This is a genomic window from Halomonas tibetensis (assembly GCF_042643535.1).
Classification (GTDB): domain Bacteria; phylum Pseudomonadota; class Gammaproteobacteria; order Pseudomonadales; family Halomonadaceae; genus Halomonas; species Halomonas tibetensis.
The window spans coordinates 54645-108598 of record NZ_JBHRSQ010000009.1 but is presented as its reverse complement, the minus strand read 5'-3'; the positions used below and the strand labels follow the sequence as shown (position 1 = coordinate 108598).

Sequence of the window (53954 nt, the reverse complement as noted above, 5' to 3'; positions counted from 1 at the left end):
GAGCCGTTATCGCTCCGGACTCGGGTCCCGTGCATATGGCCAACGCCCTGGGTACCCCGACGGTGGGGCTCTATGCGACCACCAATCCCGACCGTGCCGCCCCCTATTGCTGGCGAGAGTTTGTGGTTAACCGTTACCCGGACGCCGTAGACACTTATTTGCACAAGTCTCTGGACGAGATCGCCTGGGGACAGCGGGTGCGCCATCCCGACGCCATGTCGTTGATTCACGCCGAGGACGTCATCGAGCGCCTGGAAACACTGCTCGATTATACCGCCGCTACCCAATCGGAAAGGGAGCTTCCCGACGATGAAACTTGATCTGACTGCCCTGGAGCACTCTCGCCTGCTGGTGGTGGGCGACGTCATGCTTGACCGCTACTGGCACGGTGGCACCTCACGGATATCCCCCGAGGCACCGGTGCCGGTGGTGCGAGTCGAGCAGAGCGAGGACCGCCCTGGCGGCGCCGCCAACGTGGCGCTCAACATCGCTTCCCTGGGCGCCCGGGCAGCCTTGGCCGGGCTGGTGGGCGACGACGACAATGCCGATCGCCTGGTATCACGTCTCGAAGATGCTGGAGTGGGCACTCACTTCGCCCGCAGCCCAGGCCTCCCGACCATCACCAAGCTGCGGGTGATGAGTCGCAACCAGCAGCTGATTCGCCTCGATTTCGAGGAGGGGCTCGGCGAGGTGGACACCTCGGCCCTGCTCGTACGGGTCGAGGCGGCGCTGCCCGAGGCCGATCTGGTGATCCTCTCCGACTACGGCAAGGGCACATTGAATCGGGTCGAAGAACTGATTCGTCTGGTGCGAGCCAGTGGCAAACGGGTACTGGTAGATCCCAAGGGAAGCAACTTCTCCCGCTACCGTGGAGCCAGCGTGATCACCCCCAACCTGGCGGAATTCGAGGCGGTGGTGGGCCATTGCCGCGACGATGCCGAACTGGCGGAGCGCGGCCAGGCGCTGTGCGCCGAGCTGGAACTGGAGGCGCTGCTGATCACCCGCAGCGAGAAGGGCATGACCCTGATCCGCGAGGGACACGAGCCGCTGCATCTGCCGACCCGGGCTCGGGAGGTCTATGACGTGACCGGCGCCGGCGACACGGTGATCGGCGTGCTGGGTCTGGCGCTCGCCTCCGGCCATGGTTTCCCTGAGGCGATGACGCTCTCCAATCTGGCCGCCGGCCTGGTGGTGGCCAAGCAGGGTACTGCGACTCTCTCTATCGCCGAGCTCTACACCGCCCTGCACGGCGACAAGCTTGCCGAGTTTGGAGTAATCGAGGAGACGCCCCTGATCGAGGCGGTGCGCGCCGCCCAGGCCCGCGGTGAGCGAGTGGTGATGACCAACGGCTGCTTCGATATCCTGCATGCCGGCCATGTCGCCTATCTCGAACAGGCCCGCAAGCTCGGCGACCGGCTGATTGTAGCGGTCAATGACGACGCCTCGATCGCCCGCCTCAAGGGACCCAAGCGGCCCATCAATCCCCTGATGCGCCGCATGCAGGTGCTGGCGGGCCTTGGCGCCGTGGACTGGGTGGTGCCCTTCGCCGAAGACACCCCCCAGCGGCTGATCGAGGACGTTCTGCCCGACGTGCTGGTCAAGGGCGGCGACTATCGTCCCGAGCAGATCGCCGGCGGTGAGGCGGTGCGCGAAGCCGGCGGTGAGGTCCGCGTGCTGGGCTTCGAGGATGGCGTCTCCACCACGGCGATGATCTCCACCATCCTCGATCGTGAGGCCTGATGGGCTGGCCCCGCGGCCTCTACTCGGCGCTGCTGCTGGCCCTGACGCCGCTTATTTGGCGGCGCATCCGCCGTGAGCATGCGCTCACTGACTCCCGTCACACCCCCCGCGAGCTGCGCCTGGGGCGCATCCCCGAGACACCCTCTGGCGAGCGTATGCTGTGGCTGCATTGCGCCTCGGTGGGCGAGGTGCTGGCGGCTCGTCCGCTGATCGAGGCACTGCTGGAGCGATACCCCGACCACCGCCTTACCCTAACCACCATGACCGCCACCGGAGCGGATCGGGCGCGTGCCCTGTCGGCATCCCGTGACGACGGGCGCCTTGTTCACCACTTCATACCGCTGGACTTCCCCCTGGCCGCGGCACGCTTCGTCGAGCGCCTGGGTCCTGAGCTGGCGCTTTTCTTCGAGACCGAGCTGTGGCCCAACCTGTTGCATGCCTGTTGCAGCCGCGGCGTGCCGGTGGCGGTGATCAACGGTCGCCTCTCGTCGCGAGCCTTCCGCGGCTATCGTCGGCTGCGCCCGCTGATGCGTGAGGCGCTGGCCTGCGTGGACTGGCTGGCTGCTAAGTCGGCCGACGACGCCGAGCGCTTCGCACGGCTTGGCATGGCAGAAGAAGGTATCGACGTGGTGGGGTCGCTCAAGTTCGATATCACCACGGATGATAATGCCCTCGAGGTGAGTGAGCGCTTGCGTACCTGTCTCGGTGAGCGTCCGGTCTGGGTGGCAGGCTCCACCCATGAGGGAGAGGAGACGGTGTTGCTTGCCGCCCATGCTCGACTTCGTGAGAGCCATCTGGCGGCCGGTTTCAAACGCTGTTCCGAGGCGCTGCTCGTGCTGGTGCCGCGCCATCCACAGCGCTTCGATGCCGTGGCGGCGCTGTGCGAGCAGGCGGGCATGCCAGTGGCGCGTCGCTCTCGCGGTGAGTGGCCGGAGGCCGAGACGGCCGTCTATCTGGGCGACACCATGGGGGAGTTGCTAACACTCTACGGTGCGGCCAATCTGGCCTTCGTCGGGGGCAGCCTGGTGCCGATCGGCGGCCACAACCTGCTGGAGCCTGCGGCGCTGGGAGTACCGGTGCTGACCGGGCCCGAACTTGCCAACTTCGAAGAGGTGGCCGAGGTGCTGCGCAGGGCCGATGCTCTGGTGGAGGTGGTCGACGGTAGAGCGCTTGCCGTTGTTCTGACTGAGCTCTTCGCCGACCCTGCCGAGCGGCGCCGCCTGGGCGAGGCGGGCCGCGCCGTGGTGGCGGCTAATCGAGGTGCGCTTGAGCGAACGCTGAACGGGCTGGCGCGGCTTTTGCCTGCGAAGTGAATGCTTACTTATTCAAGGGGCGTTGTCACGCCGGTGTGAGACACTCCACGCCGCTTTCCGCTCCCAGCAGCAGCACGTCGGCGCCGCGGGCGGCGAACAGGCCGTTGGTGACCACGCCGACGATAGCGTTGAGGCGCACCTCCATGGCCACCGGATCGTCGATCATGAACTCATAGCAGTCGATGATCTGGTTACCGTTGTCGGTGACCACCCCCTCGCGATAGACCGGGTCGGCGCCCAGCTTGACCAGTTCTCGAGCCACGTAGGAGCGTGCCATGGGGATCACCTCCACCGGCAGCGGGAACTCCCCCAGCCGATCGACCCGCTTGGAAGCGTCCGCGATGCAGATGAATTTTCTGGCACAGGCGGCGACGATCTTCTCTCGGGTCAGGGCCGCGCCACCACCCTTGATCATATGCAAGTGAGCGTTCACTTCGTCTGCACCATCGATATAGAAAGGGACGGTGCCCACGCTGTTAAGTTCGAATACCTCGATACCATAGCCGCGTAGCCGCTCGGCACTGGCCTCGGAGCTGGCCACTGCCCCCTTGAAGTCGTCGCGAAGCTTGGCCAGGCGATCGATGAACAGATTGGCAGTGGAACCGGTACCGATCCCGAGCACGGTATCGCGTTCGAGCCAGGGCTTGATCTCGTCGATGGCGGCCTCGGCTACGGCGCCCTTCAATTGGTCCTGGGATAGGCCGTCCTGGGTCATGATCGCTCTCCGGTGGTTGCAGGGTGGGACAGTAGGATAGGGCATGAAACCGGCGCCATTATAGGGCAGGGGCCTTTCCCTGCCGATGCTGGCTGGACTCGACGCCACCACAATGCTACCAATGGTAGCCCTCCGCAGTGCAGCACAGAACGCTGCACGACTCGCGTTTCCCCTTGGGACATCAGGATGCTTGAATCAATCGTTAAGAAGATACTCCAGGCTCGCGTCTATGAAGCGGCTGTGGAAACCCCCATATCACCTGCGCCTTTCCTCTCCCGCCGTTTCAACAACACCATCCTGATCAAGCGTGAGGACCTCCAGCCGGTCTACTCCTTCAAGATTCGCGGGGCCTACAACAAAATGGCCCAGCTTAGCGAGGAGCAGAAGGCCAAGGGCGTGATTGCAGCGTCTGCCGGCAACCATGCTCAGGGTCTGGCCATGGCGGCGAAGCAGATGGGCGTCAAGGCGGTGATCGTGATGCCGAGGATCACGCCGGACATCAAGGTCCAGGGAGTGCGTTCACGAGGCGCTCGTGTGGTGCTCAAGGGAGACTCCTTCGCCGAGGCCGCTACCCATGCCCAGGAGTTGATCAAGGAGCATGGTTATATCTACATCCCTCCCTTCGATGACATCGACATCATCGCCGGTCAGGGCACCATCGCCATGGAGATCCTGCGCCAGCACAGCGGTCCTATCGATACCATCTTCGTGCCGGTGGGCGGCGGTGGCCTGATGGCCGGTATGCTGGCGTATATCAAGTATCTGCGCCCGGACATCAAGGTGATTGGCGTGGAATCCGAGGATAGCGCCTGCCTCAAGGCCGCCCTGGAGGCCGGGGAGCGGGTGGTGCTCGATCAGGTCGGTGTCTTTGCCGAGGGGGTCGCGGTGGCGCAGATCGGCGAGCTGCCCTTTTCGATCATCCGCGACCTCATCGATGACGTCATCACCGTCAATACCGACGAGATATGTGCCGCGGTAAAGGATATCTTCGAAGATACCCGGGCGGTCGCGGAGACTTCCGGGGCCCTGTCGCTGGCGGGCCTCAAGAAGTATGTGCAGCAGACCGGTGTCGAGGGCCAGACCCTTATCTGCATCAACTGTGGCGCCAATATCAACTTCGACCGCCTCCAGCACATCGCCGAGCGCACCGAGCTGGGCGAACAGCGCGAGGCGATTCTTGCCGTGACCATCCCCGAGAAGCCCGGCAGCTTCAAGAAGTTCTGCAAGACCATCGGCAAGCGCATGGTGACCGAGTTCAACTACCGCTATGCAGACCCGGAGAACGCCCATATCTTCGTCGGCGTTCAGGTCAAGCCGGGTGGAGAGGACCGACAGGGGGTGATCGACAAGCTGCGCGAGGCCGGCTATCCGGTAGAAGATCTCACCGACAATGAACTGGCCAAGCTGCATATCCGTCACCTGGGGGGCGGTCGCCCCAAGGAGCACTTCGATGAAGAGGTCTATCGCTTCGAGTTCCCGGAGCGCCCCGGGGCGCTGATGAACTTCCTCACCCACCTGCCCCACGACTGGAGCATCTCCCTGTTTCACTACCGCAACCACGGGGCTGCCTACGGCCGGGTGCTGGTGGGTATGCAGATCCCCAACGGCGACCGTGCCCATGTCGAGGAGCACTTCGACGAAATCGGTTATCGCTACTGGAAGGAAACTGACAACGCCGCCTATCGACTGTTCATGGCCTGAGCGATCTCCCTTATCAAGGGGTAAGCGCTGAATCGCACCACACGCCAAGCCTGCTGGGTTTTTCGGCCAGAAAGTGTTGCGCTTGGGTGGTTGTCGAGAGCATGAAATCGCCCTATAGTCTCGGTCAGTTATTTCCCCTATGGAGTCGATGATGAAGCGCAAGCCCGATCTGGTCATGGCATTGGTAATGTTGTTCGGTATCGGACTCGTGGCAACCGGTTACGCCCAGGCGCTGGCGGGCAGCTGAGGCGTTAACCCCTGGCGTTAACCCCTGGCGTTAACCCGGGGCGGTAACACGGGCGCATCGACGTCAGACATAGACTGCTAGCAAACGGGGCGATGCCATTGGGCATCGCCCCGTTTGCATTTTTAAGCGGTGGTGGGCCTTATCAGGGACGAACGACCCGAGCATCGCTGACGATGGCATCCAGGGGAACGTCCCAGGGCTCATTCGGCAGTGCTTCGACCCGCTGACACTCATGCGCCAGACCAATCAGACGTGGTCGTGGGCCGGGATGGCGCGTGAAGGCCAGGGTTCGATCGTAGAACCCCCCACCCATGCCTATTCGTTGGCCGGCTTCGTCGAAGGCCACCAGAGGCAGCAGGATAAGATCCAGGGCCCAAGCTGGCTGGCGCCGGGCGCGATGGGCGCCATGGCGGGTCTGAGGCTCGGGGATGCCGTAACGGTTGGTCACCATGGGCGTGTCGGCATGGTAGTGAACGAACCACAGCCGGTTATGTGAAAGCGGTCGAAGCACCGGGAGATACACGCGGGCACCACGACGACGGAGCCAGTCGATTAGCGGTGTGGGGTCAATCTCGCCGTCGTTGGGCAGGTAGAGCGCAACGCGTCGGGCGCGCTGTATCTCGGGAAGGCGGCACAGTCTGTGGCACAGGCGTTTGCTGGCATTCTGGCGCTGTCGCGGGGTAAGGGTACGTCGACGGCGGCGAAGCTCACGTCGCAGGGCCTGACGAGAGCCGTCGAAGACATCAAGAATAAGAGGTGCGGCGGGTGTCTTCATGAGGTGGGTCATGGCAGACGAGGTTCCCCAGAGTGCCGCTGTCATTCTGGCCCTGAACCCAGTGGTTCAAGGTGGGTGGCCGCAGCCGGACCGTCAGGCTTTCCGACGCGCGGACATGCACACGGGTCCGGCTAGCATATGGCCCCCTGGGTAATGCGCATAGGCTCGAGGGACGATAACGACTGGCAAACACCCCAGGGAACACATTCATCCTACCAGAGCCGATGTGTCCGTCCAACGCATTCTGCTGGGGGCGAGATATGCTCGCAGTGGGTGTGGTCGGGGCAGTCAGCGCTGGGGGGTATCGACCAGGGCGCGCTCCAGGCGAGTGCTGAGCGCGTCAAGGTTGCTTTCCCCTGCCCGCTGGGCGTCCAGTGCCTCAAGCAGTTCATGGGCGATGTTCAGGGCCGCCATGATGGCGATACGCTCGGTGCCCATCAGGTTGTTCTGGGAATGAATGCCGCTCATGGCGCGATCCAGATAGCGGGCGGCTCGCTCTAGCTTGTCCTGCTCCTCTGGCGGGCAGGCAATCACATAGCCGCGCCCCAACAGGGTGATTTCAGTGGTCGGACGCGTGGCGTCGGTCATCGGAAGACTCCGGGTCGGCCTGCCGGGAGAGCTGCCGCGCGCCCCGGTGGCCCGATGCGTTAACATCCATGGAAGGAAAGGTTTCGTACCTCACTATAAGAGAGCCCTTCCGGGGCGGTCAACGCGCCGCCCCGGGCGAGGCTCACTCTTGCTCGCAGCCGTTACGGATTTTCGCATGTCACTGATCAACGAACGCCAGGATTTCTCCACCATCGCCGACCTCTTTCTGCTTCATGGCAGCATGCAGTCGCCGGCCTTTCTCGACGGCCGCTTGTGCGCTGGCCTAGCCATGCACGACCTCACCGCTGAAGCATGGCTCGAGGAGGTGTGCCTGGCGCTTGGCGTCGAGCAGCCCCGCGATGAGCCCTCTGCCGAACATTTTCTGGGTTGGCGGCGTCAGACACTCGATGTCCTCTCCGGCAGCGAGCTAACCTTCGAGCCGCTGCTGCCCGACGACCTTTTTTCTTTGGCCGAACGCGCCCAGGGGCTCAAGGAGTGGACCCTGGGCTTCCTCGAAGTGGTGGAGGACGCCGGCAGTGCTCCACGAGAAAGCTGGTCGCCGGCCTTGCGCGAGGCCCTGGGGGACCTGGAAGGGATCGCCGCCATGGAGGTCGAACTCGAGGAGAGCACCGAGAATGAGGGGGATCTCTTTGCTCTCGCCGAACATGTGCGAATGGCCGCCATGTTGCTTTATACCGAGCAGCACCCTGGCCTGCCCCAAGTCGAGGATACCGAGAACGATACCCGTCACTGATGCGGCCCCATCTGTTGCCCTAGTCTTCCACTCAGCCCAGCCCCACTCAGAGGAGCGTCTATGCTGCCCGAGATCCTGCCACGCCCTGCTCCCATTACCCAGCACGAGTATCTTTCCCGGCGTTTAGCGCTGATGGCGGCGCTGCCTGCGGATAGCGCCGTGTTGCTGCCCGGTGCCTCCCTGGTAACACGCTCTCGGGACAGCGAATTTCCGTTCCGTCAGAATAGCGATTTCCACTATCTGACCGGCTTCTCGGAGCCCGATGCTCTGCTGTTATTGCTGCCCGGGCGGCTAGAAGGCGAGAGCGTGCTGTTCTGCCAGGACCGCAACCCGCTGATGGAGGCGTGGACGGGGTACCGACTGGGCGCCGAGGGGGCCGTGCGTGAGCATGGGGTGGACCAGGCCTTCGAGAATGCCGAGCGCGGCGAGCGCCTCGAGGCGCTGCTGGACGGCCGTCACACCCTCTACCTGCCTTTGGACAGTCCCGAGGCCATGGCTATCGCCGAAGAGGTGCGCAGCGCTCTGATGGTCAGGGCGCGCCGTGGTGCCTGTCCCCCGGAGGTACTGGCCGACGTGACGCCGTTGCTCCATGAGGCACGATTGATCAAGAGCGAGGCCGAGTTGGTGTTGCTGCGCCATGCGGCTGAGATTTCTGCCAGAGCCCATGTGCGCGCCATGCGATCGGCTCGCCCGGGGCTGGTCGAGTTTCACCTCCAGGCCGAACTGGAGCATGAGTTCCGCTGGCAGGGCGGCAGTGGTCCAGCCTATGCCAGCATCGTCGGTGGCGGTGTCAATGCCTGTGTGCTGCACTATATCGAGAATCGCGCCCCGCTCAGGGATGGCGATCTGGTGCTGATCGACGCCGGCGCTGAATTTGACCTTTATGCCGGCGACATCACCCGCACCTTCCCGGTGAATGGCAGCTTCAGTGCCTCCCAGCGGGCACTCTATGGTGTGGTGCTGGAGGTTCAGGAGCGGGCTCTGGCCGCCATCAGGCCGGGCGTGACGTTGGTCGAGCTCCATGACGGCGTGGTACGCGGTCTTACCGAAGGACTGATCGGCCTGGGGCTACTCGAAGGCGAGGTGCAGGCGCGCATCGACGACGAGAGTTACCGGCGCTTCTATCTCCACTCCACCTCACACTGGCTGGGGTTGGACGTTCACGACGTGGGCGCCTATCGCCAGGGGGGGGAGCCTCGCGTTCTGGCGCCGGGCATGGTGCTGACGGTGGAACCGGGTCTCTATATTCCCGCCGACGCCGATATACCCGAGGTATTTCGCGGTATCGGCATCCGCATTGAGGATGATGTCGTCGTCACCACCACTGGCGCTGAGGTGCTGACAGCGGGTGTCCCCAAACACATGGAGGAAATTGAGGCGTTGATGGCCGAGAAGTAGCCGGCCTAATGTCAGTCAGTTTTTCATTATGTAAATTACATTACGATACGTGCTGTTCGGAGATGCCGTGAACGATACCCACTCCCTTTCCCACCCCCGTCCGTCAGCGTTCTTTCCTGCAGGCGTCAAGGCCGAGCGCCATGTTGATATCGCTATCATCGGCGGCGGCCTGGTGGGGTCTAGCCTGGCCTGTGCCCTGCAACCACTGATCGAGCAGGCTGGGCTCTCGGTGGCGGTCATCGAGGCCGCGCCCATCCTCGAGATGGCCGACGCCTCCTTCCAGCCCAGCTTCGACGCCCGGGCTAGCGCCATCGCCCAGGGGTCGGCAGATCACTTTGCCGAGATGGGGCTGTGGGAAGCCATGGCCGAACATGCCAACCCGATTCGGCGCATTCATATCAGCGAGCGCGGCCGTTTCGGCGCGACACGGCTCTCAAGCGACGAGCTGGGAGTGACGGCGTTGGGGCACGTAATCCCCAACGCCTGGATGGGTCGGGTATTACACCGTCGCCTGGCAGAGATGGCTATTGACTGGCACTGCCCGGCCAGAGTGGAGGAGATTGTACCGGTGGCGGGCGGCCACGTGCTCACTCTGACCGAGGGAGATCAGCTCAAGGCGGGGCTCACGGTGTTGGCCGACGGCGGTCGTTCCGGGCTCAAGGAGCGACTCGGCATCGAGAGCGATAGCCACCCTTATGACCAGGTGGCATTGATCGCCAACGTTGAGCTGAGTCGGCCCCACGACGGCAAGGCCTGGGAGCGCTTCACCACCGAGGGGCCTATTGCCCTGCTGCCGCTACAAGGCCAGGCCATGGAGCTGGTCTGGACCCACCCGCTGGGTGCGGAGCATCGCCGCCTGGGGCTTTCCGACGGAGACTTCCTGGCTGAGCTGCAGCGGGCCTTTGGCGATCGCATGGGACGTTTTCGCCGAGTCGGACGCCGCCACACCTATCCACTCAGTCTGGTCACCGCTCGGGAGACTACTCGCCCGGGCCTGGCCGTACTTGGCAACGCCGCCCACTCGCTGCATCCCGTCGCGGGTCAGGGGTTCAATCTGGCGCTGCGCGGTGCGATGGACCTGGTGGGCGCTATGGAGGCGGGCCAGGAGCGCGGCGAGGCGCCTGGCAACGTCGCGGTGCTGGCGGACTTCGAAGTCCGCCGCCGCGCCGATCGCCATAATGTGGTGCGATTCAGCGACGGCCTGGTGCGGCTGTTCGGCATCGATAGCGTGCTGCTCTCCCATGCTCGGGCGGCGGGGCTGATCGGCCTTAATCTGGCCGGGCCGCTGCGCAGAGGCCTGGCTCGCCGAGCCATGGGTCTGGAACGCTAGGGGGCCGCCATGAGCGTTCCGGACCAGAAAGAGGTTAAGAAGATGACAATGGATGTACCAATGGATGTACCAATGGAGAGTACCGACAACGAGACTTGCCGAGAGGCCGCGGCCCCCGAGGAGATCGCTGACGTAGTGATCGTCGGCGCCGGCATGGTGGGGACGGCACTGGCCTGCCTGCTGGGCGAGGCCGGCGTAAAAGTAGTGCTGGTGGATGCCCGTGACGCCTTGCTGGACCCCGAGACGGTGGGGCTTGGACATCCTGGCATGCGGGTCAGCGCGCTGACGCCGGTTTCTCGAAAGTTGCTTGAGGGGCTGGGCGCCTGGGAGTGGATGGCGGCTCGTCGCGTCAGTCCCTACCGCTTCATGCAGGTATGGGACGCCGAAGGGACGGGTGAAGTCAGCTTCTCCGCCGAGCAGGCCGGCGTCGCCAGGCTGGGCCATATTGTCGAAAATGAGGTGACCCAGGCCGCCCTGGAACGAGGTCTGAAAGCGCTGGCATCGGTCAGGGTGGTGCTGGGTGCCCGGGTGACCGGGCTGGTGGAATCGGCCGATGGAGATCGGTGCGTCCACCTGGCGGATGGCCGCCGGCTGGTGGCGCCGCTTGTGGTGGGCGCCGATGGGGCCCGCTCGCCGCTGCGCGAGCTTGCCGGCATCGACGTCGACGCACACGAAACCGGCCATATGGCAGTGGTGACCACGGTAAAGGTAGAGCGGCCCCACGGGGATGTGGCTCGCCAGGCCTTCTTGCGGACCGGCCCCCTGGCCTTCCTCCCGCTGCGCCTGGGCGGTGAGCGTCACCACTGCTCGATCGTCTGGTCTACCTCGCCGGAAGAGGCTGAGCGTCTGCAGGAGCTGTCGACCGAGGCACTGGGAGAAGAGCTGGCTGCGGCCATCGGGCATCGACTCGGTGGGGTGACGGTGGTCGACAGGGCGGTGGCCTTCCCGCTGGTGCAGCGCCACGCGCAGCGCTATGTGCTGCCCGGCCTTGCGCTGGTAGGGGATGCCGCCCACAGCATTCACCCGTTGGCCGGCCAGGGAGTGAACCTGGGGCTGATGGATGCGGCTGTGCTGGCCGAGGAGCTGCTGTTGGCGCGCAGCCGTGGCGTAGCGCTGAGCAATGAACGCTGGCTGTCCCGTTACGCGCGTCGCCGGCGCGGTGATAATGCCGGCATGCTGGCGCTGATGAGTGGCTTTCGGCTGCTGTTCGGTGCACGCCACCCCGCGCTGACGCTGGCACGCAACATGGGGCTGGGAGCCGTGGACCGGCTCACCCCCCTCAAGAGATTAATGTTGCAGCAGGCCATGGGTCATCGGGGGCGGCTGCCGGTCTCCTGCCGCTGATGGCCGCCGGTGTCGAGTCGCGTCAGCGTCTGCTTAGTACGTTGAGCGCCTTGAGCAGGTTGAGAGCCTCACCGAGCTGATAATCCTCGCGCAGTCTCTCACTCAACTCGGTGCGCTCCCGCGGGGCCTCCTGAGAGCGCAGGTGGCCCTCCAGGTCCGCCTCGCGTACCTGCCGACCGCTCTCCGTTACCTCCACTCGACCGCGCACCACCTGCACATCGGGCTCGATGCCCTGGGCCTGAATCGAGCGACCGTTGGGAGTGTAGTAGAGCGCGGTGGTGAGCTTGAGCCCCTCTCCGTTGCCGAGCGGCATGATCTGCTGCACCGAGCCCTTGCCGAAGCTTTCGGTGCCCATCACCACCGCGCGACGCTGGTCCTGCAGGGCGCCGGCGACAATCTCCGCCGCCGAGGCGCTGCCGCCGTTGATCAGCACCACCAGCGGTACGCTGGGTGCGGCGGTTTCGAGGTTGGCGCGAAACTGCATCTCGGTGTCTGCCAGGCGCCCTTCGGTATAGACGATCAGGCCATCCTCGAGGAAGGCATCGGCCACGCCCACCGCTGCTTGCAGCACCCCGCCAGGATTATTGCGCAGGTCGAGCACCAGACCGGATAGCGGCGCGTCGCGTTCCAGACGGCGGATGTGCTCGCCGACCTGATCGCCGGTACGACTCTGGAACTGGCTGATCCGCAGGTAGCCGAAGCCGGGTTCCAGCAACTCGCTGCGCACGCTCTCGGTGCGAATGACTTCCCTGGTGAGTGTGACGGTACGCGCTGCGCTCTCGCCGCGGCGCTGTACGGTCAGCTCGATGGGGGTGCCCGGCTCGCCTCGCATCAGGTTGACCGCCTCCTGAAGCGACAGGCGCTCGGTGGGCGTGTCGTCGATACGCAGAATCTGGTCGCGGGCCTGGAGTCCGGCGCGGGAGGCCGGGGTATCGTCGATGGGGGTGATCACCATCAGCTGGCCGTCCTCCACCCCCACCTCGATGCCTATTCCGCCGAACTCGCCCTGGGTCGACTCGCGCAGGCTCTGGAACTCTTCGCGATCCAGATAGGCGGAGTGGGGATCGAGCTCGCTGAGCATGCCTCGCATGGCGTTGCGCAGCAGGGTGGCATCGCCCACTTCCTCCACATAGGCGCGTTTGATGCGTTCGAACACCTCGGCGAAGGTCTGGATTTCCTCCACCGGCAGGTCATCGTTCACTGCGCTGATGGCAGGAAGAGGGAGCGCCAGCAGGGCGACGGGAAGCAGCGAGGCCAGGAGGCGGCGCGGCGAGAGGGCGAGGCCGGCCCTGCCAGGCATGGGAAGCGCTGGGGTCATGCGATCTCCGCTGTTCCGGGACGGTAAGGGCCCAGCATAGCCCGCCGGCCCCGGGCAGGGAAATAGCGTGTCGCTCAGCGCGTAGCGATCCATGACTGGGGATCGATGGGATCGCCGCCGCGGCGCACCTCGAAGTAGAGGGCCGGGCGATGGTGGCCGCCGCTGTTCCCTACCGCCCCTAACACGTCGCCCCGGGAGACGGCCTGGCCTACCTGCACGCCAAAGTGCTGCAGGTGGGCATGCAGCGTCATCATCTGGTCTCCATGGTCGACGATAAGCAGGTTGCCGAATCCGCGCATCCAGTCGGCGAAGACGACGCGTCCGGCATGCACGACCCGGACCGGCGTGCCCTCTGCGGCCTGGATCAGGATGCCGTTGCGGTGCACGCCGTCGCCGGCCCGGAAGCGAGACGCAACGCTACCCTGGACCGGCCAGGGCAGGTCGCCACGGGTCTGCTCGATGGCGGTAGAAGGGGGAGGGCGATCGAGCCGCGCCAGCTCCTCCTGTACCTGGCGCAGCACTCGCTCGGCGTGGGCCCTGTCCTGCTCCAGTTCCGCGAGGCGAGCCTGCTCGCTGACGTAGCGGCCATCGAGTTCGGCCACCAGCTCCGCGCGCTCGCGCATCTGGTTCGCCAGATCGCTGGAACGGGCGGCGAGCTCCGAAGCGAGAGCGTTCAAACGCTCGCCGCGGGCCTCGAGATCGCGGCGAGTTTCTCCCAGGGCGGTATTCAATCGGGCCAGTTCATCCAGGCGCGCGTTGCGGGCCCGGGCCAGCTGGTTGAGGTAGTGCTGCAGGCGGTCGAGGCGGGCGGGATCGTCCTGGTTGAGCAGCAGCTTGAGCTGAGGGCTGCGGCCAAGGCGATAGAGAGCGTCGAGCTGAATGTTAATGGCGGCGACCTGGTCGGTTCGCTCCGCTTCCAGCAGGTCGCGTCGATGCTCCAGGGAGATGATCTCATCCCCAAGCGTGTTTCGCTCGGCCTGAAGGGTATCGAGGCGGCGATGGGTGTCGGCCAGGGCCGTCTCCACTCGGCGAAGCCCCTGGCTGGCTTCCGCCTGAGCTTCGCGCGTAGTGGAAAGGCGCCGTGAGGCGCCCTGGATCTCGTTGCCGATGGCGTCGAGACGCTCCCGCGCCGCCTGCTCGCTGGGCTTGGCGGCCAGCGGCGCGGCCAGACAGAGGGCCAGCAGTGCCGCAGCTATCTGTAAGGCTCCTCGGGGCAGGCAGGTGGGGCTGGCCATGGGCGGGCCGGCCCTCTTCAGGAGGCCGCGTCGAAGTCGATAAGCACCCGACCGGTCATTTCCTCGGGTACCGGCTGGTTCATCAGGCTCAGCAGGGTCGGGGCGATGTCGCACAGGCTGCCGTCACTCTTCATCCGGGCCGAGCGTGGGCCCACATAGATCAGCGGCACCTCGAAGGTGGTGTGAGCGGTCTGGGGGTTGCCGGTCTCGGGGTTGACCATCTGCTCGGCGTTGCCGTGGTCGGCAGTGACCAGGCAGGCGCCACCCACCTTTTCAATTGCCTCGACGACTCGGCCCACGCAGCCGTCTACCGCCTCGATGGCCTTTACCGCCGCGTCGAAGTCGCCGGTGTGGCCCACCATATCGCCGTTGGCGTAGTTGCAGATGATCAGGTCGTGGGCGCCGGATGCGATGGCCGCCACCAGGCGGTCAGTGACCTCGACGGCGCTCATTTCCGGTTTCTCGTCGTAGGTTTTCACGTCCCGTGGCGACGGCACCAGGATGCGGGTTTCACCAGGGTACTCAGCTTCCTGGCCGCCCGAGAAGAAGAAGGTGACGTGGGGGTATTTCTCGGTCTCGGCGATGCGCAGCTGAGTCAGGCCGCGGTTGGCTACTACTTCGCCCAGGGTGTTGGTCAGCCCTGCTGGCGGAAAGGCGGCGGGAGCGGGGATGTCGGCGGCATATTGGGTCAGCATCACCAGGCCCTCGGCGGCGAGCCGCGGGCAGACGCGTCGCTCGAAGCCGTTGAAGTCGGCCTGAACGAAGGCGCGAGTCAGCTCCCGGGCGCGGTCGGCGCGGAAGTTCATGAAGATGGCGGCATCGCCGTCCTCCAGCACCACCAGGGCACCGGCGGGTCGGATGCTGGTGGCGGCGACGAACTCGTCGGTTTCGCCCCGCTCGTAGGCGGCACGCAGGCCTTCCTCGGCGCTGGCCGCTGCGAATTCGCCGACGCCCTCGGTGAGGAGGCGATAGGCCTTCTCGACGCGGTCCCAGCGGTTGTCACGGTCCATGGCATAGTAGCGGCCGATGATGGAGGCGACGAAGCCGTGGTCGGCACCGACCAGTTCGGAGAGCCGCTGATTGGCGCGCTCCAGCGACGCCAGGGCGCTTTTGGGTGGCATGTCGCGGCCGTCCAGGAAGCCGTGGATATAGATGCGCTGCGCACCACGGCGAGCGGCCAGTTCGGCCATGGCGATGAAATGATCGTCGTGGCTGTGCACGCCGCCCGGTGATAGCAGCCCCAGCAGGTGCACCGCGCGGCCCGCCGCGATGGCAGCATCGATGGGCGCGGTCAGGGCGGCAATGGTGTCCAGATCGCCGTCCTCGACCGCTTTGGTGATGCGGGTGAAGTCCTGGTACACCACGCGTCCGGCGCCCAGGTTCATGTGGCCCACCTCGGAGTTGCCCATCTGGCCTTCCGGCAAGCCCACGTGGCGGCCATCGGTGTGAATCAGGGTGGCGGGGCAGTCTCGCTGCAGGCGGTCCATCACCGGAGTGCTGGCCGCCAGCACGGCGTTGTGGGCGGCGTCGGGGTTGTGGCCATAGCCGTCCAGGATGATCAGGGCGACAGGGCGAGGTATGCTCTGGCTTGCGGGTTGGGTCATGGGGCTATCCTCTGGCGTTGCGGTCGACACCTCCATGCCCTGGGCGGCTCGCGGCGCAGGCGCTTTGCCGTAGTCTGCCCGAGAAGGCAGACGACATAAGGGTGGGGTCGCGACAGATGGCGGTTTGCGGCATCATATCGCATGGCGCCGCCGGGCGTCATTGCCGGCCGCACCCCGCAGGACGTCGTGTATACTAAACGCCGTTCATTCGGCGGGCCCTTATGGCCCCGGCCTTTCCCCTTCGTGCACCGAGACAAGAGTTATCTGGACCCATGATCGATCAGCTGTTTGAATTCGTGCAGAATCACCCGCTGCTGGTGGGCGCCTTCCTGTTGGTGCTGACCGCCTGGATCCTCTACGAGGTTCGCAACAGCAGTGCCAACGGCGTGACCTCCCTTGAGGCGACTCAGCTGATCAACCGCGAGGATGCCGTCGTGGTGGATACACGCGATGCCGACGCCTTCAAGGCCGGCCACATTGCCGGGGCCCGCAACATCCCTCAGAGCCGCATCGACGAGCGCATGGGGGAACTCCATAAGGTCAAGGAGAAGCCGATTATCGTGGTCTGCAAGTCTGGCCAGACGGCGGGGACGACCGTGGCCAAGCTTCTCAAGGGCGGCTATCCCCGTGTGCTAAAGCTCAAGGGCGGCATGATGCAGTGGCAGGCCGACAGCCTGCCGGTCGTGCGCAAGTAATCTCACTTATCGCACCAACTTCGTTTATCGAGTCAAAGGACCTTTCCCATGGCGGAAGAGAACAACCAGAGCGCCGCTGCCGGCAACCCGGCGGCCGATCAGCAGGACAAGCCCCAGCTGCAGTTCTCCGTGCAGCGGATCTACGTGAAGGACCTTTCCTTCGAGGCGCCCAATTCGCCTGCGGTCTTTCAGCAGCCCTTCAAGCCCAAGGTCGGCCTGGATCTCAATACGTCCAGTCAACAGGTGGGCGAGGGGCTCTATGAAGTGGTAATCAAGGTAACCGCCCAGGTGACGCACAGCGAGGAGGGTACCACCTCGTTCCTGGCCGAGATCGAGCAGGCGGGACTGTTCCGCATCGCCGGGATCGAGGGCGCTCAGCTGGACCACACTCTGGGTGCCTTCTGCCCCAACGTGCTGTTCCCTTACGCCCGCGAGTGCGTCGATAACCTGGTCAATCGCGGTGGCTTCCCGCCCCTGATGCTGGCGCCGGTCAACTTCGAGGCGATCTACGCCCAGAAGAAGAAGCGCGAGGCCGAGCAGGCCCAGCAGCAGGGTGCCCAGACCACTCAGTAACGAATCGCCGGTGGTCCAGTGGTGATGATAAAGAAAGCACCGCGTATCCACGTCGCCGCCGACTTTATCGTCGGCGGCGACGTCGTTCTGCCAGTAGGCCCTGCCCGCCACGTGGTGCGGGTACTGCGGCTGGGTGAGGGCGCACCGCTGCGCTTGTTCGACGGCAGGGGGCTCGAGGCCAGTGCGGTGCTGGTTGAGGCCTCCCGCAAGCGGGTGGTGGTTCGCATCGAGTCGGTCGTCAACGGTCAGGGCGAGTCTCCTCTGATCGTCCATCTTGGCCAGGCGATCTCCAAGGGCGATCGCATGGACTACGCCATCCAGAAGGCCGTCGAACTGGGGGTGGCGGCCATCACGCCGCTTTACACCGAGCATGGCGACGTGCGCCTAAGGGGCGAGCGTGAGGTCAAGAAACTCGCCCACTGGCAGGCGGTGGCGATCAGCGCCTGCGAGCAGTGCGGGCGCGCCCAGGTGCCGCCGGTGCATCCCCCCTTGGCGCTGGCCGACTGGTTGGCCGAACGCGACGAAGCGCTACGTCTGGTGCTGCACCCGGCCACCGATTCCGAGGCCAAGGCCCTGCTGGAGTGCGAGGCTGTCCCGGCCAGCGTGGCCCTGGTGATCGGCCCGGAGGGAGGGCTCACCAAGGTCGAGGTCGACGCCGCCCGGACCCGGGGCTTCGCGCCGCTTTCGCTGGGACCGCGCATCCTGCGGACAGAGACTGCCCCGGTGGTGGCACTCAGCCTGCTGCAGTACCGCTTCGGCGACCTTTAAGCTTCGGCCACCTTCTAGAGGAACCCTCCATGTCCGATTTCCGCGACAGTCGCACCGACCGCCCCGCTCCCGGCAGGTGCTATCAAGCCCCGCACACCGCGGTGGGCGAGGTGGCCTACCTGGAGGTGGTCACCGTCAACGAGACCGGCGCCTTCCTCGACTGGGGACATCCCAAGGACCTGCTCCTGCCCTATGGCGAGCAGCGCTTCCGACCCAGCGTGGGCAAGCGGGTGCTGGTGAGGATCTATGAGGATCAGCAGGGCCGACCGGTCGCTTCCCAGAAACTCGATCGTTTTATTGCCGACGAGGCCGAGGGCCTGGCGGCAGGCGACGAGGTAACCCTGGTGATCGCCGATCAGACCGACCTCGGCCTCAAGGCGGTGGTCGACCACCGCTGCTGGGGGTTGCTCTTTCGCGATGACATCACCCGCCCACTGCGCCGTGGCCAGCGCCTGACCGGCTATGTGAAGCGTTTGCGTGAGGATGGCCGCCTGGATCTGTCGCTACTGCCGCCGGGCTCGGCGCGCCTGGACGTGGTAGGGGAAACGGTGCTCAAGGTACTGCGCGAGAGCGGTGGCTACCTGCCCTTGGGCGACAAGAGCGACGCCGCCGAGATCAAGGCGCGGCTGGGAGTGAGCAAGAGCGCCTTCAAGCAGGCCACTGGCCGGCTCTACAAGCAGCAACGGATCACCCTGGAGCCTACCGGCATCCGGTTGGTGCCCGGGGGCGAGTAGCCGGAACAGCCTCGAGCTTTATTGCCTCGGGTAAGAGTCCTCGGTGACCCGGCTAACCGCCTTGGTGGACGCGATATCCCTGCGGCATACTGGCCGCATTCATACCCTTGACCGGAAACCCGACGTCATGAGCGAACGCGCGCTGAAGATCGGCGTGGTGATGGACACCATCGCCCACATCGCCTACAAGAAGGACACCACCCTTGCCATGCTGTGGGCCGCCCAGGAGCGCGGTGCCACGCTGCACTACCTGGAGCAGGAGGACCTCTTTCTGCGCGATGGCCGGTCCTACGGCCGCCTGCGGGATCTCGAGGTGCATCGCGATCCGGCCCACTGGTTTGATCTCGGCGAGCCCGAGGCGCGTCCCCTGGCCGAGCTCGACGTGATTCTGATGCGCAAGGATCCACCGGTGGACGCCCACTTTCTGAATGCCGTGCACCTGCTCGGCTTCGCCGAGCGCGAGGGGGTGCTGGTGGTCAATCCCACCCGGGCGCTGCTCGAGTGCAACGAGAAGCTCTTCGCCCAGCAGTTCCCCCAGTGCTGCACGCCGACTCTGGTCTCCTGCAGCGAACCCGAGCTGCGCACCTTCCACGCCGAACATCAGGACGTGATCTTCAAGCCCCTGGACGGCATGGGCGGCAGCGGGATCTTTCATGTGAGCCCCGAGGGACGCAATATCGGCGCTATCATCGAGACCCTGACCGAACGCGGTCGCCGTCAGATTATGGCCCAGCGCTATATTCCCGAAATCAGTGACGGCGATACCCGCATCCTGCTGGTGGACGGAGAGCCGGTACCCTTCGGTCTCGCCCGGGTGCCCATGGCCGGCGAGACCCGCGGTAACCTGGCCGCCGGCGGCACGGGAATCAGCCGCGAACTCACCGAGCGCGACCACTGGCTGATCGGCCAGGTGCAGCCGATGATCCGCGACAAGGGGCTGATGTTCGTCGGCCTCGACGTGATCGGTGACTATATCACCGAGATAAACGTCACCAGCCCCACCTGCGTCCGCGAGATTGACGACCAGCGGGGCACCGATATTGCCGGGCTGCTGCTCGACGCCATCGAGCGACGGCTCGCCGCTCAGCGGGCGCCTGGACAGCGGGTATAACACAAGGGGCCGGGAGCCTGCCCATGACCTTTCATGTCAGCGATCCCATCCAGTATGCGCCCGTCACCCGGCTTTACCGCCGCTGGCTGGCCTGGTCGCTGGCGCTGCTGCTGCATCTAGCAGTGATCGGCGTAGTGGCCAGCTGGCAGTTCGCCGCGCCACCCGCCCCGCGCTCGAGCCTTGATGTGGTGCTGGTGACCCGCCCTGCCGAGGCGCCGGTGACAGCCGACGCTATCGCCGAGGCCGACCAGCAGGCCGCTGGTGAACAACAGGAGGAGGCACCGGCGGAGTCTCGCGCGGCGCCTATGGAGGAGCTGCCGCCGGTGCAGGAGAGTGCCAGCGACGTGGATCCGGCCACCCCGGCCGAGCCGGAACAGGCGCGGGTCGAGCCCGAGGCACGCCCCGACGAACAGTCGCCGCCCGCCGCCGAGAGCGAGCAGGCGCTCGATACCCCTCCGGAGCCTCGCGAGAGCGCCCCCCAAGCGGCGGACGCCGCGGCTCCGCCAAGTGCCACGGCCCCATCGGCGTCGGGCCGCGACCTGCTGGCTCAGGCCACCCGCAGTATCCGTGAGCAGGGCCTCAGCCTGGAGGCGTCGGGTCCCGCCGGCGACAGCCCGCAGCTGGCCGCCCAGCGTGCCGCCGAGGCCCGCTATATCGACGACTGGACCCGCCGGGTAGAAGACTACGGCAACCGGGTGCATCCGGCGCCGCGCCACCTCCAGGGACAGCTGCGCATCCGCGTGGTGATCGGTCGTGACGGCAGGCTTCGCCAGGCGGAGGTGGTACAATCGTCGGGACATGCCGAACTCGACCAGGCCGCATTGGATACCGTGCGCGGGGCCTCACCCTATCGTCCCTTCGACGCGGGTATGGGCAGCCTGGATAGCCTCTCCATCACTCGTGTCTGGCGGTTCGGCCAAGGCAATCACTACGGCGTGCGATAGGACCCGCCGGGGAGTCTTATGCAACATTTCGGTTTGAAGGACCACTTCCTGCTGGCGATGCCGCACCTGGAAGACCCCAACTTCGCCGGGAGCCTCAGCTACCTGTGCGACCACGACGAGAACGGTACCATGGGGGTCATTGTCAACCGGCCACTTGAGCTGACGCTGGAGTCGCTCTTCGAGCAGTTGGAGCTGGGCGGTGAGGAGAGTCCCCATCGCAATGCGCCGGTCTACTACGGTGGCCCGGTACACAAGGACCGCGGCTTCATTCTGCATCGCGGTGCCAGCACCCGCTGGGACTCCAGCATCCAGGTTACCGAAGCGCTGTCCCTGACCACCTCAATGGACATGCTCCAGGCCCTGGCCGCGGGCGAGGGTCCCGAGGACTTTCTGGTCTGTCTGGGCTGTGCCGGCTGGGAGGCTGGCCAGCTGGAGCAGGAGATCCTCGAAAACGCCTGGCTCACCGTGGAGGGGCGCTCCGATATTCTCTTCGAGGTACCGCCGGAGCAGCGTCTACTGGCGGCCGCCGGTATTCTTGGCGTCGATCTTAACCTGATGACCCGCGAAGCAGGGCACTCCTGATGCCGTTGCCGTTGATGTCAGGGCGACGCTGATGGTGAGGGCCGGTGAGCGGCTGGTGCTTGGGTTCGACTTCGGCACACGGCGTATCGGGGTGGCGGTGGGCAACGAGCTGTTGGCCAGTGCCCGCGAACTCGACCCTCTCACGGCTCGTGACGGTATTCCCGACTGGACCCGGGTGGCTCGGCTGGTTGAGGAGTGGCAGCCCGATATCTTCGTGGTGGGACTGCCGCTGACCGCCGCGGGCGAGGAGCAGCTGATGAGCACCCGCGCCCGCAAGTTCGGGAAACGCCTGTACGGGCGTTTCGGCGTTCCCTGCGAGATGGTCGACGAGCGAGGTTCCACCGGTGAGGCCAAAGTGATCGCTCGAGAACTCGGGCATCGCGGCAACTATCGGGAGGAGAGCGTCGACGGCATCAGCGCGGTGCTGATCGTCGAACGCTGGTTCGCTGCCCGGGAGGGGCTTCCCGGGCGCTGAGCGTCGGTCTCAGGCCGGATCCGCCCGGCTGAAGTCCTCGACCGAGAGACCGGTAAACTTCTCGAGGAAGAAGACCAGTGTGGCCGGGTGGTGGAAGCGTTCCTCGAAGCTTTCCTGCTGCCCGTCATGACGGCGCGTCACGCTGGCCCGATACTCGCTGCCCGTCTTCACGAGTTGAGCACTGGCCTCCCGGCTGCCCTCGTGTTTACGCGCCTCGAGCCGCGACTGACTCTCAAACAGGGTCTCCAGACGCAGGCCGGCTTCGAGCTCCTCGGGCGAGGCCCAGAGTGCCTGGTCGCGGTCACCGTAGTAGTAGAGAAGCACCGCCAGCAGTACCGCGAAGACGGCGCTGGTCAGCATCCAGGTCAGCGTGATGCCATCCAGTGAGATCGACAGCAGCGCGACGAGCTGCACCGCTGCGCCCACGGCGAGTATGCCGGCCAGCGGCCGCCACATTCTCGGCCCCATGAAACCACGCCCCAGGATGTACCCCCACAGCCCCACTACCGCAAGGCCCCCCACCGCCAGGTGCACCAGGGCCAGAGCAGTGCCGCCTCCGGCCAGCAGGGCGATCACCCCAATCAGCAGCAGCAAGGTATAAAACACTGCCAGAAGTTGATAGGCGCGTTGCAGGTTCATGGGTCTTTCCTCTCGGGTTGATGTTAGACATCAAGCATAGGCCAAGCGCGCCGAAGCGCCTCTCGTCAGAACGCGCAATCTTCAACGCCCGTGCGAGTCGGCACGAACCAGCGCACAGGACGCAGGTCCTGTTCGATCAGGTCATCCACCTCTAGCAGAGTGGCGAAGATTGCCATGCGCACGGGGATGCCATTGTCGGTCTGTCGGAAGATCGCCAGGCGCCGGTCGCCGTTGAGGTCCACATCCAGATCGTTGGCATCCGGGCGGCTGTCTCGGGGTAGCGGATGCATGACCAGGGTGTCGCGGCCGCAACGCCGATCCAGGAAGGCGCGGTCCACGGTGAAGTCCCTCGACAGGCTGAAGCCTTCGCTCATCTCGGCGGTGAAGCGCTCTTTCTGGATGCGGGTGGTATAGACCACATCCACGTCGCTGAAGTCGTTGTCCAGGCTGTCGTGCTGCTCCACGCGGTGGCCTCGAGAGGTTACCAGATCAATCAGGTGGCTCGGCATTTCCAGTCCCGGCGGCGCCACCAGGGTGATTCGCAGCGGATCATAGAGAGACAGCAGCTTGATCAGCGAGTGCACCGTGCGGCCGAATTTCAGATCGCCGGTCATCAGCACATGAGCGCCGGAAAGCGATCTGCCCAGCCGGGTGAACTCCTTGTCGATGGTGTAGAAGTCGAGCAGCGCCTGGCTGGGATGTTCTCCGGGGCCATCCCCGCCGTTGATCACGGGCACATTGGTGGCAGCGGCGAACTCCGCCACCGAGCCGAGCTCTGGATGGCGCATCACGATGGCGTCGCAGTAGCCGCTCATCACCCGGCTGGTATCGTAGAGCGACTCTCCCTTGGCCATGGAAGAGAAGGTGAAGCCGGTGGTGTCGCAGACGCTGCCGCCCAGCCGGCAGAAGGCCGCGTTGAAACTGACCCGGGTGCGGGTGCTGGCCTCGAAGAAGAGATTGCCCAGCACGGCGCCTTCCAGCACCCGAGTGACCTGGCGACGCTGGGCGATGGGCTCCATGCGGGCCGCGACCCGCATCAGATGGTCGACGTGGTCACGGTTCAGGGAATCGACGGAGAGCAGGTGGGAACTCATCGGCGCGGCCTCGGCTGGCGGAAGAATGGACGGCCGACAGTGTACTCCGCCGCGGCAGCGGGTTCACGGGGCGGTGGCGCCTGTAGGCGGGATGCACCGTTCGAGGGCGCTTAACGGCATGACGAGCCTGAGATGAAAGGCACCGCCCATGTTGCAGCGTGTTCTGCCCATTCCTGCGAAATCCACGAAGCAATCTTGCTGAGAGTGGCCGCCGGCGCTTGCCTGATTCCAATACCAGCCTGGTGGCGTGTCTGGAAAGGCGAAAGTGTCCAATGCGAGTCCCTGCTCGGCATGGTCTGGCTGTAGCAGGGCACTCAGCTCATGGAAGCGGGGCAGCCGCCAAGGGCATTGTTGACTCTGCTGGGCCCTGGCTGCGGCCTGGGCTTCCAGGAAGCTCACCTGCTTGGCCGCCCCAGCGCAGCGCTCATCGGTATAGGTTTGTCCCCGACTGCAGCGCTGCCATACCAGTGACTGATCCGTGTCAATGACCCACTCTCCCTGAGGGATCAAGTCGCCACTGGCTGGGGTGGTGAGCGCTACGGCCACGGCCAGCGTGGATAGCCAACAGGCAATGCGTGTCATGAATCCGTCGTAGAAGAGTGTACCGGCACCCGTCCACCCAGCCGGGTGGTGATCTCAGCGGCGGTCTCGCGCACCAGCGCGCCCAGCTCCAGCAGGCGCGTCTCGGGGATGCGCGCCACTGGGCCCGAGACTGAGATAGCGGCGAGGGGGATGCCGTGCTCGTCGTGAAGGCAGGCGGCGGCACAGTGCAAGCCGATAGCGTGTTCCTCGCGATCGCAGGCGAAGCCTTGGCGGCGGATTTCGGCCAGGCCGGCGCGCAGCGTCTCGGGCGTGTTCAGGGTGTTATCGGTAACGCGGGTCAGACCCTGCTCGTCGAGAATGCGTTCAAGCTCGTCGTCGGGCAGCCAGGCCATCAGCGCCTTGCCGATGCCGGAGGCATGCAGCGGCGCTCGGGAGCCCAGCGCTGTGATCATGCGCATCATCTGAGACGACTCGCTCTGGGCCAGGAAGACGACGGTGCCGCCATCGCGGATACCCAGGTTGGCGGTCTCGCCGGTCAAGGCGGTGAGGCGACGAAGGAAAGGGCGGCTGGTGGCCACGAAGTCGCGTGCTTCGAGGAAGCTGTTGCCGATTCGGAAGGTCTTGACGTCAATCTTCCACACCCCGAGCTCGCTATCCTGAGCGACGAAGCCCTGGCCCTGGAGGGCTTGCAGCAGACGGTGGGTGGTGGAGGGAGCGAGGTCGGCCTGTTCGGCCAGTTCCGAGAGCGCCAGACCTCCGGGGCTCGTCGAGAGGCGTTCGAGCAGGTTAAGCCCTCGCACCAATGACTGGCTGTGGCCGCCGGTGGCCTTTCCCGATCCGGCGGGGCGTCCCGCCGTCCTGCGCTTGACCTCGCTCACCCTCGACTCTCCTCGTGTCGCCTGACTTTTGTTGGACACAGAATACCTCGTCGGCCGCGGGCTGTCGCGCCTGCGGAAATCGCTTCCATTCTTCGTTGGCAGCGGCTCACCGATGCCGCCATTCGGGGGCTCGCTTCTCGATGAAGGCGTCGATGCCCTCGCCAGCATCCTCGGCCATCATGTTGCAGGCCATGACCTCGCCGGCGAAGGTGTAGGCTTCCTCCAGGGGCATCTGCAGCTGGCGCTGGAACATCGCCTTGCCGGTGCGCACCGCAACGGCACTCTTGGCGCAAATGCTGGCGGTGAGCTCATCCACGGCGGTGTCGAGAGCATCGTCAGCGGCGACCCGGTTGACCAGTCCCCAGTCCCGAGCGGTGTTGGCGTCGATGAACTCGCCGGTGAGCAGCATCTCCATGGCGCGCTTGCGGGCGACGTTGCGCGACAGCGCCACCGCTGGAGTCGAGCAGAACAGCCCGGCGTTGATGCCGGAGACAGCGAAGCGCGCCGAGCGTGCGGCCACAGCCAGATCGCAACTGGCCACTAGCTGGCAGCCGGCGGCGGTGGCGATGCCCTGCACCTTTGCGATCACCGGCACCGGCAGCTCGACGATAGCCTGCATCACCTGACCGCAGCGGGTGAAAAGCGCCTGATAGTACGCCTTGTCGGGATTCGCGCGCATCTGCTTGAGGTCGTGGCCGGCACAGAAGGCCCTCCCTTCGGCGGCGATCACCACGCAGCGCACCTGATCGTCATTGGCGAGCCTGCCGAGTTCTTCTTTAAGAGCCGCCAGCATCTCTTCGGAGAGGGCGTTGAAGCTTCCAGGTCGGTTGAGGGTCAGGGTGGCCACGCCTGCCGTGTCGCGGCGCAGCAGGGGCGGAGTCGAGTCGCTCATCATTGTCTCCTGTGGGTCGTCGAGGTGAAGGTGCCAGCTGCCAGGCTAGCGTGCTCGGTAGGTACCGTGCACTTCGACCAAGGATACCGGGTGAGGCTAGCGTGCCCATCCACAAAAAAACCGCCGCGTTGTCTCAACGCGGCGGCTGGTCAAGCGAGGCGGAAGCAAAAGGGGTCAGGCGTCCTGGCCGGTCTGGGAGTAAAGCACACGAACCTTGAGGGTGTGATCTACCTGGCGCAGGGCGTCTAGAGCCTGGGGGCCGTAGGCCTTGTCGACGTCAATCACCACATAGCCGACCTTTTCATTGGTCTGCAGATACTGGCCGGCGATGTTGATGCCGTTCTCCGAGAGCACCCGGTTGATTTCGAAAAGCACACCGGGCACGTTGTGGTGGATGTGCAGCAGGCGATGCTTGTTCGGATGAGCCGGCAAGGCCACCTCGGGAAAGTTGACTGAGGTAACGGTGGTGCCGTTATCGGAATAGGTGATCAGCTTCTCCGAGACTTCAATGCCGATGTTCTCCTGGGCCTCTAGAGTAGAGCCGCCGATGTGCGGCGTGAGGATCACATTGTCCAGGCCGCGCAGCGGGCTTTGGAACTCATCGTTGTTGCCCTTGGGTTCCACCGGGAAGACATCGACGGCGGCTCCATTGAGCTTGCCGGCCTGAATCGCCTCGGCCAGCGCCTCGATCACTACCACCGTGCCTCGGGAAGCGTTGATCAGTATGGCACCCTGCTTCATGCGGGCAATCTGTTCGGCGCCGATCATCCACTTGGTGGAAGGGAGTTCCGGCACATGCAGGCTCACCACGTCGGAGCGGCCCAGCAACTCGTCGAGATTGGCGACCTGGCGAGCGTTGCCCATGCCAAGCTTGGCCACCACGTCATAGAAGATAACGTCAAAGCCCAGCGATTCGGCCAGTACCGACAGCTGAGAACCGATGCTGCCGTAGCCTACGATGCCCAGGGTCTTGCTGCGGGCTTCATGCGAGTTTTTGGCGCTCTTCTGCCAGCCGCCGCGGTGGGCCAGGGCGTTCTTCTCGGGGATGCCGCGTAGCAGCATGATCGCCTCTGCCAGCACCAACTCGGCGACCGAGCGGGTATTGGAGTAGGGGGCGTTGAACACTGGAATGCCACGTATCAACGCTGAGTTGAGGTCAACCTGGTTGGTGCCGATGCAGAAGCAGCCCACGGCCACTAGCTTCTCGGCGGCGGCAAAGACTCGCTCGTTGAGCTGGGTGCGCGAGCGAATGCCGATAAAGTGCACGTCGCTGACCTTCTCGATCAGCGCCGCCTCGTCCAGCGAGGTGGGAAGGTGCTCGATGTTCGAGTACCCGGCGTTGCGCAGATTATCCACCGCGCTCTGGTGTACCCCCTCGAGCATCAGGATCTTGATTTTGCTCTTGTCCAGGGACGTCTTGGCCATGGTCGAATCAACCTCTTCCGGCGCGAGCCGCATGCATTGTCGGGTGTAGAAAAGAGGCCATATCCTAGCACACGCCGGCTGTGGGCCAGGATGAAAATGCTGCGGCGCCATGATGAACGCCATGCAAGTCAAGGCCCCCACTGCGCTGGGGCAGACGACCCCCGGGGGGGAGCGTGTATACTGTTTTTCTTTCAAGATGCCGGATCAGGCGTAGACGGTCGAGGACAGCGATGGCGGAGCGCAAACAGAGGCCCGATGGCCAGCAGAGCGAAGAGACAAAAGCGGTCGACTTCGCCACCACCGTCGAGTGCCTGGAGCAACTGGTGGAGCGACTGGAGTCTGGCGAACTCTCGCTGGAGGCATCGTTGTCTGCTTTCGAGGAGGGCATTCGTCTGACCCGTGACGCCCAGCGCCGTCTTGACGAAGCCGAGCTCAGGGTGCGTACCCTGACCGAGGGTGAAGAGGGTGGCATGGCCCTGGCGCCCTTCGCTGCGCCCATGGAGGATGATAGTGAGCGCTGAGACCCTGATGGTCGGCCTGGCCGCGGATCGCGCCCGAGTGGAAGAGCGTCTCGAGGCGCTGTTCGCCGAGCGGGACGCCGTGGTGCCGCGGCTGGATGCCGCCATGCGCCACGGCGTGCTGGCGGGGGGCAAGCGTCTGCGCCCGGTGCTGGTCTACGCTGCCGGCCGCGCCCTGGGCGCCGGCGACGACAGCCTGGACGCTCCGGCCATGGCCATCGAGCTGGTCCACGCCTACTCGCTGGTCCACGATGACCTGCCGGCCATGGATGACGACGATCTGCGCCGCGGCCAGCCTACGGTGCACCGTGCCTTCGACGAAGCCACGGCGATTCTGGCCGGCGATGCCCTGCAGGTGCTGGCCTTCGAGGTATTGGCGCACGCGCCCCATCCGCGCCTGCCGGCCATGCTGCTGACGCTGGCGAAATCCGCGGGCCGCGACGGCATGGTGGCCGGTCAGGCGCTGGATCTAGCCGCCGTGGGCGGTCATCCCGACGTCGCGGCACTTGCTACCATGCACGGCCACAAGACAGGTGCACTGATCCGCGCCGCGGTCCGCCTGGGCGGACTCGTCGCCGTAGCCGAGGACGACCCGCGCCTTGCCGCCTTGGACGTCTACGCCCAGGCCATCGGCCTGGCCTTCCAGATTCACGACGATGTGCTCGACGTGACCGGCGACACCGCCACCCTGGGCAAGACATCCGGGGCGGATGCCGCTCGCGACAAGCCCACCTATCCAAGCCTGTTGGGGCTTGCCGGCGCTCGCGCCCGTTCTGGCGAATTGATCGAGGAAGCTTCGGCTGCCCTCGCCCCGCTGGGTGAAGGCGCCGCTCCCCTCAAGGCCCTGGCTCGCTACATGATCGAGCGCGACCACTGACACGACAGATGACTCCATGAAGCTGTTCGACGAGATTCCTGCAGAGCGCCCGGCTACGCCGCTGCTCGACACCCTGGACACCCCGTCCGCATTGCGCGCCATGTCTACCGCGCAGCTCGCGCAGGTGGCCGATGAATTGCGTGCCTATCTGCTTTACAGCGTGGGGGTCTCCGGCGGGCACTTCGGAGCCGGCCTCGGCGTCGTGGAGCTCACCGTGGCCTTGCATCAGGCGCTGGAGACTCCCCGCGACCGGCTGGTGTGGGACGTGGGCCACCAGGCTTATCCCCACAAGATCCTCACCGGCCGTCGCGAGGCAATGCCGAATATCCGTCACTACGGCGGTCTGGCGGCTTTCCCTCGGCGCGCTGAGTCGGAATACGACACCTTCGGCGTGGGCCACTCGAGTACTTCCATTTCGGCAGCGCTGGGCATGGCGATGGCCGCTCGTGCCAAGGGGGAGACCCGGCGCACCTGCGCGGTGATCGGCGATGGCGCTCTGACCGCAGGGATGGCCTTCGAAGCGCTGGCCCATGCTGGCCACGTGGATGCCAATCTGCTGGTGGTGCTCAACGACAACGAGATGTCGATCTCCGAGAATGTCGGCGGCATCGCCAGCTACCTGGCGCGGATTCTGGTCAGCAAGCCTTACACCACCATGCGCGAGGGTGGCAAAAAGGTGCTCTCCCATCTCCCCGGGGCGCTGGAGTTGGCGCGGCGTACCGAGGAGCATATGAAGGGGATGGTCAGCCCGGCCACGTTGTTCGAGGAGATGGGCTTCAACTATATCGGTCCCATCGACGGCCATGACCTGCCGCTGCTGGTGCAGACCCTGCGCAACATGCGCGATCTCGATGGGCCACAGTTTCTTCACGTGCGCACCTGCAAGGGGCGCGGTTTCCTGCCCGCCGAGGCAGACCCCATCGGCTATCACGCCATCACCAAGCTGGAGAAGAACGGCGAGACACCGCCGCCCGCGCCGGTCAAGAAGAGCAAACCCGACGATTTATTGCGCCCGACGCCGCGCAACGAATTATCGCGCCCGACGCCGCGCAACGAATTATCGCGCCCGACGCCGCGCAAGTATTGCAACGTGTTTGGCGACTGGCTTTGCGACATGGCCGCCGCCGACGCGAGGCTGATCGGTATCACCCCGGCGATGCGCGAGGGGTCGGACCTGCTGCGTTTCTCGCGAGAGTACCCGGAACGCTACTTTGATGTGGCCATCGCCGAGCAGCACGCGGTGACCCTGGCCGGTGGTATGGCCTGCGAGGGTATGAAGCCGGTGGTGGCGATCTACTCCACCTTCCTGCAGCGCGGCTACGATCAGCTGATCCACGATGTGGCGGTGCAGGCGCTCGATGTTACCTTTGCCATCGACCGCGCCGGCCTGGTGGGGGAGGACGGCCCCACCCATCATGGCAGCCTTGACCTCTCTTACCTGCGCTGCATACCGGGGATGGTGGTGCTGGCACCGGCCGACGAGGCGGAGTGCCGCGCCATGCTGACTGCCGCCTATCACCACCCCGGCCCCGCTGCCGTGCGCTATCCGCGCGGCAACGGGCCCGGCGTCGAGATTCCTGCGCACCTGAAGCCTCTCTCCATTGGCCGGGCCGAGAGGCGCCGCGAGTGCGGCGCCGAGGCCGGAGGGCGAATCGCTCTGCTGGCCTTCGGTAGCCTCAATACGCCGGCCGCCGACGTGGCCGAAGCGCTGGATACCAGCCATCTCAATATGCGCAGCATCAAACCATTGGACCGCGAGGCGGTGCTGGCCGCCGCCGCAGACCATGATCTTCTGGTGACCCTGGAGGAGAACGTGGTGGCCGGCGGGGCAGGCAGTGCGGTCAACGAACTGCTGCTGGCCGAAGGTGTGCAGGTGGCAGTGCTCAATCTGGGCCTGCCAGACGTCTTCGTCGAACACGGCAAGCCTGCCGAACTGCTCGCCGAGTGCGGTCTGGACGCGAAAGGCATCGAAGCGTCGATCCGCGCCCGGCTGCCCTGAACCGTCACGTTTTTTCACGAGGTTGCGATGCTGTTTCTGATATTGATCGGTGCCCTGCTGGGGTTGGCCATCGGAGGCCCAATTGGCCTTCTGATAGGCGCGGCCTTGGGCTACGGGCTGGGTAAAGGCCTGAAAAATCGGCTGATGAAGAAGCTGGTGGGCGTCCAGTCGCAGTTTCTGGAAGCCACCTTTGCTGTTATGGGATGCCTGTGCAAGGCCGATGGCCAAGTCTCCGAGGACGAGCTGGAAGCGTCCCGTCAGCTATGGGATCGGCTGCGGCTCAACGAGGCTCAGCGCACACAGGCTCGCGCTGACTTTAATCGCGGAAAGGGCGCCGACTTCGACCTGGACGCCGAGTTGGCCAAGATTCGCCACATTGCGGCAAATCAGCCCGCCTTGCGTCAGGTTTTCCTGCAGGTACAGCTAGCCGCGGTCGCCGCCGATGGCAAGCTTCACCCCGCAGAACACGAGATGCTGATGCGGGTGGTGCGGGGCCTGGGCTGTTCGGAGGCCGAGATCGCTCAGATCGAAGCCATGCTGCGCGGTGGGCCCCGAGGGACGGACGAACATGGTCCGTCGCTGGAGGATGCCTATCGAGTGTTGGGCGTTGAGCCCGACGCCAGCGACGCCGAGGTCAAGAAGGCTTATCGCCGTTTGATGAGCGAGAATCATCCCGACAAGCTCGCCGCCAAGGGCTTGCCTGAAAGCATGCGTGATGTCGCCAAGGAGCGCACCAGCGAGATCGGCAGCGCCTATGAGCGTATCCGCAAGACTCGCGATGCATGACCCGGTCAGGCGGTGAAAGGCAGCACCGAAGTATAGATAGCAAAATAGTGGCAGGTGCTGCCGCCCATGACGAACAGGTGCCAGATGACATGATTGTAGGGAATGGTACTGATGGCGAAGAAAATCACGCCCAGAGTATAGGAAAGGCCTCCGGCGATCAGTAGAAGGAGGCCGGTGCTCGGCAGCTTCTCGGCCAACTCGGCACCGGCGAAGAGGATCAGCCAACCCATTAGCAGGTAGATGCCGACGCGCAGTGCAGCGAAGCGATGGGGCCACAGCAGCTTGCAGGTGATGCCGCCCAGCGCCAGCGTCCAGACCACGGCGAAGAGCGTCCAGCCCGTGGGGCCGCGTAGGTTGACCAGCAGGAAGGGCGTATAGGTGCCGGCGATCAGCAGGTAGATGGCGCAGTGGTCAAGCAGCTGGAACAGCCGTTTGAGACGCGGGTGGCGAACGCTGTGATAGAGCGTCGAGACGCTGTAGAGCAGCACCAAGCTGATGCCATAGAGACCGATGCTGGCAAGTTTCCATGGATCAACTTGCGCCGTCAGGCTGGCCAGGACAAGCAGTACCACGGCACCGGCCAGGCTCAGGGCCGCGCCAACTCCGTGACTGATACTGTGAAGCAGCTCCTCGAGCAGTGTAAAGCCTCGCACACTCGTGAAAGGTGAGCGCGCCATGGCGGACCCTCCGTGCTTTTCTACCCCACTTGCATACGCGAGGTGGGCGCCGGGTTCAAACGCCTGATGGCTCAGGGCTTGCGTTCGATATCCACATCGCTGGCCTGGGTGAAATCGCCCAGAGACATCATGTGCCCCAGCTTGCCGGCCTTGGTGGAGAGGTAGTGTTCGTTGTGGGGGTTCAGGCCAGTGGTCAGCGGGACCCTCTCGACAACGCGCACGCCGGCGCTGGTCAGCGCCTCGACCTTGCGTGGGTTGTTGGTCATCAGTCTAAGCGATGCCACGCCCAGGTGCTCGAGCATGGGGACGCAGAGGTCGTAGCGGCGAAGATCGGCGCCGAAGCCGAGCTGCTCGTTGGCCTCCACGGTGTCGGCACCCTGGTCCTGCAGGTGGTAGGCACGGATCTTGTTGAGCAGACCGATGCCGCGGCCCTCCTGGCGCAGGTATAGCAGCACTCCGCGGCCCTCTTCGGCGATGCGCTTGAGCGCTTCCTGGAGCTGGAAACCGCAATCGCATCGCATGGAGAACAGTGCGTCGCCGGTAAGGCATTCAGAGTGGACCCGCCCCAGCACCGGCTCGCCGTCGGTCAGGTCGCCCAGCGTCAGGGCGATGTGATCCTTGCCGGTGGCCTCGTCCTCGAAGCCGTGCATGATGAAGGTGGCCCAGGGGGTGGGCAGCCGGGAGGCGGCGATGAAGCGAATCGTCACGGGGTACCTCGGAGTCAGGCCCTACTTTCGTTTACGGCAAGGGCAGTGCCGGCGGGTGGGGGACCATTCTAACAGGAAGCCGGGCGCGGCTCACGACCGCAGCCCCAAGCGTGCCAATCGGGTACAATATGGTCCACATTTCTCGTGGATGACCGCCTGCATGGAACTCAAGAACGATCGCTTTCTGCGCGCCCTGGCGCGTCAGCCTGTGGACCGCACCCCGGTGTGGATGATGCGCCAGGCCGGCCGCTACCTGCCGGAATACCGCGCTAGCCGCGCTGAGGCCGGCGATTTCATGAGCCTGTGTCGTAACCAGGACCTGGCCTGTGAGGTCACCCTGCAGCCCCTTGAGCGCTATCCGCTGGATGCGGCGATCTTGTTCTCGGATATCCTCACCATTCCCGATGCCATGGGGCTTGGGCTTTATTTCGAGACGGGCGAGGGCCCCAAGTTCCGCAAGCCAGTGCGGACCGCAGCCGAGGTCGAGGCGCTCAAGGCGCCGGACGCGGAGCGCGACCTGGACTACGTCATGCGCGCGGTCTCCACCATCCGCCGCGAGCTGAACGGCCGAGTGCCGCTGATCGGTTTCTCCGGTAGCCCCTGGACGCTGGCCACCTATATGGTGGAGGGAAGCTCAAGCAAGGACTTCCGCCACGTCAAGACCATGCTCTATGACACGCCCAGCGTGATGCATGACCTGCTCGATACCCTGGCCACGGCGGTCACCGATTACCTCAACGCCCAGATCCGCGCTGGCGCTCAGGCCGTCCAGATCTTCGATACCTGGGGCGGCGCGCTCTCGACCCCGGCCTATCTGGAGTTCTCACTGCGCTACATGGAACAGATCGTCGCCGGCCTGATTCGCGAGCATGAGGGTCGCCGCGTGCCGGTGATCCTGTTCACCAAGAACGGGGGGCAGTGGCTCGAGGACATCGCCCTGGCGGGCTCCGACGCCGTGGGCCTGGACTGGTCCACTGAGCTCTCCAGCGCCCGCGCCCGAGTCGGTCACAAGGTGGCTCTGCAGGGCAACCTGGACCCTAACGTGCTGTTCGCCCGCCCCGCGGCTATCCGTGCCGAGGTGGCGCGCATTCTCGACAGCTACGGCACGGGCCCCGGCCATATCTTCAACCTTGGCCATGGCATCAGTCAGTTCACCAACCCGGACAACGTCACCGCCTTCATGGAGGCGCTTCACGAGCTGAGCCCTGCCTACCATCGCCAGATTCAGCATGGCTGATCGGTTCGAGCTCCGCTGGCTCCAGAACCTGCATGACCGGCGCCGCCTTTGGGCGGCGCTGGCCGTCGTGGGTGGCTTGCTTATTGCCCTAGGTAGCTTGACGCCGGGCAGCGAGATGCCCAGCAACTTGCCGTGGGACAAGGCCAACCATTTCGTCGGCTATGCGGGTCTTGCGGGTCTGATTGGCCTGGCCGGTGTGCGCCTGCCGCTCACCTTCCTGGTTGCCGTGCTCTTCGGTGTCGCCATCGAAGTTGCCCAGATTCCGGTGCCGGGCCGCAGTGGCGGTGACGGTTGGGACATCCTCGCAAATTCCCTCGGCGCCGCGTTCGCGGTGGTGCTGCTCTGCGGGCTTCGGCGAAGATTGCTGCGGCCTGGCTGAGCAAGAGAGCGGGCTCCTGGCGCGTCGACACCCTCCTGGTGGTAGCACGCTTGCGATTTCGCCGCAGCGCGTCGGCGGTACTTGAAGCGCACCACCGGTGTGCCACTCGTCGCCTTGGCGGCACCGCGATGGTGCGGGGCGGTCGCCTTGGCCCGTGTTCGAGCGTTGAAAGTTGACCTGTCGCCGCAGACTCCTGACTTGGAACGATCCTTGCTAATGTCTTGGGTATGCTGCGGCATGACACAATATCAAAAAGATCTATCATCCATGCGAGGTAAGATACCCATGCTGAACAATAACAAACGGCTCCTGCTGGCTTCTGCCGGTGTCCTGGCCTTCACGGCTTCTTCGATGCTTCAGGCCTCCACCCTGGAGGAGACCCGTGATCGAGGTACTGTCCAGTGCGGCGTCAGCGACGGCTTGCCTGGCTTTTCGGCGCCGGACGACGCAGGCGAGTGGCAGGGCCTTGACGTCGACGTCTGTCGCGCCGTTGCGGCCGCCGTGTTCGGCGATGCCGAGGCGGTGCGCTTCGTGTCGCTCAACGCTGTGGAGCGTTTCACCGCGCTGCAGTCCGGCGAGGCGGACCTGCTCTCCCGCAACACCACCTGGACGACCACTCGCGACACCACGCTAGGTCTCAACTTCACCGGCGTGACCTTCTACGACGGCATCGGTTTCATGGTCCATCGTGACCTGGGCCTTACCAGCGCCAAGGAGCTCAGCGGCGCTGCGATCTGCATTCAGTCCGGCACCACCACCGAGCTCAACGTAGCGGACTACTTTCGCGCCAACGACATGACGTTTGATCCCATCGTCTTTGATACGTCCGAGCAGACCGTGGGCGGCTACGAGGCCGGCCGCTGCGACGTGTTGACCTCCGATACCTCCCAGTTGGCGGCACTTCGCATCCAGCTTGCCGAGCCGGACGCCTCCATGATCCTGCCGGAGATCATCTCCAAGGAGCCGTTGGGACCCGTGGTACGTCAGGGCGATGACGAGTGGTTCAATGTCGTCAAGTGGACGCTTTTCGCCATGATCAACGCCGAGGAGATGGGCATCACCCGCGACAACGTCGACGAGATGCTGGCGTCAGAGGATCCCGATATCGCACGTCTGCTTGGCCAGGACGGCAACTACGGCGAGGGCATGGGTCTCTCTGCCGACTGGGCCTACAACATCATCAAGCTGGTGGGCAACTACGGCGAGAGCTTCGACCGCAACGTCGGGATGGGCTCACCCCTGGAGATCGAGCGCGGCATCAACGCCCTGTGGACCGAGGGCGGTATCCAGTACGCTCCGCCGATCCGCTGAGTGGTAGGCCCCGGTGCCCATTGGCACCGGGGCAACCGTTCTGACTGCCGTCCCGGGGATCCTGGGGCGGTAGCTCTGCATGATGCTTGAAGGATCCAGGCGGAGACCCTCCCCATGTCCACAAGACCCCAGGCCCGATCGGCGGCCTCCAAGACGCCGTTCTGGCGAGATCGCGCCAAGCGGGCGCTGATCTTTCAACTGCTGCTGGTGGCCGCCGTGGCCGCCTTCCTGATCTTCATCATCGGCAATACCCAGGCGAACCTCGCCCAGCGGGGGATCACCACCGGCTTCGGCTTTCTCAACAACACCGCGGGCTTCGGCATTGTCCAGAGCCTGGTTGACTATTCATCACAGAGCACTTACGGCCGTACCTTTCTGGTGGGCCTGCTCAATACCCTGCTTGTCTCGGCCCTCGGCGTCCTGGCGGCGACGATTATCGGCTTCACCGTGGGCATCGCCAGGCTGTCGCCCAACTGGCTGATTGCCCGTCTGGCCAATGTCTATATCGAGACCTTCCGCAACATCCCGCTGCTGCTGCAGATCTTCTTCTGGTACTTCGCCGTGTTGCGTACCCTGCCCAGCCCCCGGGACAGCATCTCCCTGGGCGAGGCGGTATTTATCAACGTGCGCGGCCTGTTCCTGCCGGAGCCGCTCTTCGAGTCCGGCTTCGGCCTGATCCCGCTGGCTCTGGCCGTCGCCGTGGGGGCCAGCATCGCCCTGGTGATCTGGAATCGGCGCCGCCACGCCGCCACCGGCCGGCGCCTGCCGGCAGGCTGGATGTCGCTGGCGCTGATCGTCGGGCTGCCGCTGGCGGTGCTGGTACTGACCGGAGTCCCGGTGACCTGGGACGTTCCGGAACTGCGCGGCTTCAACTTCAGCGGCGGTATCACGGTGATCCCGGAATTCCTGGCCCTGTGGCTGGCGCTCTCCATCTACACGGCCTCGTTCATCGCCGAGATCGTGCGCTCGGGGATCCAGGCGATACCTCACGGCCAGACCGAAGCGGCCCAGTCGCTGAGCCTGCCCCAAGGGCTGGTACTGCGGCTGGTGGTGATTCCCCAAGCCCTGCGGGTGATCATCCCGCCGCTCACCAGCCAGTACCTCAACCTGATCAAGAACTCCTCGCTGGCCACCGCCATCGGCTATCCGGACCTGGTCTCGGTCTTCGCCGGCACCACCCTCAACCAGACCGGACAGGCCATCGAGGTGATTGCCATGACCATGGCGGTCTATCTCACCATCAGCCTGCTGGTATCGACGTTCATGAACTGGTTCAACGCCCGCGTGGCGCTGGTCGAACGCTAGGAGAGGCGCCATGACGATTCGAGAGAAGATGATCGAGGCGAGGCCGGCACCGGGCCTAAGCATCGGCCCGCTGGCCTGGCTGCGCACCAACCTGTTCAGCGGACCGGTGAACAGCGTGTTCACCCTGCTGGGCCTCTACCTGCTCTACGTGCTGCTGACGCCGACGATCCAATGGGCCTTTATCAACGCCGACTGGATCGGCACCAGCCGCGACGACTGCTCCCGGGAAGGCGCCTGCTGGGTGTTTGTCAACGCCCGCCTGACCCAGTTCATCTATGGCCTCTACCCCCGCGACGAGCTGTGGCGAGTCAATCTTGTCTTTGCCAGCTTCGCGGTGCTGATCGCCTGGCTGGCGATCCCGCGGCTGCCCTTCAAGCGCTGGGTGGCCATCGCCACGCTGCTGGTCTTTCCGGTGGTCGCTTACGTGATGCTCTACGGCGGCTACTTCGGCCTGGACCTGGTGGAGACCCATCGCTGGGGCGGGTTGATGCTGACCCTGATTCTGGCTGTGGTCGGGATGGTGGCGGCCCTGCCCATTGGCATCCTGCTGGCCCTTGGCCGCCGATCGGACATGCCGATCGTCAAGAGCTTCAGCGTGGTGTTCATCGAGTTCTGGCGCGGCGTGCCGCTGATCACCATTCTCTTCATGGCTTCGGTGATGCTGCCGCTGTTCCTGCCCACCGGGGTCAGCGTCGACCGCCTGGTGCGAGCGCTGATCGGCATCACCCTGTTCCAGAGCGCCTACATGGCGGAGGTGATTCGCGGGGGTCTGCAGGCGATTCCCCGGGGGCAGGAGGAGGCCGCCGCGGCCCTGGGGATGGGCTATTGGCAGCGCATGGGGCTGATCGTGCTGCCCCAGGCGCTGAAGATGATGATCCCGGGTATCGTCAACACCTTCATCTCGCTGTTCAAGGACACCACCCTGGTGATGATCATCGGGCTCTTCGACCTGCTGGGGATCGTCCAGGCGGCGCTGTCGGACTCCCGCTGGCTGGGTTTTGCCCTGGAAGGCTACGTGTTTGCGGCGTTCATGTTCTGGATCTTCTGCTTCAGCATGTCGCGCTACAGCCAGTATCTGGAAAAGAAACTGCATACCGGCCATAAGAAGTAGCGACCGGCGCCAACAGAATCGAGGAATAACGACAATGAGTGACCAGGCAACCCAGTCCCAGGCCGGCGCCGAGACCCCCATGGTCGAGATGCGCGGCGTCAACAAGTGGTTCGGCGACTTCCATGTTCTGCGCGACATCGACCTGGAGGTCAAGCGTGGCGAGCGTATCGTCATCTGCGGCCCCTCGGGGTCCGGCAAGTCGACGCTGATCCGCTGTATCAACCACCTGGAGGAGCACCAGCAGGGTGAGATCGTGGTGGGCGGCGTGGCGCTGACCCAGGACGTCAAGCGCATCGAGCAGATTCGGCGCAGCGTCGGCATGGTCTTCCAGCACTTCAATCTCTTCCCTCACTTGACGGTGCTGGAGAACTGCTGTCTGTCGCCCATGTGGGTCCAGAAAAAGCCCCGTCGCGAGGCGGAGGCCCAGGCGATGCAGTATCTGGAACGGGTGCAGATCGCCGAGCAGGCGCTCAAGTATCCGGGTCAGCTCTCCGGCGGCCAGCAGCAGCGAGTGGCGATTGCCCGTTCGCTGTGCATGCACCCCGAGGTGATGCTCTTCGACGAGCCGACTTCGGCGCTGGATCCGGAGATGATCAAGGAGGTGCTCGACGTCATGGTCGAGCTGGCCCGCGAGGGGATGACCATGCTCTGCGTGACCCACGAGATGGGCTTTGCCAAGACCGTGGCTGACCGGGTGATCTTCATGGATCAGGGTCAGATCATCGAGGAGAATGCCCCGGAGTCCTTCTTCAACGATCCCCAATCCGAGCGTACCCAGCTGTTCCTCAGCCAGATCCTTGGCCATTGAGTAACCACCGTCATCGGGCTAGCGCTCCATTTTTGCCATGGTGGCCTGCGTCCAGAGCGTCACAAGGGCTTTACGGGAGCGTTACGATGCCGGCAGGGAGCAGCGGCTCGCGGTTGCGATGAGTGCTCAGCGGGCGTTCCTCCACCGCGGTGAGCAGAATCTGCAACGGATCGCCGTGACTCACCAGCAAGATGGTTTCACCGTATGTCTCGGCTTCCAGGGCTGCGATCACGGCGAGCATGCGATTTGCCACCCCGGTAACGCTTTCGACGCCGAAGACCTGATGGTCAGGGTCATCGGCGTCCAGGGTCCAGACGTCGGGATAGCGGCAGTCCGACAGGCCTTCGAGTTCGCCGAAACTTCGCTCGCGAAGCCCGATATCAGCGCTCAGCGGAAGGCCGAAGTGCTGGGCGATCCATTCGGCCGTTTCGGTTGTGCGGCGAAAATCGGAGTGCACCAGGCGATCCGGTGGCGGCCAGTGCCAATCTGCCAGCAGGCTTTTCAGCTGGGCATGGCCCCGGGGCGAGAGCCCGAAGTCTGACAGCCCCCGCTCCGGACGGCTGATGATAAGCCCATCGGCGTTGGCCTCGCTGTGACCGTGGCGCATCAGCAGGTAGCGGTTACGGCGGGAGCGTCTAGGGGTGGGGGGAGTGTTCGACATGCGGTGGCTCGGTCGATGGACACCTTCGGGATGCTACCCCAGATCAAGTACCGGTGCAGTTCCTGCCGCTGGGTGCGACTGTCAGGTTGACCGCGCTCGGGTCGCTTGCCACTGTTGAGTGAGTAGTTGTTGAGTGAGAAGTGCGGCCGGAGCCTGCGGCTCCGGCATCGAAAGAACCTGCATCTGGGAGTGGCTATGACGACATATATCGTGGTGGCAGACGCCGCAAGGGCGCGGATCTTCACCCGCGACGCGCTCAAGCTGGTCGAGCAGGATAGCCTTGTGCATGCGGCAAGCCGTCTGCATGAGGGCGATCTGGTGACGGACCGCGGCGCCGACGTGCACGAATCGACCTCGAACTCGGCGCGCTCCTCCGGCGGAGAGAGCACCGCTCGCACCCATGAGGAAACGATCTTTGCCAAGGAGGTGGCCGAGCGAATCTACCGGGCCCGGGTCGACAATACCCTCGAGAAGCTGATTCTGGTGGCGCCGCCGCGCTTTTTGGGCCAGCTCCGCGATAAGCTCGACGGTCCCACGGCGAAGCTGGTCATTCACTCCCTGGCCAAGGACCTCTCCAAATCCAGCCTCGAGGACATCCAGGAGGCGGTCAGCGATATGCGCTGAATCTCCGACGCGACTCTTCGCAGCAGCAGCGGGTCTGGCAATTGCCGGGCCCGCGGCCGTTGCGGCGTCGCCATCCGATGGCTCAGGGCACCGGAGGCAGAGCAATCTGGTCGCTGCGAGTGATGCCCACGGTCATCTGTCGGCACAGCTTGAGGAATTCGCGCATGCCGGTGGCCAGGTATTTGTGTCGGTGCCAGATAAAGGCGAACTGACGGCTCAGATCGAGTTCTGGCGTTGAAATCGGCACCAGGCTGCCGCGGCGGAAGGCATCGCGCAGCGCGAGTTTCGATACGCACCCGATGCCCAGCCCCGATTCCACGGCACGTTTGATGCCCTCGGTGTGCTCTAACTCCAGCAGTACGTTGAAGCGGCCGCGGCGGTGGCGGGCCGCCTGCTCAAGGGTCAGGCGGGTGCCTGAGCCCTGCTCGCGCATGATCCAGGCCTCGCGCATCAGGCTCTCCAGCTCCACCGGGCCTTTGTTGGCCAGGGGGTGGCGCGGAGAGCAGAACACTGCCAACTCGTCCTCTACCCAGGGCTGGGTGATGACGTCATCCGCTTCGCAGTGCCCCTCGATCAGTCCCAGGTCCAGTTCATGGTGGCGCACGCCCTCGATGATGGCGCGAGTATTTCGCACAGCCAGATGCACTCGGCTGCCGGGGAAGCGCTGCATGAAGTCGCCGATCAGCAGGGTGGCCAGATAGTTGCCGATGGTCAGGGTGGCCCCGACATCCAGGGTGCCGATGCCCTGGCGACCTCGCAGCAGCTCCTCTACCTCCTCGGCGCGGTCGAGCAGGGCCACCGCCTTTGGCAGTAGCTGGAAGCCCAGTGCGTTGAGCTTCAGACGCTTGCCGATGCGGTCCAGCAACTGGCAGTCGAACTGACGCTCCAGCTCGGCCAGGGCCGTGCTGGCTGCGGACTGGGATAGTGACAGGACCCGGGCCGCCCGGGAGACGCTTTCGTGCTGAGCCACGGCGACGAAGACCTCCAGCTGGCGCAAGGTGAAACGCATGACGCAAGACTCCGATGATCTATATCAAGGCGATAGATAAGGGTTATCCATACAATTCATTTAACAGATAACGCTATTTCCCTTAGAATTCAAATCAAATATTCACCGCTCATCTATTCTTTTTTGGAATAAATAGCCCTTTGCGATATCGAGGAGTCGACATGAGCAAGTTTGCTCTGGAAGAGGTGCTCAGCGTCCACCATTGGAATGACACGCTGTTCAGCTTCCGCACTACCCGCGAGCGCAGCCTGCGCTTCAAGAACGGTCAGTTTGTGATGATCGGCCTGGAGGTCAACGGCAAGCCGCTGATGCGTGCCTACTCCGTTGCCAGTCCCAACTACGAGGACCACCTGGAGTTCTTCAGCATCAAGGTGCCGGATGGCCCACTCACCTCGCGGCTGCAGCACCTGAAGGTGGGCGACCAGATCATGGTCAGCCGCAAGCCCACCGGCACGCTGGTTACCGACGACTTGCTGCCTGGCCGCAACCTCTATTTCCTCTCCACCGGCACCGGTCTGGCCCCCTTCATGAGCCTGATTCAGGATCCGGAGGTCTACGAGCGTTTCGAGAAGGTGGTGCTGGTGCACGGCGTGCGCAGCGTCAGCGAGCTGGCCTATGCCGATTTCATCCAGAAGGAGCTGCCGGCTCACGAGTATCTCGGCGAGGAGGTCAGAGAAAAGCTGATCTACTACCCCACCGTCACCCGTGAGGAATTCCCCACCATGGGGCGTCTCACCGACCATATTCGCAGCCGTAAGCTGTTCGAGGACACCGGTCTTCCGCCCATGGACCCCAAGCAGGACCGCGCCATGATCTGTGGCAGTCCGGCCATGCTCGATGAGACCAGTGCGGTGCTTGACGACCTGGGCTTCAAGATCTCCTCGCGCATGGGCGAGCCCGGCGACTACGTGATCGAACGGGCGTTTGTGGAGAAGTGACCCGGGTTCTCCGGAAACGACAAGCTTCAAGGGGCAAGTAGAAGAAAAACCGCCTCCGTGGTTCTGACCACGGAGGCGGTGTCATTTCAGGCTGGCCTGCTGCGTGCTGAGTTCAGACGGCATCTTTCCCCGTTTCGCCGGTACGGATGCGGATAACTTGCTCGAGCGGGGTGATGAAAATCTTGCCGTCACCGATCTTCCCTGTGTTGGCGACGCTGGTAATGGCGTCGATCACCTTCTCGGCCATGTCGTCGTCAACGGCGACTTCCAGCTTCACCTTGGGCAGGAAGTCCACCACGTATTCGGCGCCGCGATAGAGCTCGGTGTGGCCCTTCTGGCGGCCGAACCCCTTCACTTCTGTCACGGTAATGCCCTGGACGCCGATCTCAGAGAGGGACTCTCTCACGTCGTCGAGTTTGAAAGGCTTGATGATGGCGGTCACCAGTTTCATGGTTGGACTCCTCGTCTGTTCGGTGCGGTGGCAGAGCCACCTGCGTGCGCCTGATTGCTCTCTAGCATACACCGCGGCGGGCGGGATGAAAAAAGGCCCCCGAAGGGGCCAGGAGGAGCACGCCAGCTCACTCGGTGAGAGCCGCCATCATTTCTTGGCGACGCTGAACTCTGGGTAGGCCTCCATGCCGCACTCGGCAAGGTCGACGCCCTCATACTCATCTTCTTCGCTGACACGGATACCCATCACCGCCTTGAGGATGCCCCAGACGATCAGGCTGGCAATGAAGACCCAGGCGAAGATCCCGACGATGCCCAGCAGCTGCGCGCCGAAGGTGGCGTCGCCGTTGGTCAGCGGCACGGCCAGCAGGCCCCAGATGCCGACCACACCGTGCACCGAGATGGCGCCCACCGGATCGTCGATCTTCAGCTTGTCCAGACTCACGATGGCGACCACTACGATCACACCACCCACGGCACCGATCAGGGCGGCGCTCAGCGCGGAAGGAGCAAGCGGTTCGGCAGTGATAGCCACCAGGCCGGCCAGGGCGCCGTTAAGGGTCATGGTCAGGTCGGCCTTGCGGAACCATAGCTTGGCCAGGATCAGGGCGGCGATCACGCCGCCAGCGGCCGCGGCGTTGGTGTTGACCAGCACCTGGGCGACGTTATTGGCAGAATCGACGTCGGAGACTTTAAGCTCTGAGCCACCGTTGAAGCCGAACCAGCCCATCCACAGGATCAGGGTGCCCAGGGTAGCCAGCGGAAGGTTGGCGCCGGGGATGGCATAGATGCTGCCGTCCTTTCCATACTTGCCCTTGCGCGGGCCCAGGAGCAGCACGCCCGCCAGGGCCGCCGCGGCGCCTGCCATGTGCACGATGCCGGAGCCGGCGAAATCGGAGAAACCGGCGGCGCTGAGCCAGCCACCGCCCCAGGTCCAGAAGCCCGAGACCGGGTAGATGACCGCGGTCATCACCACGGTGAAGGCCAGGAAGGCCCACAGCTTCATGCGCTCGGCCACGGCCCCCGAGACGATGGACATGGCGGTGGCCACGAACACCACCTGGAAGAAGTAGTCGGCGCGCATGGAGTAGTAGGGAGCGTCATCGCCGCCGGCCAGCACCGCATCGGCGCTGTTCTCGGCGCCCAGCAGGAAGCCCAGGTTGGGCAGGATGCCGCCCTCGGGGCTGGAATACATGATGTAGTAGCCCACCAACAGGTACATGGTGCAGGCGATGGCGAACAGGGCCACGTTCTTGATAAGGATCTCGGCGGTATTCTTGGAGCGAACCAGGCCGGCTTCAAGCATCGAGAAGCCGGCGGCCATCCACATCACCAGGATGCCGCAGATCAGAAAGTAGAAGGTATCGAGTGCGTAGCTAAGCTCTGTCAGTTCACTCATGGCAATTTCTCCAGGCAGTGGGCAATCAAACGGCGTCGGGACCGCGTTCACCGGTGCGGATACGGATGACGTCCTCCAGAGGCGTCACGAAGACCTTGCCGTCGCCAATCTTGCCGCTGTTGGCGGCGCTGCAGATGGCATCGAGGACGGTCTCCAGGCGGCTGTCGTCCACGGCGACTTCCACCTTGACCTTGGGCAGGAAGTCGACGACGTACTCGGCCCCCCGGTAGAGTTCGGTGTGGCCTTTCTGGCGGCCGAAGCCTTTGACTTCGGTGACGGTGATGCCCTGGACACCGTTGTCGGCCAGCGCCTCGCGGACGTCGTCCAACTTGAATGGCTTGATAATTGCGGTGATGAGTTTCATCCCTTGTCTCCCCGGTTACGTTGGGTATCGGCACGGCGGCCGCATATTCCGGTACTGCGTAAAACGTGCCATTTCGTTTTAAATACCATTTAAAACAGGAAATTAAAGCGATGTTCCGGCCTTTCATGCAGTGCATTGGATAAGAGGGGTAGGGCTTGTGCACCTTTATGGTGCGCTGCCCGGGTGCATGGGCAACATTCTGGCGCGTTGGCAGGGCATGCGTTTGCGGCGGGCGATGGGTATCCTGTAGGAGGCATTTCACACGTTGAGGAGAGACCCATGGTGAGCCATGACCGTATCGGCCGACTGGCCCAGCAGATCGGCGAGCGACTGCAAGGCGCGTCCCAGGCGCCGGAAGAGGTACAGAAAGGCATTCAGCAGGTGGTGAAGGGCGCCTTCGACCGCTTGGAGCTGGTCTCCCGAGAGGACTTCGATATTCTGATGGATGTTCTGCAGCGCACCCGTGCCCGAGTGGAGGCACTGGAGCAGCAGGTGGCAGCGCTCGAGACGTTGATCGAGGAACGCACCGCCGAGGTGCCGGCGGCGTCAGCGGACGTCTCCGAGGCCGAGACGCCCGAGGAGGATGCCGGCGGGGGTGAGTCCGACCGCTGAGCCTTGTGGGCAGGGCAGGGCAGGGCAGCGAGCACTGGGCTAGCCTGAAGACAATACCCTTGGCGAGGGAACGCCCATGACGCTGGCGATTGTCCATACCCGTGCGGGCCTCGGTCTCGAGGCACCCGAGGTGCAGGTGGAGGTGCATCTAGCCAATGGTTTGCCGGGGATGACCCTGGTAGGCCTGCCCGAGACAGCGGTGAAGGAGAGCCGCGAACGGGTGCGCAGCGCTCTGGTCAACGCCGGGCTAGACTATCCCCTGCGCCGCATCACTCTTAATCTGGCGCCCGCCGACCTGCCCAAGGAGGGCGGTCGCTTTGATCTGCCCATCGCCCTGGGGCTGCTGCTTGCCTCGGGACAGCTTCCCCCGACGGCCCTGAAGGACACCGAGAGCGTCGGAGAGCTGGCGCTGGACGGCGGGTTGCGTCCAATCTCTGGCGTGTTGCCTCTGGCCCTGGCCACTCGACATGCCGGGCGCCGTCTGATCGTGCCCCGGGCCAATGCCGATGAGGCGGCGCTCGCCGGCGATCTCGAGGTCCTGCCCGCCGACCATCTGCTTGAGGTGGTCGCCCACCTGCTGGGGCAGACGCTCATCACACCCCATCGTCTGTCGCGTCCGCCGGAGGCGGCCACATCGTTGCCTGACCTCGCCGAAGTGCGTGGCCAGTATCAGGCGCGCCGCGCGCTGGAGGTGGCCGCCGCGGGATCTCACAACCTGCTGTTCGCCGGGCCGCCGGGCACCGGCAAGACCATGCTGGCCAGCCGTTTGCCGGGCATCCTTCCGCCGCTTACTGATGAAGAAGCCCTGGAAGTGGCGGCGGTACGTTCGGTGAGTGGGCTGCCCCTGGCCGCCGAGTGGGGGCGGCGGCCCTTCCGCGCACCTCACCATACGGCCAGCGCTGTGGCTCTGGTAGGGGGCGGTTCGAAACCTCGTCCCGGCGAGATCTCGCTGGCCCACCACGGGGTGCTGTTCCTCGACGAACTGCCGGAGTTCTCGCGTCATGTCCTTGAGGTCATGCGCGAGCCCATGGAATCGGGCCAGATTCATATCGCCCGGGCCAGCCATCAGCGTCGATTTCCTGCCCGCTTTCAATTGGTAGCGGCTATGAATCCTTGCCCCTGCGGCCACCTGGGCGATCCGCGTCAGGCCTGCCACTGCACGGCAGCCCAGATACAGCGCTATCAGGCGAGGCTATCAGGGCCGCTGCTCGACCGCATCGACTTGCAGGTCGAGGTCCCGGCGCTGCCGCCGGAGCAGCTCACCGCGGCCACTACGGGGGAGTCCTCGGCGGTTGTGCGCAGGCGCGTGGTCTCTGCCCGAGAGCGTCAGCTGGCGCGAGGGGCGCTCAACGCTCACCTGGCGGGACGAGAGCTGGAGGCGGCCTGCGATCTATGCGTCGCCGATCGAGCCTGGCTGGCGCAGGTGCTGGAGCGGCTAAGGCTCTCGGCACGGGCCTACCATCGGGTGTTGCGGGTGGCCCTGACCCTGGCCGATTTGGCGGGCGAACCTAAACCGGCCCGTGAGCACCTGATCGAGGCGATCGGCTATCGCCAGTTGGATCGATTGCTGAAGGGGTGAAGGTCGAGAGCGGGAAACTACTAGAGGGCCGTGGCGTCCAGGGCACCCTGAAGGCTCTCTTCCCACATCACCGACGCTCCGTCCGGTCGACGCAACACCAGGGTCAGCCGGTAGGGCAGAAGCTCTCGATCCGATAGTCGCAGCCGAGGGCCGTCGGCCATCAGGCGGCTCTCCAGGCGCCATTGATTGGCGCCGCCCCCCGTGCCCATGCTCTCGGTCCAGTCCAGCACCTGAGGGCCATCGCTCACCGCCAGCAGCGCCCGGCTGAGGCTTTCCCGGAAGCGTTCCTGGCCGATGCCGAGTTCGCCGTTCACCTCCGGGTTGGCCAGCAGTAGCACCTGGTTGCCGGGTGGGTGTGGCAAGGTGGGCGCCTGCATCACGCGGCTGGCGGCACGTTCACCCAGGTTGAGCAGGGCTTGGCGCAGGGTCTCGGGACGGTCAGGCGCGGAGGCGCAGCCGACCAGCAGCAGCGGGAGCACGGCCAGTAAGGAAAGGCGGCGAGCGTTCATGAGGTGTCGGTCTCCTGACGGGAGGCGATCGGCTCCAGGGAGTCGATGAAGTGGTCGAGGGTCTCGAATAGTGCCTGGCGAATAGGTTCGGCCTCGTTGACCAGGTGGTGTCGCGCTTCAGGGTGGCGGTGGATCTCGGCATTGGGGAACTTACGCTCCAGCACGGCCAGGTTCCACTCCCAGTCGACGGTCAGGTCCTGTTCGCCTTGCAGGATCAGGGTCTTCACCGGATTGGGGGGAAGAGCGAGCAGCCTCGGCATCCACCGGCGCATGGCGCTGACCCAGCCGATGGCCACGCGGTCGGCCTGCAGTGGATCGCCATCGCGCAGGAAGTCGGCGAAATCGTTGTCAGTGGAGTTGGCGCGGAACTTGCGGGGGATGGAGCGAACGAAGGGCCCCACCAGCAGATGCAGCCAGCTTGACTGGTTCCACCCCCAGGGGCGCACCAGCGGTGCCAGCAGGGCCAGGCCGGCCCAGTGGCCGTCGTCACCGCGGGTTAGCGCATCGGTGGCCAGTATCGCCGCCCCGGTGCTCTGACCTACCCCGATCCAGGGGCGTGGGGCCAAGTTTCTTTCCTCCAGATGCTGCTGAAGGGCGCGCAGGCAGCCGCCGTAGTCGTCGAAGTCGTCGATGGAGGCGCGAGCCCCGCTTGAGAGGCCGTGGCCGGGCAGATCCCATAGCACCACCCGCCAGTTGCGGTCGAGCAGACGCTCCAGCAGGTGGCGATAGAGCCCCAGATGATCAAAGTAGCCGTGCACCACAAAAGCGGTACCAACCGGCGCGGCAGGGCTCCATATCTGAGTCCAGAGGCGAAAGTTGTGAGCATCCACATAGCCTACGTATAGACCCACATGCTCGACGAGCAGGGGCGCTAGGCCGTAATGGCCCAGGTAGCGTTCCAGATGATCGTCGCTGAGTTCCGCCGCGGCCGGTGTGACCAGGCGCACGGGCCCCAGCGCCTGCAGTGGGGTGAAGTCGCTCATCGTATCCTCCGCGGCGCCCCGCAATGCTAGCCCCAAGCGTGGGCTGACACCATGTAAAGCGGGCACCTTGTTGGTCCCTGCCTTATCTTTTGGTCTAGCCGAGCGAGATCCCGGCGCTTTTCGGGTTTACATATGGAAGCATTTTCCACAAAATCGATGTTACGAAGTAACTCCACCCCTTTTTCCGGCAGCCTGGCATGCGCCCCGTCGGCTGCCAAGCACGAGGAGATCCAACATGACCGAACGTGTGACTCGCCATCGCCTCCAGGTGGCCGCCGAGCTGGACCGCTTCATCAGTGAGCAGGCGCTTCCGGGTACCGGCGTTGACGCCGGAGCGTTCTGGGCCGGCGTCGATGCCCTCTTCCACGATCTGACCCCAAAGAACCGCGAACTGCTCGTCGAGCGTGATCGCCTGCAGGAGCGGCTAGATGCTTGGCACCGTGAGACCCCGGGTCCGGTGGGTGACATGGCTGCCTATCGCGCCTTCCTCAAGGAGATCGGCTACCTGGTCGATGCCCCGGCCAAGGTCTCGGTGACCACCGCCAATGTTGACCGTGAGATCGCCGTCCAGGCTGGTCCTCAGCTGGTGGTGCCGGTGAATAATGCCCGTTATGCCCTGAACGCTGCCAACGCGCGCTGGGGCAGCCTCTACGACGCTCTTTATGGCACCGATGCCATCTCCGAGAAGGACGGCGCCGAGAAAGGTTCCAGCTTCAACCCCAAGCGCGGCGAGAAGGTGATCGCCTATGCTCGCGGCCTGCTGGATCGCGCCGCTCCATTGGCGACCGGCTCTCACCGCGATGCTGTCAAGTATGTTTTGCGTGATGGCCATTTGGTGGTCAGCCTTGAAGGGGGGCGCGAGACCGGCCTCAAGGATCCCGGCAAGCTGGTGGGCTATACCGGCGAGGCGCGCAGCCCCGACTCGGTGCTGCTGGTCAATCACGGCTTGCACCTGGAGATTCAGATCGATCCGACCCACCCGATCGGCAAGACCGACCCGGCCGGCGTCAAGGATGTCGTGGTCGAGGCAGCGCTGACCACCATCATGGACTGCGAAGACTCTGTGGCCGCGGTGGACGCCGAGGACAAGGTCGGCGTCTACGGCAACTGGCTGGGCCTGATGAAGGGCGACCTGGAAGAGCAGGTGGAGAAGGGCGGCAAGACCATCACTCGCCGCCTGCATGCTGACCGCGAGTTCACCACCACGGATGGCGGTACGCTGACATTGCCGGGCCGCTCTCTGATGTTCGTGCGCAACGTCGGCCACTTGATGACCACTCCAGCGGTGCTCGACGCCGAAGGCAACGAGCTGCCCGAGGGCATCCTCGACGCCATTGTCACCGGTCTGCTCGCCTTGCATGATCTCAAAAAAGGCGAAGGGGAGCCGCGCAACTCCCGAGAAGGCTCCATGTACATCGTCAAGCCCAAGATGCATGGGCCGAAGGAAGTGGCCTTCTCCAGCGAACTCTTTGGCGGTGTCGAGGACCTGCTGGGCATGGCTCGGAACACTCTCAAGATGGGCATCATGGACGAGGAGCGCCGGACCACGGTAAACCTCAAGGCCTGCATTGGTGAGGCGGCCTCGCGGGTGGTGTTCATCAACACTGGTTTCCTCGACCGTACCGGCGACGAGATGCACACCGCCATGGAGGCGGGCCCGATGATCCGCAAGGGCGACATGAAAGGTGCCGCCTGGATCCAGGCTTACGAGAAGAACAACGTTCAGGTCGGTCTGGCCTGTGGCCTGCGCGGCCGCGCCCAGATCGGCAAGGGCATGTGGGCCATGCCCGATCTGATGGCCGCGATGCTGGAGCAGAAGATCGGCCATCCCAAGGCCGGTGCCAACACCGCCTGGGTACCATCGCCCACTGCGGCCACCCTGCATGCGTTGCACTACCATCAGGTGGACGTGACCGGTATCCAGCGAGAACTCGAAGCCAAGGGCGAACCGGATTATCTGGATGACCTGCTGAGCGTGCCAGTGGCCGCGGAGGCCAACTGGTCCGAGGAGGAGCTCCAGCAGGAGCTCGACAACAACTGCCAGGGCATCCTCGGCTACGTGGTTCGCTGGGTCGAGCACGGCGTGGGCTGTTCCAAGGTGCCAGACATTCACGACGTTGGCCTGATGGAGGATCGCGCTACGCTGCGGATCTCCAGCCAGCATATCGCCAACTGGCTGCATCATGGCGTGGTGGATGCCGCGCGCGTGCAGGAGACCCTGGAGCGCATGGCCAAGGTGGTCGATCAGCAGAATGCGGACGACCCGACCTACACGCCGATGAGTGCGAACTACGAGGGCTCCAGCGCGTTCCAGGCGGCCAGCGATCTGATCTTCAAGGGGCGCGCGCAGCCTGCTGGCTACACCGAGCCGCTGCTGCACCATTGGCGCGCCGTGCACAAGGCGAAGTAATACGCCTTGTTCTGGCTTTCGGGCCTTGGTGCCTAGCGCCCCCGCGGTAACGCCGTGGGGGCGCTGTCATTAGGGCTCAGTCATTGAGGCGCTGTCATTGAGGAGGTTGAGATGCACTACGTTCGAGCACTGTCATGGGCGCTGCCGGTCGGCTATGGTGGGGCCAGTTTTCATGAGCTACAGCAGGGAGGCCCGTTATGACCGTGATGACCGCCGCCACCATCGAGGATTTCCTCGACGAGGTATTCCCCCAGCGTATCGGGACCATCGAGGCCGTCGATCACATGCGCGCCACCATGAGTCTGGCCATAGACGACGAGCATCTGCGCCCCGGCGCCAGTGTCTCCGGACCGACCCTGATGGGACTGGCCGATGTCTGTCTCTATGTGGCGATTCTGGCTCAGATCGGGCCCGAACCCATGGCGGTCACCAGCGACCTGCACTGCCGCTTCCTGCGCCGACCCCGGGGAGATCGAGACATCATTGCTACCGCACGCATCCTCAAGCTGGGTCGGCGCCTGGCGGTGGGGGAGGTACAGCTCTTCTCCGCCGGTGACGAGGCGCCGGTGGCGCTGGTCACGGCCACCTATGCCTTGCCGGACTCAGAGTGATCAGTTGCGGGGCGCTCTGACCACGCAGAACGCCAGCGCCAGCCAGCCGGCGATCTTCAGCACCCCGCCGAGGGGAGTGATCATGCCAAGCCCGCCAAGGCCAGTCAGCGCCATGGCGTAGAGCGATCCCGAGAAGAGCAGCATGCCCGCCGCCCACAGCCCCATAGCCAGCCGCTGACCCGACAGCGGCAAGGTGGCCCGCCAGGCCAGCACGGCCAACATCGCCAGGGTGTGCCAGGCCTGATAGCGGACCCCGGTCTCGAAGGCCGCCGCCAGGCGCGGTGCCAGCTGTCCCTCCAGGGCGTGGGCGCCAAAGGCTCCTGCCATTACCACCACAGCGCCCGACAGGGCTGCGCCCAGCCACCAGCCTCGGTCCTGCATCTCGTTTTCCTCAGGTTGCGTCACGCCCGCTACCGTACCCGGCATAGGCGGACTCGGCTACAATGATGCCCCGTAATGTTCCCTTGCCAGGCAGGTTTAGCCGCCGATAAGACAACGGGAGTATCAAACAGCAACCGAAGCTCTGAGAGGACGCCATGCAGATCCAGCTCAATGGCGAGGCGCGGACCCTGGCGCCCGACCTCACGGTGGCCGCGCTGGTCGAGTCTCTGGGACTCGCCGGTCGCCGCATCGCCGTGGAGGTGAACGAAGAGATCGTGCCCCGCAGCGAGCATGCTGCGACCCCTCTGGTCGATGGCGACCGGGTCGAGGTCGTTCACGCCATCGGCGGCGGCTGAACGCCACCCACGCCCCCCAGCGAAGACAATCACAGAAGGCAAACCCGATGACAGACTTCTTTCAGGACCAGCCGCTGCGCATCGCCGGGCGCGAGTTCACCTCACGCCTGCTGGTCGGGACCGGCAAGTACAAGGACTTCGATGAGACCGCCGAAGCGATCGCCGCCTCCGGCGCCGAGGTGGTTACCTTCGCCGTGCGTCGAACCAACCTTGGACAGGATGCCGGCGAGCCGAACCTGCTCGACGCGGTGTCTCCGGAGCGCTATACCCTGCTGCCCAACACCGCCGGCTGCTACACCGCGAAGGATGCGGTGCGCACCTGCAAGCTGGCTCGGGAGCTGCTTGACGGCCACCGCCTGGTGAAGCTCGAGGTGCTGGGCGATGACTCGACCCTCTATCCCAACGTGGTAGAGACCCTGGCCGCCGCCGAGACGCTGATTGCCGATGGCTTCGACGTTATGGTCTACACCAGCGATGACCCCATCGTCGCCCGCGAACTGGAACGCCTGGGCTGCTGTGCCATCATGCCGCTGGGCTCGCTGATCGGCTCAGGACACGGCATCCAGAATCCCCACAATATTCGCCTGATCATCGAGCAGGCCAGCGTTCCGGTGCTGGTGGACGCCGGGATCGGTACCGCCTCCGATGCCGCTATGGCCATGGAGCTGGGTTGTGACGGCGTGTTGATGAACACGGCCATTGCCCATGCCCGCCAGCCTGTGCTGATGGCCAGCGCCATGAAGAAGGCCGTGGAGGCCGGCCGCGAGGCCTTCCTGGCCGGGCGCATGCCCCGCCGCCAGAGCGCCGATCCCTCCTCGCCCTTTGCCGGCCGTATCAACGGCTGAATATCGGCCTATCGATAGCGCGATAGGCCGACACAACAGTTCGACAAGACAGTTCGACAAGACAGTTCGACAAGACAGCTCGACACTGCAGCCTGAAACGTCAGCCCGATACCTGAGTCCAGAACGAGAGCACTTAACCTCCATGAGTGATCAATTCAGCGGTGATACCGCCATCACCGGGCTGGAAGGCCCGGACGCTCCCCTGCACCGCCGTGGCATCAAGAGCTATGTGCTGCGCGCCGGTCGCATGACCCAAGCTCAGACCCGTGGCCTCGAGGAGGTGTGGCCTCGGCTGGGCCTGACCCTGGCCGACGGCCGCCAGGATCTGGACGTCCTCTTCGGTCGCCATGCGCCACGGGTGGTGGAGATCGGCTTCGGGATGGGGGCTTCGCTGATCGAGCAGGCCGAGCGCCACCCGGACACCGACTTCATCGGCATCGAGGTGCACGCCCCGGGCGTTGGCAAGCTGCTCGACGAGGCCGACAAACGTGGGCTGAGCAATCTTCGCCTCTACCGCGAGGACGCCTTGGCGGTTCTTGAGCAATGCCTGCCCGAGGCCAGCCTAGATACCCTGCAACTTTTCTTTCCTGACCCCTGGCCGAAGAAGAAACACCACAAGCGGCGGATCGTGCAGCCGGCCTTTATTGAGCTGGTACGCACCCGGCTCAAGGTCGGCGGTACTTTCCATCTGGCCACTGACTGGGAAGCCTACGCCGAGTGGATGGCCGAGGTGATGGACGCCGCCCCCGGCTATGCCAACACCGCTGGACCCGAGACCGCTCCCTATGTTCTGCGGCCGGCGTTTCGTCCCCTGACCAAGTTCGAGGCCCGCGGCGAGAAGCTGGGCCACGGCGTTTGGGACCTGATCTACCGCCGCGTCGACTGATTTTCCACCGTCAACCACGATGCCTCTGCCTCGGTGGGGGCGTTGTCGTGTCCGCGAGCAACAAAAACAGCCGCCCTTGAAAGGGCGGCGGCAAGACCGTGACTAGCATTAATGAGAACGTTTTCTATTTAATGCGTGCGTCGGTCCGTGTTCAGCCTGCAAGCCTCAGCCAGAGGGGCAGGGTGGCCATGGCCAACAAGGTCTGGG

At 64.6% G+C, this 53954-nt stretch carries 58 protein-coding genes and 1 other RNA gene (2 of these 59 cut by a window edge); 35 read left to right on the top strand and 24 right to left on the bottom strand.

Annotated elements, in window-relative coordinates; all coding sequences use genetic code 11:
• The 3 genes in view from ACFODV_RS06805 to waaA are tightly spaced (each overlapping or abutting the next) and all read left to right on the top strand, a layout consistent with a single transcriptional unit that may run on beyond the window.
• A protein-coding gene (locus ACFODV_RS06805) for a glycosyltransferase family 9 protein (protein ID WP_379756631.1) crosses the window boundary here: on the top strand, nt 1-320 show its 3' end. The gene continues 784 nt to the left of window position 1, outside the view; only the last 320 of its 1104 coding nucleotides appear in the window; its start codon lies beyond the left edge, outside the window; the stop codon is at nt 318-320.
• The gene (gene hldE / locus ACFODV_RS06800) at nt 310-1740 is read left to right on the top strand and encodes a bifunctional D-glycero-beta-D-manno-heptose-7-phosphate kinase/D-glycero-beta-D-manno-heptose 1-phosphate adenylyltransferase HldE (RefSeq protein WP_379756628.1); all 1431 of its coding nucleotides are present in this window, start codon (nt 310-312) and stop codon (nt 1738-1740) included. Before ACFODV_RS06805 ends, hldE begins: the two co-directional genes overlap by 11 nt.
• Nucleotides 1740-3053 (top strand): lipid IV(A) 3-deoxy-D-manno-octulosonic acid transferase, encoded by a 1314-nt coding sequence (gene waaA / locus ACFODV_RS06795; protein ID WP_379756626.1) that lies wholly within the window; start codon nt 1740-1742, stop codon nt 3051-3053. The genes hldE and waaA overlap by 1 nt, the downstream gene beginning before the upstream one ends.
• Before the next feature lie 25 nt (nt 3054-3078).
• Here the strand turns inward: waaA and rpiA are convergent, their stop codons facing one another.
• The gene (rpiA, locus tag ACFODV_RS06790; RefSeq protein WP_379756623.1) at nt 3079-3768 is read right to left on the bottom strand and encodes a ribose-5-phosphate isomerase RpiA; all 690 of its coding nucleotides are present in this window, start codon (nt 3766-3768) and stop codon (nt 3079-3081) included.
• A 180-nt stretch (nt 3769-3948) separates the two neighbouring features.
• Here rpiA and ilvA point away from each other — a divergent pair, with 180 nt between their 5' ends.
• Complete coding sequence (gene ilvA, locus ACFODV_RS06785) at nt 3949-5469, top strand: threonine ammonia-lyase, biosynthetic (RefSeq protein ID WP_379757259.1); 1521 nt, start codon at nt 3949-3951, stop codon at nt 5467-5469.
• Between the two features lie 389 nt (nt 5470-5858).
• Here the strand turns inward: ilvA and ACFODV_RS06780 are convergent, their stop codons facing one another.
• The 3 genes from ACFODV_RS06780 to ACFODV_RS06770 all read right to left on the bottom strand — a co-directional run bounded on the left by ACFODV_RS06780 (nt 5859) and on the right by ACFODV_RS06770 (nt 7079).
• Nucleotides 5859-6503: a 5-formyltetrahydrofolate cyclo-ligase gene (locus tag ACFODV_RS06780; RefSeq protein ID WP_379756620.1), complete on the bottom strand. Its 645-nt coding sequence runs from the start codon at nt 6501-6503 to the stop codon at nt 5859-5861.
• 8 nt (nt 6504-6511) lie between these two features.
• Nucleotides 6512-6695, bottom strand: a non-coding RNA gene (gene ssrS / locus ACFODV_RS06775) — 6S RNA.
• A gap of 84 nt (nt 6696-6779) precedes the next feature.
• On the bottom strand, nt 6780-7079 hold the full coding sequence (locus ACFODV_RS06770) for a cell division protein ZapA (protein ID WP_379756617.1): 300 nt from the start codon (nt 7077-7079) through the stop codon (nt 6780-6782).
• 175 nt (nt 7080-7254) lie between these two features.
• Between ACFODV_RS06770 and ACFODV_RS06765 the strand changes: the two genes are divergently transcribed.
• From ACFODV_RS06765 to ACFODV_RS06750, 4 genes are all read left to right on the top strand, one after another.
• Nucleotides 7255-7833: a UPF0149 family protein gene (locus tag ACFODV_RS06765; protein ID WP_379756614.1), complete on the top strand. Its 579-nt coding sequence runs from the start codon at nt 7255-7257 to the stop codon at nt 7831-7833.
• Between the two features lie 60 nt (nt 7834-7893).
• Nucleotides 7894-9231, top strand: a complete 1338-nt coding sequence (gene pepP, locus ACFODV_RS06760) for a Xaa-Pro aminopeptidase (RefSeq protein WP_379756611.1) — start codon at nt 7894-7896, stop codon at nt 9229-9231.
• Between the two features lie 148 nt (nt 9232-9379).
• Nucleotides 9380-10561, top strand: coding sequence for a 2-octaprenyl-6-methoxyphenyl hydroxylase (ubiH, locus tag ACFODV_RS06755; RefSeq protein ID WP_379757256.1), 1182 nt, complete (start codon nt 9380-9382; stop codon nt 10559-10561).
• A 60-nt stretch (nt 10562-10621) separates the two neighbouring features.
• Nucleotides 10622-11905, top strand: coding sequence for a UbiH/UbiF/VisC/COQ6 family ubiquinone biosynthesis hydroxylase (locus ACFODV_RS06750; protein ID WP_379756608.1), 1284 nt, complete (start codon nt 10622-10624; stop codon nt 11903-11905).
• Nucleotides 11906-11927: 22 nt separating this feature from the next.
• On the opposite strand, the gene ACFODV_RS06745 is transcribed toward ACFODV_RS06750, so the two are convergent.
• The 3 genes from ACFODV_RS06745 to gpmI form a co-directional block, all read right to left on the bottom strand.
• The gene (locus tag ACFODV_RS06745; RefSeq protein ID WP_379756605.1) at nt 11928-13223 is read right to left on the bottom strand and encodes a S41 family peptidase; all 1296 of its coding nucleotides are present in this window, start codon (nt 13221-13223) and stop codon (nt 11928-11930) included.
• Between the two features lie 74 nt (nt 13224-13297).
• Nucleotides 13298-14458 (bottom strand): murein hydrolase activator EnvC family protein, encoded by a 1161-nt coding sequence (locus ACFODV_RS06740; protein WP_379756602.1) that lies wholly within the window; start codon nt 14456-14458, stop codon nt 13298-13300.
• Between the two features lie 17 nt (nt 14459-14475).
• Nucleotides 14476-16062 (bottom strand): 2,3-bisphosphoglycerate-independent phosphoglycerate mutase, encoded by a 1587-nt coding sequence (gene gpmI / locus ACFODV_RS06735; RefSeq protein WP_379756600.1) that lies wholly within the window; start codon nt 16060-16062, stop codon nt 14476-14478.
• A gap of 272 nt (nt 16063-16334) precedes the next feature.
• On the opposite strand from gpmI, the gene ACFODV_RS06730 reads away from it, so the two are divergent.
• The 8 genes from ACFODV_RS06730 (at nt 16335) to ruvX (ending at nt 21944) form a co-directional block, all read left to right on the top strand.
• On the top strand, nt 16335-16757 hold the full coding sequence (locus ACFODV_RS06730) for a rhodanese-like domain-containing protein (protein WP_379756597.1): 423 nt from the start codon (nt 16335-16337) through the stop codon (nt 16755-16757).
• A 48-nt stretch (nt 16758-16805) separates the two neighbouring features.
• On the top strand, nt 16806-17330 hold the full coding sequence (secB, locus tag ACFODV_RS06725) for a protein-export chaperone SecB (protein ID WP_379756594.1): 525 nt from the start codon (nt 16806-16808) through the stop codon (nt 17328-17330).
• Between the two features lie 24 nt (nt 17331-17354).
• A complete protein-coding gene (locus tag ACFODV_RS06720) occupies nt 17355-18098 on the top strand; it encodes a 16S rRNA (uracil(1498)-N(3))-methyltransferase (protein ID WP_379756591.1) in 744 nt (247 codons plus the stop codon).
• Between the two features lie 29 nt (nt 18099-18127).
• Nucleotides 18128-18832 carry a CvfB family protein gene (locus tag ACFODV_RS06715; protein WP_379756588.1) on the top strand — a complete coding sequence of 235 codons (705 nt, stop codon included), beginning with the start codon at nt 18128-18130 and terminating at the stop codon, nt 18830-18832.
• Nucleotides 18833-18959: 127 nt separating this feature from the next.
• Nucleotides 18960-19943, top strand: coding sequence for a glutathione synthase (gene gshB, locus ACFODV_RS06710; protein WP_379756585.1), 984 nt, complete (start codon nt 18960-18962; stop codon nt 19941-19943).
• A gap of 23 nt (nt 19944-19966) precedes the next feature.
• Complete coding sequence (locus ACFODV_RS06705; protein WP_379756582.1) at nt 19967-20887, top strand: energy transducer TonB; 921 nt, start codon at nt 19967-19969, stop codon at nt 20885-20887.
• 18 nt (nt 20888-20905) lie between these two features.
• Nucleotides 20906-21469 (top strand): YqgE/AlgH family protein, encoded by a 564-nt coding sequence (locus tag ACFODV_RS06700; RefSeq protein ID WP_379756579.1) that lies wholly within the window; start codon nt 20906-20908, stop codon nt 21467-21469.
• A 31-nt stretch (nt 21470-21500) separates the two neighbouring features.
• Nucleotides 21501-21944 carry a Holliday junction resolvase RuvX gene (gene ruvX / locus ACFODV_RS06695; RefSeq protein ID WP_379756576.1) on the top strand — a complete coding sequence of 148 codons (444 nt, stop codon included), beginning with the start codon at nt 21501-21503 and terminating at the stop codon, nt 21942-21944.
• A gap of 9 nt (nt 21945-21953) precedes the next feature.
• Here the strand turns inward: ruvX and ACFODV_RS06690 are convergent, their stop codons facing one another.
• The 6 genes from ACFODV_RS06690 to serA all read right to left on the bottom strand — a co-directional run bounded on the left by ACFODV_RS06690 (nt 21954) and on the right by serA (nt 27415).
• Complete coding sequence (locus ACFODV_RS06690; RefSeq protein ID WP_379756573.1) at nt 21954-22583, bottom strand: hypothetical protein; 630 nt, start codon at nt 22581-22583, stop codon at nt 21954-21956.
• A gap of 65 nt (nt 22584-22648) precedes the next feature.
• Nucleotides 22649-23677, bottom strand: coding sequence for an aspartate carbamoyltransferase (gene pyrB / locus ACFODV_RS06685; protein ID WP_379756570.1), 1029 nt, complete (start codon nt 23675-23677; stop codon nt 22649-22651).
• Between the two features lie 63 nt (nt 23678-23740).
• The gene (locus ACFODV_RS06680; RefSeq protein ID WP_379756567.1) at nt 23741-24259 is read right to left on the bottom strand and encodes an Lcl C-terminal domain-containing protein; all 519 of its coding nucleotides are present in this window, start codon (nt 24257-24259) and stop codon (nt 23741-23743) included.
• Nucleotides 24256-25098, bottom strand: coding sequence for an IclR family transcriptional regulator domain-containing protein (locus tag ACFODV_RS06675; protein WP_379756564.1), 843 nt, complete (start codon nt 25096-25098; stop codon nt 24256-24258). The genes ACFODV_RS06680 and ACFODV_RS06675 overlap by 4 nt, the downstream gene beginning before the upstream one ends.
• Nucleotides 25099-25204: 106 nt before the next feature.
• Nucleotides 25205-25990, bottom strand: coding sequence for an enoyl-CoA hydratase (locus ACFODV_RS06670; RefSeq protein ID WP_379756561.1), 786 nt, complete (start codon nt 25988-25990; stop codon nt 25205-25207).
• Between the two features lie 174 nt (nt 25991-26164).
• The gene (gene serA, locus ACFODV_RS06665; RefSeq protein ID WP_379756558.1) at nt 26165-27415 is read right to left on the bottom strand and encodes a phosphoglycerate dehydrogenase; all 1251 of its coding nucleotides are present in this window, start codon (nt 27413-27415) and stop codon (nt 26165-26167) included.
• 230 nt (nt 27416-27645) lie between these two features.
• Between serA and ACFODV_RS06660 the strand changes: the two genes are divergently transcribed.
• From ACFODV_RS06660 to djlA, 4 genes are read left to right on the top strand one after another with little or no spacing between them, the layout of a single operon-like run.
• A complete protein-coding gene (locus ACFODV_RS06660) occupies nt 27646-27936 on the top strand; it encodes an exodeoxyribonuclease VII small subunit (protein WP_379756554.1) in 291 nt (96 codons plus the stop codon).
• Nucleotides 27920-28810 carry a farnesyl diphosphate synthase gene (locus ACFODV_RS06655; protein ID WP_379756551.1) on the top strand — a complete coding sequence of 297 codons (891 nt, stop codon included), beginning with the start codon at nt 27920-27922 and terminating at the stop codon, nt 28808-28810. Before ACFODV_RS06660 ends, ACFODV_RS06655 begins: the two co-directional genes overlap by 17 nt.
• Before the next feature lie 16 nt (nt 28811-28826).
• Nucleotides 28827-30809, top strand: coding sequence for a 1-deoxy-D-xylulose-5-phosphate synthase (locus tag ACFODV_RS06650; RefSeq protein ID WP_379756548.1), 1983 nt, complete (start codon nt 28827-28829; stop codon nt 30807-30809).
• Nucleotides 30810-30836: 27 nt separating this feature from the next.
• Nucleotides 30837-31595 (top strand): co-chaperone DjlA, encoded by a 759-nt coding sequence (gene djlA / locus ACFODV_RS06645; protein ID WP_379756545.1) that lies wholly within the window; start codon nt 30837-30839, stop codon nt 31593-31595.
• A 5-nt stretch (nt 31596-31600) separates the two neighbouring features.
• Here djlA and trhA read toward each other — a convergent pair whose 3' ends face one another.
• Complete coding sequence (trhA, locus tag ACFODV_RS06640) at nt 31601-32272, bottom strand: PAQR family membrane homeostasis protein TrhA (protein ID WP_379756543.1); 672 nt, start codon at nt 32270-32272, stop codon at nt 31601-31603.
• Nucleotides 32273-32343: 71 nt separating this feature from the next.
• Entirely contained in the window at nt 32344-32979 is a 636-nt protein-coding gene (gene ribA, locus ACFODV_RS06635; protein WP_379756540.1) for a GTP cyclohydrolase II, read from the bottom strand.
• Nucleotides 32980-33139: 160 nt separating this feature from the next.
• On the opposite strand from ribA, the gene hemE reads away from it, so the two are divergent.
• The 6 genes from hemE to ACFODV_RS06605 all read left to right on the top strand — a co-directional run bounded on the left by hemE (nt 33140) and on the right by ACFODV_RS06605 (nt 39130).
• Nucleotides 33140-34216 (top strand): uroporphyrinogen decarboxylase, encoded by a 1077-nt coding sequence (hemE, locus tag ACFODV_RS06630; protein WP_379756537.1) that lies wholly within the window; start codon nt 33140-33142, stop codon nt 34214-34216.
• Nucleotides 34209-34595 carry a VanZ family protein gene (locus ACFODV_RS06625; protein WP_379756534.1) on the top strand — a complete coding sequence of 129 codons (387 nt, stop codon included), beginning with the start codon at nt 34209-34211 and terminating at the stop codon, nt 34593-34595. Before hemE ends, ACFODV_RS06625 begins: the two co-directional genes overlap by 8 nt.
• Before the next feature lie 285 nt (nt 34596-34880).
• Nucleotides 34881-35906 (top strand): amino acid ABC transporter substrate-binding protein, encoded by a 1026-nt coding sequence (locus ACFODV_RS06620; RefSeq protein ID WP_379756531.1) that lies wholly within the window; start codon nt 34881-34883, stop codon nt 35904-35906.
• A gap of 114 nt (nt 35907-36020) precedes the next feature.
• On the top strand, nt 36021-37211 hold the full coding sequence (locus ACFODV_RS06615) for an amino acid ABC transporter permease (protein WP_379756528.1): 1191 nt from the start codon (nt 36021-36023) through the stop codon (nt 37209-37211).
• A 10-nt stretch (nt 37212-37221) separates the two neighbouring features.
• Nucleotides 37222-38322: an amino acid ABC transporter permease gene (locus ACFODV_RS06610; RefSeq protein ID WP_379756525.1), complete on the top strand. Its 1101-nt coding sequence runs from the start codon at nt 37222-37224 to the stop codon at nt 38320-38322.
• A gap of 79 nt (nt 38323-38401) precedes the next feature.
• Nucleotides 38402-39130: an amino acid ABC transporter ATP-binding protein gene (locus ACFODV_RS06605; protein WP_379757253.1), complete on the top strand. Its 729-nt coding sequence runs from the start codon at nt 38402-38404 to the stop codon at nt 39128-39130.
• Nucleotides 39131-39200: 70 nt separating this feature from the next.
• Here ACFODV_RS06605 and ACFODV_RS06600 read toward each other — a convergent pair whose 3' ends face one another.
• Complete coding sequence (locus ACFODV_RS06600; protein WP_379756522.1) at nt 39201-39791, bottom strand: histidine phosphatase family protein; 591 nt, start codon at nt 39789-39791, stop codon at nt 39201-39203.
• A gap of 195 nt (nt 39792-39986) precedes the next feature.
• On the opposite strand from ACFODV_RS06600, the gene ACFODV_RS06595 reads away from it, so the two are divergent.
• Nucleotides 39987-40415 (top strand): host attachment protein, encoded by a 429-nt coding sequence (locus ACFODV_RS06595; RefSeq protein WP_379756519.1) that lies wholly within the window; start codon nt 39987-39989, stop codon nt 40413-40415.
• Nucleotides 40416-40497: 82 nt separating this feature from the next.
• Here the strand turns inward: ACFODV_RS06595 and ACFODV_RS06590 are convergent, their stop codons facing one another.
• Nucleotides 40498-41424 carry a LysR family transcriptional regulator gene (locus ACFODV_RS06590; RefSeq protein ID WP_379756516.1) on the bottom strand — a complete coding sequence of 309 codons (927 nt, stop codon included), beginning with the start codon at nt 41422-41424 and terminating at the stop codon, nt 40498-40500.
• A 161-nt stretch (nt 41425-41585) separates the two neighbouring features.
• Between ACFODV_RS06590 and ACFODV_RS06585 the strand changes: the two genes are divergently transcribed.
• Nucleotides 41586-42362 carry a ferredoxin--NADP reductase gene (locus ACFODV_RS06585; RefSeq protein WP_379756513.1) on the top strand — a complete coding sequence of 259 codons (777 nt, stop codon included), beginning with the start codon at nt 41586-41588 and terminating at the stop codon, nt 42360-42362.
• A 112-nt stretch (nt 42363-42474) separates the two neighbouring features.
• Here ACFODV_RS06585 and glnK read toward each other — a convergent pair whose 3' ends face one another.
• The 3 genes from glnK to ACFODV_RS06570 form a co-directional block, all read right to left on the bottom strand.
• Complete coding sequence (glnK, locus tag ACFODV_RS06580; protein ID WP_379756510.1) at nt 42475-42813, bottom strand: P-II family nitrogen regulator; 339 nt, start codon at nt 42811-42813, stop codon at nt 42475-42477.
• A 147-nt stretch (nt 42814-42960) separates the two neighbouring features.
• A complete protein-coding gene (locus ACFODV_RS06575; RefSeq protein WP_379756507.1) occupies nt 42961-44211 on the bottom strand; it encodes an ammonium transporter in 1251 nt (416 codons plus the stop codon).
• 25 nt (nt 44212-44236) lie between these two features.
• Nucleotides 44237-44575 (bottom strand): P-II family nitrogen regulator, encoded by a 339-nt coding sequence (locus ACFODV_RS06570; protein WP_253447610.1) that lies wholly within the window; start codon nt 44573-44575, stop codon nt 44237-44239.
• A 279-nt stretch (nt 44576-44854) separates the two neighbouring features.
• Here ACFODV_RS06570 and ACFODV_RS06565 point away from each other — a divergent pair, with 279 nt between their 5' ends.
• Nucleotides 44855-45187 (top strand): accessory factor UbiK family protein, encoded by a 333-nt coding sequence (locus ACFODV_RS06565; RefSeq protein ID WP_379756504.1) that lies wholly within the window; start codon nt 44855-44857, stop codon nt 45185-45187.
• Between the two features lie 76 nt (nt 45188-45263).
• Nucleotides 45264-46766 (top strand): YifB family Mg chelatase-like AAA ATPase, encoded by a 1503-nt coding sequence (locus ACFODV_RS06560; RefSeq protein WP_379756501.1) that lies wholly within the window; start codon nt 45264-45266, stop codon nt 46764-46766.
• Nucleotides 46767-46786: 20 nt separating this feature from the next.
• Here the strand turns inward: ACFODV_RS06560 and ACFODV_RS06555 are convergent, their stop codons facing one another.
• Together ACFODV_RS06555 and ACFODV_RS06550 are read right to left on the bottom strand one after the other, a co-directional pair.
• On the bottom strand, nt 46787-47275 hold the full coding sequence (locus ACFODV_RS06555; protein ID WP_379756498.1) for a hypothetical protein: 489 nt from the start codon (nt 47273-47275) through the stop codon (nt 46787-46789).
• Nucleotides 47272-48258, bottom strand: a complete 987-nt coding sequence (locus tag ACFODV_RS06550; RefSeq protein ID WP_379756496.1) for an alpha/beta hydrolase — start codon at nt 48256-48258, stop codon at nt 47272-47274. Before ACFODV_RS06550 ends, ACFODV_RS06555 begins: the two co-directional genes overlap by 4 nt.
• Nucleotides 48259-48493: 235 nt before the next feature.
• Between ACFODV_RS06550 and ACFODV_RS06545 the strand changes: the two genes are divergently transcribed.
• Nucleotides 48494-50668, top strand: a complete 2175-nt coding sequence (locus ACFODV_RS06545) for a malate synthase G (RefSeq protein WP_379756493.1) — start codon at nt 48494-48496, stop codon at nt 50666-50668.
• Between the two features lie 197 nt (nt 50669-50865).
• Nucleotides 50866-51279, top strand: coding sequence for a PaaI family thioesterase (locus ACFODV_RS06540; RefSeq protein WP_379756490.1), 414 nt, complete (start codon nt 50866-50868; stop codon nt 51277-51279).
• Here the strand turns inward: ACFODV_RS06540 and ACFODV_RS06535 are convergent, their stop codons facing one another.
• Nucleotides 51280-51660 (bottom strand): DUF423 domain-containing protein, encoded by a 381-nt coding sequence (locus tag ACFODV_RS06535; protein WP_379756487.1) that lies wholly within the window; start codon nt 51658-51660, stop codon nt 51280-51282. It abuts the gene before it with no gap.
• A gap of 155 nt (nt 51661-51815) precedes the next feature.
• Here ACFODV_RS06535 and thiS point away from each other — a divergent pair, with 155 nt between their 5' ends.
• From thiS to trmB, 3 genes are all read left to right on the top strand, one after another.
• A complete protein-coding gene (gene thiS / locus ACFODV_RS06530) occupies nt 51816-52016 on the top strand; it encodes a sulfur carrier protein ThiS (RefSeq protein ID WP_379756485.1) in 201 nt (66 codons plus the stop codon).
• Between the two features lie 47 nt (nt 52017-52063).
• Nucleotides 52064-52861 carry a thiazole synthase gene (locus ACFODV_RS06525; RefSeq protein ID WP_379756482.1) on the top strand — a complete coding sequence of 266 codons (798 nt, stop codon included), beginning with the start codon at nt 52064-52066 and terminating at the stop codon, nt 52859-52861.
• 142 nt (nt 52862-53003) lie between these two features.
• Nucleotides 53004-53747: a tRNA (guanosine(46)-N7)-methyltransferase TrmB gene (gene trmB, locus ACFODV_RS06520; protein WP_379756479.1), complete on the top strand. Its 744-nt coding sequence runs from the start codon at nt 53004-53006 to the stop codon at nt 53745-53747.
• A gap of 151 nt (nt 53748-53898) precedes the next feature.
• Here the strand turns inward: trmB and ACFODV_RS06515 are convergent, their stop codons facing one another.
• A protein-coding gene (locus ACFODV_RS06515; protein WP_379756476.1) for an AEC family transporter crosses the window boundary here: on the bottom strand, nt 53899-53954 show its 3' end. 859 nt of this gene lie beyond the right edge of the window; 56 of the gene's 915 nt are visible here — the last part of the coding sequence; its start codon lies off the right edge, out of view; the stop codon is at nt 53899-53901.

Coding starts and splice junctions, on each gene's coding strand:
- ACFODV_RS06555 (WP_379756498.1), bottom strand. CDS start 47,275: ATGAACGCTCGCCGCCTTTCCTTACTGGCCGTGCTCCCGCTGCTGCTG.
- ACFODV_RS06585 (WP_379756513.1), top strand. CDS start 41,586: ATGAGCAAGTTTGCTCTGGAAGAGGTGCTCAGCGTCCACCATTGGAAT.
- ACFODV_RS06605 (WP_379757253.1), top strand. CDS start 38,402: ATGGTCGAGATGCGCGGCGTCAACAAGTGGTTCGGCGACTTCCATGTT.
- ACFODV_RS06600 (WP_379756522.1), bottom strand. CDS start 39,791: ATGTCGAACACTCCCCCCACCCCTAGACGCTCCCGCCGTAACCGCTAC.
- ACFODV_RS06560 (WP_379756501.1), top strand. CDS start 45,264: ATGACGCTGGCGATTGTCCATACCCGTGCGGGCCTCGGTCTCGAGGCA.
- waaA (WP_379756626.1), top strand. CDS start 1,740: ATGGGCTGGCCCCGCGGCCTCTACTCGGCGCTGCTGCTGGCCCTGACG.
- ruvX (WP_379756576.1), top strand. CDS start 21,501: ATGGTGAGGGCCGGTGAGCGGCTGGTGCTTGGGTTCGACTTCGGCACA.
- ACFODV_RS06625 (WP_379756534.1), top strand. CDS start 34,209: ATGGCTGATCGGTTCGAGCTCCGCTGGCTCCAGAACCTGCATGACCGG.
- gpmI (WP_379756600.1), bottom strand. CDS start 16,062: ATGACCCAACCCGCAAGCCAGAGCATACCTCGCCCTGTCGCCCTGATC.
- ACFODV_RS06770 (WP_379756617.1), bottom strand. CDS start 7,079: ATGACCGACGCCACGCGTCCGACCACTGAAATCACCCTGTTGGGGCGC.
- pyrB (WP_379756570.1), bottom strand. CDS start 23,677: ATGAGTTCCCACCTGCTCTCCGTCGATTCCCTGAACCGTGACCACGTC.
- trhA (WP_379756543.1), bottom strand. CDS start 32,272: ATGGCGCGCTCACCTTTCACGAGTGTGCGAGGCTTTACACTGCTCGAG.
- ACFODV_RS06650 (WP_379756548.1), top strand. CDS start 28,827: ATGAAGCTGTTCGACGAGATTCCTGCAGAGCGCCCGGCTACGCCGCTG.
- ACFODV_RS06720 (WP_379756591.1), top strand. CDS start 17,355: ATGATAAAGAAAGCACCGCGTATCCACGTCGCCGCCGACTTTATCGTC.
- glnK (WP_379756510.1), bottom strand. CDS start 42,813: ATGAAACTGGTGACCGCCATCATCAAGCCTTTCAAACTCGACGACGTG.
- ACFODV_RS06700 (WP_379756579.1), top strand. CDS start 20,906: ATGCAACATTTCGGTTTGAAGGACCACTTCCTGCTGGCGATGCCGCAC.
- hldE (WP_379756628.1), top strand. CDS start 310: ATGAAACTTGATCTGACTGCCCTGGAGCACTCTCGCCTGCTGGTGGTG.
- ACFODV_RS06595 (WP_379756519.1), top strand. CDS start 39,987: ATGACGACATATATCGTGGTGGCAGACGCCGCAAGGGCGCGGATCTTC.
- rpiA (WP_379756623.1), bottom strand. CDS start 3,768: ATGACCCAGGACGGCCTATCCCAGGACCAATTGAAGGGCGCCGTAGCC.
- ACFODV_RS06655 (WP_379756551.1), top strand. CDS start 27,920: ATGATAGTGAGCGCTGAGACCCTGATGGTCGGCCTGGCCGCGGATCGC.
- serA (WP_379756558.1), bottom strand. CDS start 27,415: ATGGCCAAGACGTCCCTGGACAAGAGCAAAATCAAGATCCTGATGCTC.
- ACFODV_RS06575 (WP_379756507.1), bottom strand. CDS start 44,211: ATGAGTGAACTGACAGAGCTTAGCTACGCACTCGATACCTTCTACTTT.
- ACFODV_RS06660 (WP_379756554.1), top strand. CDS start 27,646: ATGGCGGAGCGCAAACAGAGGCCCGATGGCCAGCAGAGCGAAGAGACA.
- djlA (WP_379756545.1), top strand. CDS start 30,837: ATGCTGTTTCTGATATTGATCGGTGCCCTGCTGGGGTTGGCCATCGGA.
- ACFODV_RS06715 (WP_379756588.1), top strand. CDS start 18,128: ATGTCCGATTTCCGCGACAGTCGCACCGACCGCCCCGCTCCCGGCAGG.
- ACFODV_RS06615 (WP_379756528.1), top strand. CDS start 36,021: ATGTCCACAAGACCCCAGGCCCGATCGGCGGCCTCCAAGACGCCGTTC.
- ACFODV_RS06550 (WP_379756496.1), bottom strand. CDS start 48,258: ATGAGCGACTTCACCCCACTGCAGGCGCTGGGGCCCGTGCGCCTGGTC.
- gshB (WP_379756585.1), top strand. CDS start 18,960: ATGAGCGAACGCGCGCTGAAGATCGGCGTGGTGATGGACACCATCGCC.
- ACFODV_RS06680 (WP_379756567.1), bottom strand. CDS start 24,259: ATGACACGCATTGCCTGTTGGCTATCCACGCTGGCCGTGGCCGTAGCG.
- thiS (WP_379756485.1), top strand. CDS start 51,816: ATGCAGATCCAGCTCAATGGCGAGGCGCGGACCCTGGCGCCCGACCTC.
- ACFODV_RS06705 (WP_379756582.1), top strand. CDS start 19,967: ATGACCTTTCATGTCAGCGATCCCATCCAGTATGCGCCCGTCACCCGG.
- secB (WP_379756594.1), top strand. CDS start 16,806: ATGGCGGAAGAGAACAACCAGAGCGCCGCTGCCGGCAACCCGGCGGCC.
- ACFODV_RS06545 (WP_379756493.1), top strand. CDS start 48,494: ATGACCGAACGTGTGACTCGCCATCGCCTCCAGGTGGCCGCCGAGCTG.
- ACFODV_RS06780 (WP_379756620.1), bottom strand. CDS start 6,503: ATGACCCACCTCATGAAGACACCCGCCGCACCTCTTATTCTTGATGTC.
- ACFODV_RS06730 (WP_379756597.1), top strand. CDS start 16,335: ATGATCGATCAGCTGTTTGAATTCGTGCAGAATCACCCGCTGCTGGTG.
- ACFODV_RS06535 (WP_379756487.1), bottom strand. CDS start 51,660: ATGCAGGACCGAGGCTGGTGGCTGGGCGCAGCCCTGTCGGGCGCTGTG.
- ACFODV_RS06690 (WP_379756573.1), bottom strand. CDS start 22,583: ATGAACCTGCAACGCGCCTATCAACTTCTGGCAGTGTTTTATACCTTG.
- ACFODV_RS06540 (WP_379756490.1), top strand. CDS start 50,866: ATGACCGTGATGACCGCCGCCACCATCGAGGATTTCCTCGACGAGGTA.
- trmB (WP_379756479.1), top strand. CDS start 53,004: ATGAGTGATCAATTCAGCGGTGATACCGCCATCACCGGGCTGGAAGGC.
- ACFODV_RS06565 (WP_379756504.1), top strand. CDS start 44,855: ATGGTGAGCCATGACCGTATCGGCCGACTGGCCCAGCAGATCGGCGAG.
- ACFODV_RS06670 (WP_379756561.1), bottom strand. CDS start 25,990: ATGAGCGACTCGACTCCGCCCCTGCTGCGCCGCGACACGGCAGGCGTG.
- ACFODV_RS06765 (WP_379756614.1), top strand. CDS start 7,255: ATGTCACTGATCAACGAACGCCAGGATTTCTCCACCATCGCCGACCTC.
- ACFODV_RS06745 (WP_379756605.1), bottom strand. CDS start 13,223: ATGACCCCAGCGCTTCCCATGCCTGGCAGGGCCGGCCTCGCCCTCTCG.
- ACFODV_RS06525 (WP_379756482.1), top strand. CDS start 52,064: ATGACAGACTTCTTTCAGGACCAGCCGCTGCGCATCGCCGGGCGCGAG.
- hemE (WP_379756537.1), top strand. CDS start 33,140: ATGGAACTCAAGAACGATCGCTTTCTGCGCGCCCTGGCGCGTCAGCCT.
- ACFODV_RS06740 (WP_379756602.1), bottom strand. CDS start 14,458: ATGGCCAGCCCCACCTGCCTGCCCCGAGGAGCCTTACAGATAGCTGCG.
- pepP (WP_379756611.1), top strand. CDS start 7,894: ATGCTGCCCGAGATCCTGCCACGCCCTGCTCCCATTACCCAGCACGAG.
- ACFODV_RS06570 (WP_253447610.1), bottom strand. CDS start 44,575: ATGAAACTCATCACCGCAATTATCAAGCCATTCAAGTTGGACGACGTC.
- ACFODV_RS06620 (WP_379756531.1), top strand. CDS start 34,881: ATGCTGAACAATAACAAACGGCTCCTGCTGGCTTCTGCCGGTGTCCTG.
- ACFODV_RS06750 (WP_379756608.1), top strand. CDS start 10,622: ATGGATGTACCAATGGAGAGTACCGACAACGAGACTTGCCGAGAGGCC.
- ACFODV_RS06590 (WP_379756516.1), bottom strand. CDS start 41,424: ATGCGTTTCACCTTGCGCCAGCTGGAGGTCTTCGTCGCCGTGGCTCAG.
- ACFODV_RS06610 (WP_379756525.1), top strand. CDS start 37,222: ATGACGATTCGAGAGAAGATGATCGAGGCGAGGCCGGCACCGGGCCTA.